At 63.6% G+C, this 57,671-nt stretch carries 48 protein-coding genes and 3 tRNA genes (1 of these 51 running past the window's edge); 21 read left to right on the plus strand and 30 right to left on the minus strand.

Going from position 1 to position 57,671, the window contains the following annotated elements:
- Positions 1 to 247: 247 nt before the first annotated feature.
- Entirely contained in the window at positions 248 to 1,288 is a 1,041-nt protein-coding gene (locus tag MHX64_RS05485) for a D-alanine--D-alanine ligase family protein (RefSeq protein ID WP_370642079.1), read from the minus strand.
- Between the two features lie 21 nt (positions 1,289 to 1,309).
- Complete coding sequence (locus tag MHX64_RS05490; RefSeq protein ID WP_239356281.1) at positions 1,310 to 2,308, minus strand: NAD(P)H-dependent glycerol-3-phosphate dehydrogenase; 999 nt, start codon at positions 2,306 to 2,308, stop codon at positions 1,310 to 1,312.
- Positions 2,309 to 2,399: 91 nt separating this feature from the next.
- On the opposite strand from MHX64_RS05490, the gene MHX64_RS05495 reads away from it, so the two are divergent.
- From MHX64_RS05495 to MHX64_RS05505, 3 genes are read left to right on the plus strand one after another with little or no spacing between them, the layout of a single operon-like run.
- Positions 2,400 to 3,410 carry a bifunctional NUDIX hydrolase/histidine phosphatase family protein gene (locus MHX64_RS05495; protein WP_239356279.1) on the plus strand — a complete coding sequence of 337 codons (1,011 nt, stop codon included), beginning with the start codon at positions 2,400 to 2,402 and terminating at the stop codon, positions 3,408 to 3,410.
- Positions 3,411 to 3,437: 27 nt separating this feature from the next.
- Complete coding sequence (locus tag MHX64_RS05500; RefSeq protein ID WP_239356278.1) at positions 3,438 to 3,902, plus strand: YbjN domain-containing protein; 465 nt, start codon at positions 3,438 to 3,440, stop codon at positions 3,900 to 3,902.
- A gap of 5 nt (positions 3,903 to 3,907) precedes the next feature.
- Positions 3,908 to 4,369, plus strand: a complete 462-nt coding sequence (locus MHX64_RS05505; protein ID WP_239356277.1) for a hypothetical protein — start codon at positions 3,908 to 3,910, stop codon at positions 4,367 to 4,369.
- Positions 4,370 to 4,385: 16 nt separating this feature from the next.
- Here MHX64_RS05505 and leuD read toward each other — a convergent pair whose 3' ends face one another.
- Together leuD and leuC are read right to left on the minus strand one after the other, a co-directional pair.
- Positions 4,386 to 4,976 (minus strand): 3-isopropylmalate dehydratase small subunit, encoded by a 591-nt coding sequence (gene leuD, locus MHX64_RS05510; RefSeq protein ID WP_239356276.1) that lies wholly within the window; start codon positions 4,974 to 4,976, stop codon positions 4,386 to 4,388.
- A gap of 12 nt (positions 4,977 to 4,988) precedes the next feature.
- Positions 4,989 to 6,410, minus strand: a complete 1,422-nt coding sequence (leuC, locus tag MHX64_RS05515) for a 3-isopropylmalate dehydratase large subunit (protein ID WP_239356275.1) — start codon at positions 6,408 to 6,410, stop codon at positions 4,989 to 4,991.
- Between the two features lie 94 nt (positions 6,411 to 6,504).
- Here leuC and MHX64_RS05520 point away from each other — a divergent pair, with 94 nt between their 5' ends.
- The 3 genes from MHX64_RS05520 to MHX64_RS05535 all read left to right on the plus strand — a co-directional run bounded on the left by MHX64_RS05520 (position 6,505) and on the right by MHX64_RS05535 (position 12,092).
- Complete coding sequence (locus tag MHX64_RS05520) at positions 6,505 to 7,158, plus strand: IclR family transcriptional regulator (RefSeq protein WP_239356274.1); 654 nt, start codon at positions 6,505 to 6,507, stop codon at positions 7,156 to 7,158.
- A gap of 156 nt (positions 7,159 to 7,314) precedes the next feature.
- Positions 7,315 to 9,906, plus strand: coding sequence for a YhgE/Pip domain-containing protein (locus MHX64_RS05530; protein ID WP_239356273.1), 2,592 nt, complete (start codon positions 7,315 to 7,317; stop codon positions 9,904 to 9,906).
- Positions 9,903 to 12,092, plus strand: a complete 2,190-nt coding sequence (locus MHX64_RS05535; RefSeq protein ID WP_239356271.1) for a YhgE/Pip domain-containing protein — start codon at positions 9,903 to 9,905, stop codon at positions 12,090 to 12,092. Before MHX64_RS05530 ends, MHX64_RS05535 begins: the two co-directional genes overlap by 4 nt.
- Before the next feature lie 88 nt (positions 12,093 to 12,180).
- Here the strand turns inward: MHX64_RS05535 and MHX64_RS05540 are convergent, their stop codons facing one another.
- The gene (locus tag MHX64_RS05540; RefSeq protein WP_239356270.1) at positions 12,181 to 13,875 is read right to left on the minus strand and encodes an alkaline phosphatase; all 1,695 of its coding nucleotides are present in this window, start codon (positions 13,873 to 13,875) and stop codon (positions 12,181 to 12,183) included.
- 136 nt (positions 13,876 to 14,011) lie between these two features.
- Between MHX64_RS05540 and MHX64_RS05545 the strand changes: the two genes are divergently transcribed.
- On the plus strand, positions 14,012 to 15,979 hold the full coding sequence (locus MHX64_RS05545) for a metallophosphoesterase family protein (protein WP_239356269.1): 1,968 nt from the start codon (positions 14,012 to 14,014) through the stop codon (positions 15,977 to 15,979).
- A gap of 70 nt (positions 15,980 to 16,049) precedes the next feature.
- On the opposite strand, the gene MHX64_RS05550 is transcribed toward MHX64_RS05545, so the two are convergent.
- Positions 16,050 to 17,495 carry an FAD/NAD(P)-binding protein gene (locus tag MHX64_RS05550; RefSeq protein ID WP_239356268.1) on the minus strand — a complete coding sequence of 482 codons (1,446 nt, stop codon included), beginning with the start codon at positions 17,493 to 17,495 and terminating at the stop codon, positions 16,050 to 16,052.
- A gap of 10 nt (positions 17,496 to 17,505) precedes the next feature.
- The gene (locus MHX64_RS05555; RefSeq protein ID WP_239356267.1) at positions 17,506 to 18,081 is read right to left on the minus strand and encodes an HD domain-containing protein; all 576 of its coding nucleotides are present in this window, start codon (positions 18,079 to 18,081) and stop codon (positions 17,506 to 17,508) included.
- Between the two features lie 148 nt (positions 18,082 to 18,229).
- Between MHX64_RS05555 and MHX64_RS05560 the strand changes: the two genes are divergently transcribed.
- The 7 genes from MHX64_RS05560 (at position 18,230) to MHX64_RS05590 (ending at position 25,558) form a co-directional block, all read left to right on the plus strand.
- A complete protein-coding gene (locus tag MHX64_RS05560; protein WP_239356266.1) occupies positions 18,230 to 19,453 on the plus strand; it encodes a type IIL restriction-modification enzyme MmeI in 1,224 nt (407 codons plus the stop codon).
- 29 nt (positions 19,454 to 19,482) lie between these two features.
- Positions 19,483 to 19,800 (plus strand): DNA methyltransferase, encoded by a 318-nt coding sequence (locus tag MHX64_RS05565; RefSeq protein WP_239356265.1) that lies wholly within the window; start codon positions 19,483 to 19,485, stop codon positions 19,798 to 19,800.
- A 100-nt stretch (positions 19,801 to 19,900) separates the two neighbouring features.
- Positions 19,901 to 20,092, plus strand: coding sequence for a Trp family transcriptional regulator (locus MHX64_RS05570; RefSeq protein WP_239356264.1), 192 nt, complete (start codon positions 19,901 to 19,903; stop codon positions 20,090 to 20,092).
- Positions 20,093 to 20,122: 30 nt separating this feature from the next.
- Positions 20,123 to 21,472 carry an IS256 family transposase gene (locus MHX64_RS05575; RefSeq protein ID WP_239356263.1) on the plus strand — a complete coding sequence of 450 codons (1,350 nt, stop codon included), beginning with the start codon at positions 20,123 to 20,125 and terminating at the stop codon, positions 21,470 to 21,472.
- A 115-nt stretch (positions 21,473 to 21,587) separates the two neighbouring features.
- Entirely contained in the window at positions 21,588 to 22,994 is a 1,407-nt protein-coding gene (gene istA / locus MHX64_RS05580; protein ID WP_239356262.1) for an IS21 family transposase, read from the plus strand.
- Positions 22,991 to 23,758 carry an ATP-binding protein gene (locus MHX64_RS05585; protein ID WP_239356260.1) on the plus strand — a complete coding sequence of 256 codons (768 nt, stop codon included), beginning with the start codon at positions 22,991 to 22,993 and terminating at the stop codon, positions 23,756 to 23,758. The genes istA and MHX64_RS05585 overlap by 4 nt, the downstream gene beginning before the upstream one ends.
- A gap of 102 nt (positions 23,759 to 23,860) precedes the next feature.
- Complete coding sequence (locus MHX64_RS05590; protein WP_239356258.1) at positions 23,861 to 25,558, plus strand: Eco57I restriction-modification methylase domain-containing protein; 1,698 nt, start codon at positions 23,861 to 23,863, stop codon at positions 25,556 to 25,558.
- Positions 25,559 to 25,580: 22 nt separating this feature from the next.
- Here the strand turns inward: MHX64_RS05590 and MHX64_RS05595 are convergent, their stop codons facing one another.
- From MHX64_RS05595 to gltX, 9 genes are all read right to left on the minus strand, one after another.
- Complete coding sequence (locus MHX64_RS05595; RefSeq protein ID WP_239356256.1) at positions 25,581 to 26,417, minus strand: PhzF family phenazine biosynthesis protein; 837 nt, start codon at positions 26,415 to 26,417, stop codon at positions 25,581 to 25,583.
- A gap of 62 nt (positions 26,418 to 26,479) precedes the next feature.
- Positions 26,480 to 26,552, minus strand: a tRNA-Glu gene (locus MHX64_RS05600).
- Between the two features lie 76 nt (positions 26,553 to 26,628).
- Entirely contained in the window at positions 26,629 to 27,678 is a 1,050-nt protein-coding gene (locus MHX64_RS05605; RefSeq protein ID WP_239356255.1) for an ABC transporter ATP-binding protein, read from the minus strand.
- The gene (locus MHX64_RS05610) at positions 27,678 to 29,288 is read right to left on the minus strand and encodes an iron ABC transporter permease (protein ID WP_239306866.1); all 1,611 of its coding nucleotides are present in this window, start codon (positions 29,286 to 29,288) and stop codon (positions 27,678 to 27,680) included. The genes MHX64_RS05605 and MHX64_RS05610 overlap by 1 nt, the downstream gene beginning before the upstream one ends.
- 6 nt (positions 29,289 to 29,294) lie before the next feature.
- Positions 29,295 to 30,365 (minus strand): ABC transporter substrate-binding protein, encoded by a 1,071-nt coding sequence (locus MHX64_RS05615; protein WP_239356254.1) that lies wholly within the window; start codon positions 30,363 to 30,365, stop codon positions 29,295 to 29,297.
- Between the two features lie 85 nt (positions 30,366 to 30,450).
- Positions 30,451 to 31,683: an alpha/beta hydrolase family protein gene (locus MHX64_RS05620; RefSeq protein ID WP_239406322.1), complete on the minus strand. Its 1,233-nt coding sequence runs from the start codon at positions 31,681 to 31,683 to the stop codon at positions 30,451 to 30,453.
- A 64-nt stretch (positions 31,684 to 31,747) separates the two neighbouring features.
- Positions 31,748 to 31,820 (minus strand) — tRNA-Glu (locus MHX64_RS05625).
- A 29-nt stretch (positions 31,821 to 31,849) separates the two neighbouring features.
- Positions 31,850 to 31,921 (minus strand) — tRNA-Gln (locus tag MHX64_RS05630).
- A gap of 158 nt (positions 31,922 to 32,079) precedes the next feature.
- On the minus strand, positions 32,080 to 33,567 hold the full coding sequence (gene gltX, locus MHX64_RS05635) for a glutamate--tRNA ligase (protein ID WP_239356252.1): 1,488 nt from the start codon (positions 33,565 to 33,567) through the stop codon (positions 32,080 to 32,082).
- A 737-nt stretch (positions 33,568 to 34,304) separates the two neighbouring features.
- Here gltX and MHX64_RS05640 point away from each other — a divergent pair.
- Positions 34,305 to 34,736: a hypothetical protein gene (locus MHX64_RS05640; RefSeq protein WP_239356251.1), complete on the plus strand. Its 432-nt coding sequence runs from the start codon at positions 34,305 to 34,307 to the stop codon at positions 34,734 to 34,736.
- Positions 34,737 to 35,121: 385 nt separating this feature from the next.
- Positions 35,122 to 35,550 carry a hypothetical protein gene (locus MHX64_RS05645; protein ID WP_239356250.1) on the plus strand — a complete coding sequence of 143 codons (429 nt, stop codon included), beginning with the start codon at positions 35,122 to 35,124 and terminating at the stop codon, positions 35,548 to 35,550.
- 298 nt (positions 35,551 to 35,848) lie between these two features.
- On the opposite strand, the gene MHX64_RS05650 is transcribed toward MHX64_RS05645, so the two are convergent.
- Positions 35,849 to 36,907, minus strand: a complete 1,059-nt coding sequence (locus tag MHX64_RS05650; protein ID WP_239356249.1) for a PHB depolymerase family esterase — start codon at positions 36,905 to 36,907, stop codon at positions 35,849 to 35,851.
- A gap of 85 nt (positions 36,908 to 36,992) precedes the next feature.
- Here MHX64_RS05650 and MHX64_RS05655 point away from each other — a divergent pair, with 85 nt between their 5' ends.
- Positions 36,993 to 38,108 (plus strand): isochorismate synthase MenF, encoded by a 1,116-nt coding sequence (locus tag MHX64_RS05655; RefSeq protein ID WP_239356248.1) that lies wholly within the window; start codon positions 36,993 to 36,995, stop codon positions 38,106 to 38,108.
- Here the strand turns inward: MHX64_RS05655 and MHX64_RS05660 are convergent, their stop codons facing one another.
- The 8 genes from MHX64_RS05660 to MHX64_RS05695 are packed head-to-tail and all read right to left on the minus strand — an operon-like array spanning position 38,109 to position 47,490.
- Positions 38,109 to 38,900 (minus strand): fumarylacetoacetate hydrolase family protein, encoded by a 792-nt coding sequence (locus MHX64_RS05660; RefSeq protein ID WP_239356246.1) that lies wholly within the window; start codon positions 38,898 to 38,900, stop codon positions 38,109 to 38,111. It lies immediately after the preceding gene.
- Between the two features lie 34 nt (positions 38,901 to 38,934).
- Complete coding sequence (locus MHX64_RS05665; RefSeq protein ID WP_239356244.1) at positions 38,935 to 39,492, minus strand: exonuclease domain-containing protein; 558 nt, start codon at positions 39,490 to 39,492, stop codon at positions 38,935 to 38,937.
- A 1-nt stretch (position 39,493) separates the two neighbouring features.
- Complete coding sequence (locus tag MHX64_RS05670) at positions 39,494 to 41,359, minus strand: DUF294 nucleotidyltransferase-like domain-containing protein (RefSeq protein WP_239356243.1); 1,866 nt, start codon at positions 41,357 to 41,359, stop codon at positions 39,494 to 39,496.
- Positions 41,360 to 41,401: 42 nt separating this feature from the next.
- Positions 41,402 to 42,856, minus strand: a complete 1,455-nt coding sequence (locus MHX64_RS05675) for a cell wall-binding repeat-containing protein (RefSeq protein WP_239356242.1) — start codon at positions 42,854 to 42,856, stop codon at positions 41,402 to 41,404.
- 10 nt (positions 42,857 to 42,866) lie between these two features.
- On the minus strand, positions 42,867 to 43,883 hold the full coding sequence (locus tag MHX64_RS05680; RefSeq protein ID WP_239356241.1) for a 3-isopropylmalate dehydrogenase: 1,017 nt from the start codon (positions 43,881 to 43,883) through the stop codon (positions 42,867 to 42,869).
- A gap of 60 nt (positions 43,884 to 43,943) precedes the next feature.
- On the minus strand, positions 43,944 to 44,801 hold the full coding sequence (locus MHX64_RS05685; protein ID WP_239356240.1) for a hypothetical protein: 858 nt from the start codon (positions 44,799 to 44,801) through the stop codon (positions 43,944 to 43,946).
- Positions 44,802 to 46,571: a DUF262 domain-containing protein gene (locus tag MHX64_RS05690; RefSeq protein ID WP_239356239.1), complete on the minus strand. Its 1,770-nt coding sequence runs from the start codon at positions 46,569 to 46,571 to the stop codon at positions 44,802 to 44,804.
- 22 nt (positions 46,572 to 46,593) lie between these two features.
- Positions 46,594 to 47,490, minus strand: a complete 897-nt coding sequence (locus MHX64_RS05695) for a cation diffusion facilitator family transporter (RefSeq protein ID WP_239305900.1) — start codon at positions 47,488 to 47,490, stop codon at positions 46,594 to 46,596.
- A 270-nt stretch (positions 47,491 to 47,760) separates the two neighbouring features.
- On the opposite strand from MHX64_RS05695, the gene MHX64_RS05700 reads away from it, so the two are divergent.
- Positions 47,761 to 48,399 (plus strand): hypothetical protein, encoded by a 639-nt coding sequence (locus MHX64_RS05700; RefSeq protein ID WP_239305901.1) that lies wholly within the window; start codon positions 47,761 to 47,763, stop codon positions 48,397 to 48,399.
- A 130-nt stretch (positions 48,400 to 48,529) separates the two neighbouring features.
- On the opposite strand, the gene ilvC is transcribed toward MHX64_RS05700, so the two are convergent.
- From ilvC to MHX64_RS05715, 3 genes are all read right to left on the minus strand, one after another.
- Positions 48,530 to 49,546 carry a ketol-acid reductoisomerase gene (gene ilvC / locus MHX64_RS05705; protein WP_239305902.1) on the minus strand — a complete coding sequence of 339 codons (1,017 nt, stop codon included), beginning with the start codon at positions 49,544 to 49,546 and terminating at the stop codon, positions 48,530 to 48,532.
- Between the two features lie 73 nt (positions 49,547 to 49,619).
- Positions 49,620 to 50,138 (minus strand): acetolactate synthase small subunit, encoded by a 519-nt coding sequence (gene ilvN, locus MHX64_RS05710; RefSeq protein WP_239356238.1) that lies wholly within the window; start codon positions 50,136 to 50,138, stop codon positions 49,620 to 49,622.
- A gap of 2 nt (positions 50,139 to 50,140) precedes the next feature.
- Entirely contained in the window at positions 50,141 to 51,934 is a 1,794-nt protein-coding gene (locus MHX64_RS05715) for an acetolactate synthase large subunit (RefSeq protein ID WP_239356280.1), read from the minus strand.
- A 314-nt stretch (positions 51,935 to 52,248) separates the two neighbouring features.
- Here MHX64_RS05715 and MHX64_RS05720 point away from each other — a divergent pair, with 314 nt between their 5' ends.
- Positions 52,249 to 52,806, plus strand: coding sequence for a PH domain-containing protein (locus MHX64_RS05720; protein WP_239356237.1), 558 nt, complete (start codon positions 52,249 to 52,251; stop codon positions 52,804 to 52,806).
- A 5-nt stretch (positions 52,807 to 52,811) separates the two neighbouring features.
- Positions 52,812 to 54,650, plus strand: coding sequence for a dihydroxy-acid dehydratase (ilvD, locus tag MHX64_RS05725; protein ID WP_239356236.1), 1,839 nt, complete (start codon positions 52,812 to 52,814; stop codon positions 54,648 to 54,650).
- On the opposite strand, the gene MHX64_RS05730 is transcribed toward ilvD, so the two are convergent.
- Positions 54,651 to 55,511, minus strand: a complete 861-nt coding sequence (locus MHX64_RS05730) for a DoxX family protein (RefSeq protein ID WP_239356235.1) — start codon at positions 55,509 to 55,511, stop codon at positions 54,651 to 54,653.
- Positions 55,512 to 55,689: 178 nt separating this feature from the next.
- Between MHX64_RS05730 and MHX64_RS05735 the strand changes: the two genes are divergently transcribed.
- On the plus strand, positions 55,690 to 57,093 hold the full coding sequence (locus MHX64_RS05735) for a hypothetical protein (protein ID WP_239305906.1): 1,404 nt from the start codon (positions 55,690 to 55,692) through the stop codon (positions 57,091 to 57,093).
- A gap of 205 nt (positions 57,094 to 57,298) precedes the next feature.
- On the opposite strand, the gene gatB is transcribed toward MHX64_RS05735, so the two are convergent.
- A protein-coding gene (gatB, locus tag MHX64_RS05740; RefSeq protein WP_239356234.1) for an Asp-tRNA(Asn)/Glu-tRNA(Gln) amidotransferase subunit GatB crosses the window boundary here: on the minus strand, positions 57,299 to 57,671 show its 3' end. The gene runs 1,130 nt beyond the window's last position; 373 of the gene's 1,503 nt are visible here — the last part of the coding sequence; the start codon falls outside the window, past its right edge — the gene reads right to left on this strand; its stop codon occupies positions 57,299 to 57,301.

Consider the following 57,671-nt stretch of genomic DNA (forward strand, 5'->3'; position numbering starts at 1 on the left):
GACGATTGAAGTCGACACTCGGCGACGGCTACACCACCATCGCCGAACACCGACAAGCACTGAGTGCATAACAACGAGACAAAGTCCCCCAAATGCACTCCAAGAATTTGTCCGCATCCCCCCCAGAGCCGATTAGCTGGATCCTTGTAGCTGGATTTGGCTCCACGGCGGCGGTTTGGGCCGTGTCCGCGGGCGGGCTGGGCTGCGCGGCGCGCTACGGCGGCCCAGCGCGCCGCGCCACGAACCCCTACCGCAGCGCGGTGCGGATCAGCGTGTCCAGCAGCTCCGGGTAGTCCACGCCCGTGGCGGCCCACACCTGCGGGTACATGGAGATGGCGGTGAAGCCGGGCATGGTGTTGATTTCGTTGAGCACCGGCCCGTTCTCGGTGACGAAGAAGTCCACGCGCGCCAGCGACTTGCAGTCCAGTGCCCTAAAGCAGGTCACCGCCATGTCCTGCAGCTGGGCGATCAGCTCGTCCGAGTACGGCGCCGGGATGGTGGCGGTCACACCTTCTTCGAGGTACTTGGTCTCAAAGCCGTAGAAGCCCTCCGCGGAGTCCTCGGTGCCGTTGAGCTTGGCGGGCACGGACGCGGCGATGGTGCCGTCGGGGCGCTCGAGCACGCCGACTTCCACCTCGTCGCCGACTAGCTCGGCCTCGACGATGACTTTGCCGTCGGACTCGAGCGCCAGCGACACCGCGGCCGGCAGCGCCTCCCAGCTGGTCACCTTGGACACGCCGATCGACGAACCGCCGTTGGCCGGCTTCACAAACACCGGCAGCCCCAGGTGCGAACGCTCCGCCTCGGTGAGCTCGCGCGCGCCGTCCAGGATCACCTCGCGCGTGACCGGGATGCCAACCGCGGAAACGAGCTTTTTGGTGTACTCCTTGTCCATCCCGCACGCCGACGCCAACACACCCGGGCCCACATACGGCACCCCGGCCATCTCGAGCAGGCCTTGGACTGTGCCGTCCTCGCCGTACTTGCCGTGGAGCACCGGGAAGACGGCGTCGATGGTGGTGATGGGCTCGCCGGAGGTGACGTCGTAAAGCAATCCCTTGCGCTGCGGGTTCAAAGAGAGCGCAACTTCGCGCCCATGCTTGACGACGGGAAGCTCCGCCCCCTCCGCCGGATTCGTCACACCCTCAACCCAGACACCGTCCTGCGTGATGCCGATGGGAAACACCTCGTAGTCCGCGGGCATGTGGGACATGACCGAGTCGGCGGAAATGCAGGAAATCGAGTGCTCGGTGGACATGCCACCGTACAAAACAGCTATGCGGATCACGGGGAGCTAGCCTACCGGGCGCTACTCCGCTTTCTTGCTGCGACCCATCAGGGCGGCAATCACGTCGGCGACTTTCATGCCTTCGTGGCACACCGAGTACACGCCCTGGGTGATCGGCATCTCCACGGAGTGCTCTTCGGCGAGCTGGAAGATGCTGCGCGAGGACACCACGCCCTCCGCGACCTGGCCCTTGGTGGCGGCGCGGGCCTCGTCCATGCTCGCGCCTTCGCCGAGCGCGGCTCCGAAGGTGCGGTTGCGCGACAGCGGGGAGGCGCAGGTGGCCACCAGGTCGCCCATACCGGCAAGGCCAGCGAATGTGCGGGCGTCCGCCCCGAGCGCCGCGCCAAGGCGGGTGATTTCCGCCAGGCCGCGGGTGATCAGGGTGGCCTGGGTGTTGTCGCCCAAGCCTTGCCCGGCCGCCATGCCGCAGGCGAGCGCGATGACGTTCTTGGTGGCGCCGCCGATCTCGCAGCCCACCACGTCGGTGTTGGTGTACGGGCGCAGGTAGTTGGTGGCGCACGCGGCCTGGACGAGCTTGGCGCGGTTTTCGTCGGCGCAGGCGATCACGGTCGCGGCCGGCTGTTCCTCGGCGACCTCGCGCGAGAGGTTCGGCCCGGACAGCACCGCGATACGCTCGCTTTCTACCCCGGTGACTTCCGCGATGATTTCGCTCATGCGCATGTGCGTGCCGGATTCGACGCCTTTGGAGATGGAGACCAGGGTGGCGTCGCCAGGCAGGTGCGGCGCCCAGCGGGTGAGGTTGTCGCGCATGGTCTGGCTGGGCACGCCGAACACCGCGATCGCCGCGTTGTCCAGCGCCTCGGCGGCGTTGGAGGTGGCCTGGATCGCCGCGGGCAGCTCGATGCCGGGCAGGTACTCGGGGTTTTCCCGCGTGTCCTGGATTGTGCGGGCGAGCTCCTCGCGCCGCGCCCACAGGCTCACGGGGTTGCCCGCGTCCGCGAACACCTTGGCAAGGGTGGTCCCCCAGGAACCGGCGCCCAATACTGCCACGTTGACCATCAGTGCGTCCTCCCAGCGTTTTTCAACCGCTACAACGTACCACCCCTCCCGCACGTAGCGCGCCCGCCGAGTCTGCGACACAATGGAACGTATGCCAAATGACGACCGCCAACTGCACGAGCAGGACAAGGACACGCGCGGCGAGATGTTCCTCACCGGGCGCCTGCAGGAAATCCCCAACCACCCGCAAAGCGAGTTCAAGCGCACCACGCTTGCCGCCGGCGCGGTGCTGTGGCGCGGCGACCTGAAAAACTCTGACTCGCTGGAGGTGGCGTGCATCCACCGCCCGCACTACGACGACTGGTCTTTGGCCAAGGGCAAGCTGGACCCGGACGAGTCCCTGGTGCAGACCGCAGTGCGCGAGATCAAGGAAGAAACCGGCTTCGACGTGCGCCTGGGCAAGCTTTTGGGCAAGACCGTCTACCCGGTGAAGAAGACCACGAAGGTGGTCTACTACTGGACGGGCGAGGTCACCGGCGGCGAGTTCGAGCCCAACGACGAGGTGGACGAGATCCGCTGGCTGCCTATCGACGATGCCTGCGAGCTGATGACCTACGACCTGGACCGCCAGGTGCTGCGCAAGGCCCAGAAGCGTTTCGGCACCCCGGCGGACGCGCGCGTGCTCTACGTGCGCCACGCCCGCGCCCACGAGCGCGAGAAGTGGTCCGGCGACGACAACCTGCGCCCGCTGGACAAGAAGGGCCGCCGCCAGTCGGAGATGCTGGTCCCGCTGCTCAGCGCGTTTTCCCCGGAGCGGATCTACTCCGCCGAGCCCGAGCGCTGCCAGACCACTGTCGCCCCGCTTGCGGACGAGCTGGGCATCGACGTGGCCGTCGACCCACGCTTCGGCAACGAGGCCTGGCTGTCCGACATGGTCGGCGCGCAGCGCGCCTTCACCGAGGTGATCGAGCAGGGCGGCACCTCTGTGGTCTGCGCCCAGGGCGATGTCATCCCCGGCATGATCGCCTGGCTGTCTGCGCAAGGCACCCTACCTATCGACACGGAGATTCACGCGAAGAAGGGCTCCGTGTGGGTCTTGAGCTTCCACGACGGCCAACTCACCGGGGCCGACTACGTCCCGTCCGCACTGCCGGTGCTCTAGCTAGAAAGAAAGGAACGGATTTTTCTTATGACTTCTCCCACCCCCACCGCTTTCCCGCCGGTGACGCAGGAACGCATCGCGTCCACGCTGGAAGGCATGGATCTGAAGTACTTCCGCGAAGACGGCGGCGAGGTCCGCACCGCGTTTCCGGGCCTGGTGGTCTTCTTCGAGGTCGAACGCGAGGGCTTTAAGGCCACGTCCAGGTGGATGGCGGTTGTGGATCAACCGGAGGACGTCGAGAAGCTTCGCGAGTTCGCGAACGTGATGAACCGCACCCTGCCGCTGGTGCGCGTGCACCCGGTGCAGCGCGAAGACGGCACCGCCATCGCGATCATGGAGGCGCCATTCTTCTCCGGCGACGGCTTCGCGGATACGCAGCTGCGCGAGATGTGCGAGTACTTCTTCTCCGCCATCCACCACGTGGCCGGCCAGCTGCGCGAAACCTTCCCGGGCCTCGAAGAATCCTTCAACGACGGCGCTAAGGAGGCGTAATAACGATGAGCAACGACACTTTGAAGCCCCTGTCCATCCAGCGCGTCAAGGACGTCTTTTCCAAGCAGGGCTGGCAGTTTGATGAGGCAAGCGAGTTTGCCATCCGCACCGGCTTTGCCCGCATCGGCCTGGAAATCGCGCACATCGCCCCGAACATCAACGTGATTTCTTCGGTCGCGGTGGACTCCATAGGCGCGGACCGCTACGAGGACATCCGCAACTGGGCCGAGCAGTACAACTACACCAAGGCCTACCCCACCGTCACCGCCCTCAAGGACGAAGAGCGCGGGGTGACTGCCCTCGGCGTGGCCTACAGCCTGCCCGGCCACTGGGAGTACACGGACAACCAGTTCGAGTCCCACATCCTCACCGGCATCCAGGGCGTGGTGGCCGCCTCGCGCGACTTCCTCACCGAGTTCGCGCCGGAGGTCACCCAGCGCCTCGACGAGGAAGCGGCGCAGGACTAGCGCTTACCACTAGCGCTTATCGCACGGCCGGCTTGAACGACGGCCGTTTCGCTTCGAAGGCCTCAATGGTGTCTTCGTCGCGCAGCGTCAGCCCGATGTCATCGAGGCCCTCCATGAGGCGCCAGCGGGTGTAGTCGTCCACCTCGAAGACGAACGTGTTGTCGCCGACGGTGACCGTGCGGTCCTCCAGCGACACGGTGGCGGTCTCGCCCGGGTGCTGCTCTAAGTGTTTCCAGATCAGCTCGATGTCGCTTTCCGGCAGGTTCGCGGCCAACAGCCCGGCCTTGCCGGAGTTGCCGCGGAAGATGTCGGCGAAACGCGGGCTGAACACGGCGCGGAAGCCGTAGTCCATCAGCGCCCACACAGCGTGCTCGCGCGAGGAGCCGGTGCCGAAGTCAGGCCCGGCGAACAACACGGAGCCGTTGGCGTAGGCGTCCTGGTTGAGCACGAACCCGGGCTCGTTTTCGCGCCAGTTGGAAAACAGGCCGTCTTCGAAGCCGGTGCGGGAGACGCGCTTGAGGTAGCGCGCCGGAATGATCTGGTCGGTGTCCACGTTCGAGCGCGTCAGCGGCACGGCGACACCGGTGTGGGTGGTGAATTTCTCCATCTGAGTGCTCCTTTACAGGTCTGCGGGGCTAGCAAGGTGGCCGGTGACAGCGGTCGCCGCGGCGACCAGCGGGGAGACAAGGTGGGTGCGCCCGCCGGGGCCCTGCCGTCCCTCGAAGTTGCGGTTGCTTGTCGACGCACTCCGCTCCCCCGGTTTCAGTTGATCCGGGTTCATGCCCAGGCACATCGAGCACCCGGCAGTGCGCCACTCAGCGCCGAAGTCCGTGAAGACCTTGTCCAGGCCTTCCTCCTCCGCCTGCTGCTTGACCAGCGTGGAGCTGGGCACCACCAGCATGCGGGTGTTTGCCGCGATGGTGCGGCCCTTGACCACCTCGGCGGCGGCGCGCAGGTCCTCGATGCGGGCGTTAGTGCACGAGCCTAAAAACACGGTGTCGATGGCGATGTCGCGCAGCGGCGTGCCCGGGGTCAGGTCCATGTAGTTCAGTGCCTTGGCGGCGGCCTGCTTGGAGGTCTCGTCGGTGAAGTCCCCCGGGTCCGGCACGTTCTCGCCCAGCGGCAGGCCCTGGCCGGGGTTGGTACCCCAGGTGACAAACGGAGTCAGCGACGCACCGTCGATCTCCACCACGGTGTCGAACTTCGCGCCCTCGTCGGTGGGCAGCGTCTTCCAGTACTTCACTGCCGCGTCCCAGTCCGCGCCCTTTGGGGCGTACTCGCGGCCTTCGACGTAATCGAAGGTCTTCTGGTCGGGTGCGACCATGCCGGCGCGTGCGCCCGCTTCGATGGACATGTTGCAGATGGTCATACGCGCTTCCATGGACATCTTCTCGATGGCTTCGCCGCGGTACTCGATGATGTGGCCCTGGCCGCCGCCGGTGCCGATCTTGGCGATGATGGCCAGGATCAGGTCCTTCGCGGTCACGCCCTCCTGCAGCTCGCCGGTGACCTCGACGGCCATGGTCTTAAACGGTTTCAGCGGCAGGGTCTGGGTGGCCATGACGTGCTCCACCTCGGAGGTGCCGATGCCCATGGCAATCGAGCCGAACGCGCCGTGGGTGGAGGTGTGCGAGTCGCCGCAGACGATGGTCATGCCCGGCTGAGTGATGCCCAGCTGCGGGCCGACGGTGTGCACGATGCCCTGCTTGACGTCGCCCATCGGGTGCAGGGTTACGCCGAACTCCTCGCAGTTTTTGCGCAGCGTGGCAATCTGGGTGCGCGAGGTCGGCTCCGCGATCTCGAGCAGTTGGCCGGAGACGATCCCCTCGGTGGGCACGTTGTGGTCCTCGGTGGCCAGGTGCAGCTCCGGGTGGCGCATCGTGCGCCCGGCCAAGCGCAGCCCCTCGAACGCCTGCGGCGAGGTGACCTCGTGCAGAAGCTGGAAATCGATGAAGATGAGGTCGGGCTCGCCGTTTTCGCCCTGCTTGACCACGTGGTCGCGCCACACCTTCTCCGCCAACGTCAACGGTGTATCCGCCATAGCAAACTCCTTCGCGTTTCCTCCCCACCTTCCCACATAATGAGATGATAGGATTCGAACTGTGAGACAGTATAACGAAGGATCAGGCATCAAAGTGCTCGACCGCGCAGTCGCCATCGTGGCGGCCGTAGCCAGCGGCGACAAATCGCTCGCAGAGCTCAGCGACGCCACCGAGCTGCCCCGGGCCACCGCACACCGCATCGCCACGGCACTCGAGGTGCACCATGTGCTCGCCCGCAACGAACGCGGCGAATGGTCGCTTGGGCCCGCGTTGCCCAGCTACACCGGTGGGCCGTCGCCGAGACTGCTCGCGGCCGCGGCCCCGGTGCTTCGAGATCTCGTCGAGACCACTGGCGAGTCCGCCCAGCTCTACCAGCTCACCGGCACCACGCGCACCTGCATCGCCGCCGCGGAACCCGAAAGCGGACTGCACAACGTGGTCCCGGTCGGCTCCCACCTGACCTTATCCGCCGGCTCCGCCGCCCGCGTGTTCGCGGCTTTTGCCCCCGTCGACGCGCCTTTCGACGCCGCTGACCTGCAGCAAGTCCGTGACGACGGCTTCGCTGAATCCGTGGCCGAGCGCGAAGTCGGGCTCGCATCGGTGTCCACGCCGGTGTTCCAACCGGACGGTGCGCTGGTGGCCGTGCTGTCTATTTCCGGCCCGGCCGAGCGGCTCGGACCGAGCCCCGCAGCCCAGTGGGGCGCCGCGCTCAAGGACGCCACCGCTCGGTTGAGCGCCGAGCTCTAGCCGAGCTCCGGCCTGGCACTGGGGGCGCCAACGGGCGTCGGCGACGAGGGCGCGGGCTGTGCGGTCCTTGGCGCTGCCGCCGGAGTTGAAGGACTCGAGTTTGGCCCAGACCCGGGGCGTTTCCCCTAACGTTCTATTTGAGGGTACGCTCGCCACGTGAGAAAGAGCGGGCAGATTCTTGTACGGGACATTCGTCGCCTGCTGCGCGTTCCCCGGGCCTTCATCATCATCGTCGGCGTGCTCATCATCCCCGCGCTCTACGCGTGGTTCAACATCAACGCCTTCTGGGACCCCTACGCCCACACCCAGAACATCCGCATCGCGGTGGTCAACAACGACCGTGGCGCATCCGCCGAACGCGTCGGCGAGGTCGACGTCGGCGAGCAGATCACCGAGCAGCTCGAGGGCAACGACAAGATCGGATGGGTGTTCCTCCCCGAGGACGAGGCCCGCGACGGGCTCATGCGCGGCGACTACTATGCCATGTTCCTCATCCCGCCCGAGTTCAGCGAGGACCTGTTGAGCCTGGTCAGCGGCACCTACACGCAGCCGGTGCTGGAGTACTACGTCAACGAGAAGAGCAACGGCGTCGCCCCCTCGATCACCGACGCCGGTGCCTCCGCCGTCGACACGGCCGTGTCCGAGGCCTTCAAGAAGAAGGTCGGCGAGGCCGCGGCGACCGAGCTGCGCAACAAAGGATTCGCGACGCGCGCTAACGCCGAGGAGGCCCGAGGCAAGGCCTCCGGGAGCTTCGGCCAGATCGCCGCCGACCTCGACGCCGCCCAGGGGCGGGTGGCCACGATGAAGCAGAGCATCAGCGGGGCACGCCCGGTCGTCGCCGAGCTGAACACCCTCGTCGGCTCCGTCGACGACACCCTCGTGTCCGTGGACTCCTCCCTCGGCGAGGCCGAGGGGATCATCGCCGAGCTGCAGAAGTCCTCCGCCGGTTTCAGCGCCGACACGTCGACCGCGCTCGCCGAGTCCACCAACGCGCTCAGCCTCGGCGCCGCCTCCGCCAGCGCCTCCATCGCGGAGGCGACGGGCCAGCTCGGCACCGCCCAGGGGCGGGTGCGCTCCGCCGTCGGCGAGGTCGACGGCGTGGTCAAGCAGGGCGAATCCGCCGCCGCGCAGCTGCGCGCCATGTCGGCTGGGGCGGCCCTATCGCCCGAGGTCCGCGCTCAGCTCGACGCCGCGGCCAGCGCGCTGGAGGAGCGTACCGCCGCCTCCCGCGCCGTCCTCGACGGCCTGAACAACGTGGACCGCAGCGCGGGCGCCGCGCTGGCGTCGATAGGCGAGCTCGGCGACTCCCTCGAGGCCGCAACCGCCAACTCCAACGCCGCAGCGCGCGACGCGAGCACGCAGCTCGGCGAGTCCGTGCCCGCAATCAACGCCTCGCTCGCGCAGGCCTCCGGCAGCGTCGCGTCCGTGCGCGGCGCGCTGAGCAGCCAGCGTGCCCTGCGCGAGGAAACGACCTCCCTGCTCGCCGGGGTGGACAACCAGCTCGCGGCCAGCCTCGGCATCCTCGACCAGGTCTCGGGCAACCTCGGCACGCTTGCCGACGGCGCCCGCTCCGCCCAGTCCGACATCAACGCCCTCCTGGCCACCTCCGACTCGAAGGCCCTCAACACTGTCACGAACCTCAACTCCGCGAAGATCGGCGAGTACATCTCCTCGCCCGTCACCGTCGAGCAGCAGGCCGTCTTCCCCACGGAGAACTACGGCAGCTCCATGGCCTCCTTCTTCACCAACCTGGCCCTGTGGATCGGCGCGTTCGTGCTGACGATCATCTTCCGCGTCGAGGTCGACACCGAGGGCTTCCGCCGCCTCACCGTCGGCCAGGCCTACCTCGGCCGCTTCCTCCTCTTCGCCACGCTCTCGGTGCTCCAGGCCGTCGTGGTGACGCTCGGCAACGTGGCCTTCGGGGTGCAGATGCAGTCCGTCACGGCCTTTCTCGCCACCGCAATCGCCATCGGGGTCGCCTACACGGGGATCATCTACTCCATCGTCTCCGCGCTCGGCCACATTGGCCGCGGCATCGCCGTCTTCCTCGTCGTCATCCAGATCCCGGGCGCGTCGGGTCTCTACCCCATCGAGCTCATGCCCGACTTCTTCCGCCGCATCTACCCCTTCCTCCCCTTCCGCTACGGCATCGACGCGATGCGCGAGACCATTGCCGGGTTCTACGGCCACCACTACCTCCGCTTCATGGCGGCGCTTCTCGCCATGTCCGCCGCGGCCTTCGCCCTGGGGTGGCTGTTCCGACTCACCTCCTCGCACGCCAACCTCCTGTTCAACCGCCAGCTCGCGCGCACGAACCTGATCACCAACGAGAAGGTGGAGGTCATGGGCTCGCCCTACCGCGCGTCCGACATCATGGCCGCCCTGTCGGACCGGGATGAGTTCCGCGGTGGTGTCGAGAAGCGGGCGCGGATGCTGCGGGAGAACTACCGCACCCTCATCTTCGGCGGGATCGTCGTGGGCGTTGTCGGCATCGCCATCATCACCCTGCTCACCATGCTCCTGCCCACCGACAAGACGATCATGCTGGCCATCGTCGTCGCCTGGTCGCTGCTGGTCACCCTCTACCTCGGCGCGGTGGAGTACTTCACGCAGAGCCTCGTCGACGCCGAACAGGTCTCACGCCTCGGCGAGGCCGAGCTGCGCGACGCCGTGATCCACCGCCACGACTCCGCCGGCACCAGCGTCACCATCGGGCCCGCGGACGCCGAAAGCGAGGACACCAAGTGAGAACCGTCTTCTCCATCGCCTACAACGACCTGCGCCGGCTCTACACCAACGTCATGGCGGGCATCGTCATGGTCGGCCTCATCGCCATCCCCTGCCTCTTCGCCTGGTTCAACGTGCTGGCCGCGTGGGACCCATTCGGCAACACCGATCGCCTCGAGGTCGCGGTGGCCAACACCGACCGCGGCCACACGAGCGACCTCACCCCGCTGGCCGTCAACGTCGGCGACATGGTGCTCTCCCAGCTCTACCGCGACGACTCGATGGACTGGGTCATCACCGACGTCGACGACGCCATCGAGGGCGCGAAATCCGGCGAGTACTACGCCGCCATCGTCCTGCCTCCCACGCTGAGCGACGACATGTTCACCTTCTACGCCGACGACGCCGAACCCAGCCGGATCGACCTCTACATCAACGAGAAGAAGAACCCCATCTCCCCGCTGCTCATCTCCAGCGGCACGCAGGGCGTCAGCGCCCAGATCAGCGCGTCGTTCACCAGGGCCCTCTCCGAGGTGTCATTCGGGTTGATCGAGACGACCTCGGACTACTTCAACGAGGCGGAGACCAAGCAGGCGCTCGACTCCATCGCGACCCGCACCGCCAACGCCCGCGACCAGCTGCTCTCCAGCGCCAACACCGTCGACGCGCTCGCCTCGCTCACAGAGTCGAGCGTGCCGCTCGTCGACAGCGCCGAGCGGATCTCCGGGGCGCTGGGCGACTCTCTCGGGCAGGTCCAACCCGTCGACCTCGGGGTCACCGGGGCGAGCCTCGGCGGAGACGGCGCGGCGCTTGCGGCGGCGCTGGGGGCGACGTCGGTAAGCTTCGCCGCCGTGAGCGAACGTGTCGACCAGCTGCTGGCGGACTCCTCCGCCACCTCCCAGGCCACCGCCGCGAGCCTGACGGACATCGCCGCGCGCATCGATGTCCAGGTGAAGCAGTACACGGCCCTGCGCGACACCATCAACGGCCAAGTCGCCCCGGCGCTTCCCCCCGACGCCCAGCCGGGGGTGCGCGCGGTGGTCGGCCACCTCAACGACGCCATCGCCCGCCAGACGGCCGTGCGCGACCGACTCAACGACACTGCCGCGCGCCTCACCGCCGGGCAGGACAGCCGGGACGGGAAGAACGCGGACCGGCAGGAGATCAAGGACTCGATCGCCCGGGCCCGCGCGGCGATGGACTCGGCCAAGAATTCCTACGACACCGGGATCCGCCCGCGCCTCGAGGCGCTGTCGGGCTCGCTGGACAACGTCCGCGCGAACGTCGACAAGGCCCGCTCGGACATGGACGGCGTCTCCTCTGCCCTGGCCAACCGGCCCGGCTCGCTGCGCGACACCCTCGCAGCCTCCGGTTCAAACCTGCGCGGCACGGCGGAATCTCTGCGCGCCAACGCGGCGAGGATGCAGGAGGCGAAGCAGTCGATCGCGCAGGCGCGCTCGAGCGGGGACCTGACGAAGCTGGCCGACCTCGTCTCCAGCCACCCGGAAGTGCTCGCCGACGCCCTCGTCGACCCAGTCAAGGTGGAGCGCAAGGAGGTCTTCCCCCGCGTCAGCTTCGGCGCCGGCATGGCCCCGCTCTACACGGTGCTCGCCCTGTGGGTGGGCGCCCTGTTGACGTCGGTGGCCGTGCGCACGGACGATCGCTCCATCGAACAGAACGTGGTCGATCCCGACCGCCTCACCGCGGGCCAGAAGTACTTTGGCCGCTACCTGACGTTCGTGACCACCGGCCTGGCCCAATCCACGCTCCTCATGGCGGGGCTCATCGTCTACGTGGGCATCGAGCCCGCGCACCCCTTCCTCCTCTACATGGCGGGGTGGGTCTCGAGCCTGGTCTTCCACCTGATCTGCTACACGCTGGTGCTCTCCCTGAGCAACGCCGGCAAAGCCGTGGGCGTGCTCATCCTGGTGCTCCAGGTCTCGGCTGCGGGCGGAGCCTACCCGCTGCAGCTGCTGCCGGGCTGGACGCAGGCGATCAGCCCCTGGCTGCCCGCGACCTACTCGATCCGCGCTATGCGCGCCGCGGTCTTCGGCACCTACGGCTGGGACTTCTGGCGAGCCCTCGGTTGCCTCGTCCTCTTCGTGCTGCCTTTCCTCTTCCTCGGCCTCTGGCTGCGTCACCGGCTGCACCACGCGATCGGCCGCATGGACGAGGCGGTCGCCCAGACCAAGGTGATGATGACGTAGGCCGCCCGCCTACAGCTCGATGGTGCCACGCACGCGCGCGGTGACCAGCCCGCCCACCCAGATTTCGCGACCGTCGTCGATAAGCAGCTTATGCTTCGACGAACCCCTCGCCGATGCGCCACTGGCGCTTCGTGCCGAGGCTGACCGCGGCGTCCGGGTCCTCCACGTCCGAGACGCGGTAGTACAGCATGTCCACGTAGTCGTAGTGGATGCTGGCGATGCCGTAGCCGTGCGCGTCAAAGTCGATGTGGTTGACCCACGGGTTGTAGTCCCGGATAACCTTCTCCACCAGCAGCGAGGTGGAGTTGTCTTCCTTGTGGTAAGTGCCGAACGCGGTGGTCAGGATCTCGTCCACATTCGGCGCAGAGATGGAAGTGGTGACCATCTCGCAGCCGATCTCGCCGAAGCCGGACGGCGAGGCGATCGAGTTCGCCCACTCCGAGTGAATATCGCCGGTGAGGAACAGTGCGTTCGACTCTTGCTCGTCCAACATGGTGAGCAGGCGGTCGCGCTCCGCGGCGTAGCCGTCCCACTGATCCGAGTTCACCGCAATGCCCGTCGCGCGCTCCTTCATATAGCCGGCCGCGATGTTGGCCTTTTCGTTGTCGGGGATGGTGACAAAACGCATCGGCGAGACCATCACCGAGTTGCCCAGCACGTCCCAGCGCGCGGTGGACTCCTGCAGCTGCTGCGCCACCCAATCGAACTGCTGCTTGCCCAGCATCGTGCGGTCGTCGTTGGCGAAGTTCGCGCCGGTGGTCTCCGCGTCGCGGTAGGTGCGCAGGTCCATCATGGTCAGCTGCGCCAGGTCGCCGAACTTGAAGCTGCGGTAGAGCAGCTGCTCCTCGCCCGCCGACTGCGCGCGCACCGGCAGCCACTCATAGTAGGCCTGCACCGCGGCGCCCAGGCGCTCCGGCCACTCGCCCTCCACGCGGCCGTCGGTGTGGTTTTCCGCGCCCTCGAACCAGCTGTTGTTGGCCGTCTCGTGGTCGTCCCAAATGACGATCCACGGGCACGCCGCGTGCGCGGCCTGCAGGTTGAGGTCCGTGCGGTAGCGGCCGTGGCGCTGGCGGTAATCCTCCAGCGTGGTGATCTCCCACTCTGGGTGGTGCATGCGCGCGACACCGCTTTTACCGGCGTACTCGCCGGTCGGGTACTCGTAGATGTAGTCGCCGAGGAACACCACGTGGTCGATCTCGCCGGCGCGGGCGCGCTGCGCCATGTCGCCGTACGCGGCGAAAAAGCCGGACTCCCAGTTCGCGCACGACGCGATGGCCAGGTTGAGGTTGTCCACGCTCGCGTCAGCCTTCGGTGCCGTGAGGGTGCGGCCGACCGGGGAGGTCGCGCCCTCGAACTCGCCGCTCGTGACGACGAAGCGGTAGAAGTACTCCGTCGCCGGCTCCAGGCCCTCCGGGTCGACGTGGACGGTGTGGTCCGAATCCGCCGAGGTGGTCACCGTGCCCGTCTGCGGGTTTGTGAAGTCCTCGGAGGTGTCGATCTGCCACTCCAGCTTCACGTCCTCGCCCAGGCCGGAGCCCGGCAGCGCCTCGCGGGACGGAGTCACGCGGGTCCACAACACCACGCGGTCCGGCAGCGGGTCGCCGGATGCGACGCCGTGGAGGAACGGCAGGTCCCACTCGCTTGCCGGGGCCGGTTCTTCCGGAGTGGACACCGTGCCGCGCCGTGCGGCGTAGGCGCCGCCGGTGCCGATGGCGGTTGCGGCGGCTGCCGCTGCGACAGTTTGCAGGAACACACGACGATTGACACGGAACTTTGAGCTCATGGAGCTAACTTTCAACCAGCTGTAAACCTGGTGCAAGAACAGCAGACCGATGTCACCTGAAATTCATGTTCAATTCACCGAGGTGTCCGATTACTTGTAACCGCCTGTTAAAAGCGGGTGATTTAAGTGGGCAAACATGAATCTCCTGCGTACCCACCGTCCCCTGCGCCGCAGCGCTGTTGCCACCGCCGTCGTTGTCTCCCTGTTCGCACCGATGACCACCGCTGTGGCTGCGGACGCGGTCAACACCAAGATCAGCCGCATCGTGCTCGGCATCGGCTCCGACGCCACCGAGGCCAACCTGGCATGGCAGTCCAAGACCAACGAGCTGCAGTACCTGGAGTACTGGCCGGCAGATAACCCTGGCGACGTCACCAGCGTCGAATCCCCGCGCGGCCCTTACAACGCGGCAATCTTCTACCCGCACGAGGCCACGATGACGGGCCTGGAGCCGGACACGGAGTACGTCTACCGCGTTGGCAACGATGACCGCGGCTGGAGCGAGGAGCGCACCTTCACCACCGGCACCGATTCCGACACCTGGAACTTCCTGGCCATGGCCGACGCGCAGATCGGCGTGGGCGCCAAGATCGCCGAGCAGTCCGCAGCATGGAACAAAGCGGTCAACGTCGCCACCGGCGAGCACCCGGATTCCGCATTCCTCATGCACCTGGGTGACCAGGCTGAGGGCTGGGGCGCACCTGTCAAGCAGCTCGAGGAGTTCACCGCTCCGGAGGCGCTGCAGCACTACCGCCTGGCGGTGCTGAAAGGCAACCACGAAACCTACGCGCCGGACAGCCATTTCCGGGACACCTACTTCCTGCCCAATGAAGAGGGCGCAAGCGCCAACTACTTCTTCAACTACAACAACGTGCTGTTCATCGGCCTCGACGGCAACCGCTCAGAGGCCGCCGACATCGAAGCGCACGCGAAGTTCGTCAACGACGCAATCGCCTCCAACGGCTCCGACGCGGACTGGGTGATGGTGGGCATCCACCAGGCCCCGTTCTCCCAGGGCACCCACTACACCGACTCCGACGTGGTGCGTCTGCGCGAGCAGCTCACGCCGAAGCTGTCTGAAGCCGGCGTGGACCTGGTGCTTAGCGGCCACGATCACATCTACACCCGCTCCCACCTGATGAACGGCTTCGATCCGGTGATCCCGGAAGGCGCCGCGAAGTCCGGCGACGTGCTCATCCCTGAGGACGGCGAGGTGCTCTACCTCACCTCCACCACCGCCACCGGCGGCAAATACTACGACTTCCAGGACAAGTTCGGCGAAACCCACCCGCACGTCCGCGAGGAGCGCGCCCGCGACCTGGCGCACGACACCACCGCCCGTTGGCGCCAGGATTACAACCCGGACTACACCAACATCAGCGTCTCCCCGACCGAGCTGAAGCTGACCACCTACAACATCAACACCCCGTACGTGGTGGACCAGGTCACGCTGCAGAAGAAGGACGCGGAGAAGCCGGAGGAAAAGCCGGAAGAGACCACAAAGCCGACCTCTGAGCAGAAGCCGACCTCTGAGCAGGCAACCACGGAACAGAAGCCTGCGCCGGAGACCGTTACGACGACGCAGACCTCCGAGAAGCTGGTCACCACCACGAATACCTCTGTCGGCACCGCAACGGTGACGGAGACGTCCACGCAGACTTCGCCGGAAACCAAGGTCGTGGAAAAGACCAAGGAGGTCCCGACCACGGTGAAGGAGACCGTGACGAAGACCGAGACGGTTGAGGTCCCGACCACCATCACCAAGAACGCTGAGCCGCAGGTCACCACCGTCACCTCCGTCGGCACTGCCACCGTGACCGAGACGTCGACGCAGACCGCCCCGGAGACCAAGGTCGTGGAGAAGGTCAAGACGGTGCCCACCACGGTCACCGAGACCATCACCAAGAACGCTGAGCCGCAGGAGCCGGCTGAGGATCAGGGCGCAGGCAAGGACGCCGCGGGCAGTGTGTCCGGCAGCAGCACCGGCGGCATCATCCTCACCGTGTTGGCGATCCTGATCGCGGTCCTGGGCGCGATCTTCGCGGCACTGTCCTACGTCCACCCGCAGTGGATTCAGGACATCCGCAAGCAGTTCAACATCTAACGCATGCCCAACAACCCGCCAACGCGATCTGATGGATCGCCGCGGCGGGTTCTGTGTTTTTCAGCAGCCGCTACTTGCGTTCCGCCGCAGCGGCGCTCACACGGTCTGCCCAGCGATCAATGCCGTGTTGCTTGGTGCGCTTCAGCGTGTCGTGGCCGAGCACCAGACCTTCGTTCATGCGGCCGGCAGCAGCGAGGTGCTTCTGCCCCACAAGCGTGGCGTCGGGCTTCACGTGCAGAGCATTCGTGTCTGCGTAGCGCAGTCCGATTCCGGCCTCCACCAGGTTGCCTACCAGGGTTCCCTCGACAATCCCGGGAGGTGCCTGCACCGCGTCGATGATGACAGTCGCGCCGACCTCCTCGGCCAAGTCGCGGAGGTCCTCCTCACCGCGGGCGACGAGCTCAGTGCGGATCCGGCCTTCGTCGAGAAGCTCGAGCATGATCTGCGCAGACTCCACCGGTGGGCCGAAGCCGACGCGCTCCATTGTGGAAACGAACGCGTCGAAGTCCTTCCCACCCAGGGTGTGGCGGCCGCCGTAGGAGGCGCGGTTGATCACCGCGTCGTAGGTGTCGCGGAACGCAAGCGCCACCGCAAGCGCCGGCGTCCACGGGCGCTCCCCTCGGGCCGCCGCAACGGATGCGCGAAGCTCCGCCACTGGGTCCCCGGTGAAGTCTTCACCGTGCAACACTTTCCGGATGTCGTCTTTCCCGCCTTCGCCGCCGGCGATGCGGAGCAGCTCCGTGGCGCAGTCCGCGAGGATGTTCTCCAGCTCGTCGAGGCTTTCGCACTCGAGGATCTTCTGCGAGGCCTCCTCGATGTGCGGCTGCGCCTCCTTTTTCGCCTCGCCTTCGAAGTACGCCTTGACCTCCATGAAACGGCCCGACCGGGTCACGGGGTAGAAGACTTTCGCGTCCGCGTACTTCACCACGTCAATGAATGTCAGCGCGGCGCCGCGGACCAACGCGACATCGTCGGGGCCCACCGCGTCCAAGTTCGATGCCGGATAGGCGGGGGCGACCACCTTGAAGTCGCCGAGGTCCGCGTGCGCAAGCGAACCGGGCCAGTCATGGGCGTGCCCGGTGACCATGAGGACCTCGTCGTAGTGCTCGCCGAGCACGTCTACCCCGCCGTCGGTGGGCTCGACCATCTCGATGTTTGCCACCCGGTGCGTGAGGCTGCAGCGCGGCGGCAGGTTCTCCTCGAGTGCACGCCAAGACGCATCGAGGTGATCCCCGACGTGCCTGCGGCTGGGAAAGTCCCCGGGAAGCTCATCGTTCGGGTCGAGCGGCCCGAGTTTCGTCTCCACGATGGACTTCGGTGCGTTGAGGATGAACTCCTCCGGCACCGAATCCCGAAACGCACCGGGCGCGGAGGACTCTTCCAGCGGCTTGGCGTCGAACACCGTCACGTCGATAGCCGCGCCACGCTCCCGTGCCCGTTCCATGAGCTCTTCTGACGCCCACAGACCGCGCGGCCCGGAACCGATAATCGCTACTTTCATCACCGAATTAACCATGCGCCCCAGCTTATGCGCCGCGTGCTTCCAGCAGCTCCACCTGGCGGGCTAGCTCCTCTCCCAGCGGGTTGCCGGGCAGCCGTTCCTGCACCAGGTCCGCCACGGATCGGTACCACCACAGCTGTCGCTCCTTGCCGGAGTTGAAGCGGCCCCACAGCTCGTCGCCGAGCGCATCGAGGTCCGCGTGGATGGACAGCAGGTTGTGCAGTTTGTCGGCGGCGGAGATGAGCACACTGCCGTCGTCCGCCTCACGCAAGTGCGCCAAGTACGCCTCCGAGCGGTCCTGCCAGCTGGAAAGCGTGCTGTCCTTGGTCACTCCGCGCACCAGCTCCACCACCCGGTCGCCGAACTCCTCGGCCATGCGTTGCGGACTGTACTCCTCGGGCACGTCCTCCAAAATGTCGTGGAACAGCGCCGCGACGAGCACGTCCTCGTCGTCGGTGACCTGGGAAACGAGGTGCATCACGCCGACAACGTGAGAGACATACGGGATGTCGGTGCCTTTTCGCACGTGGTCGCGGTGCGCCCACGCTGCGGTGTTAATTGCCTGGATAAGCCGCGGGGACGCGACGAGAGTATTGGTCATGTCAGACCCCTTTCTGTCGAGAACGCTTCACACGATACGAGCGCCGCCGACATATGATCTTTAACATTCGAAACAACGTTTCAACCCAGTCCCCTGAAGGCCACGCTAGTATTTACTCGACTCTATTGTTTTCCCCTAAGGAAGCGTCTTGGCCCAGCTCTTCGACCGGAATAAATTATCAGAGGCGATAGCCACCATCAGCAATGAGGAAATTGAACCATTCCTAGAAATTGTGCGGAAGTGGCACGCTGATCTCCACCATGGAACTTTGCTTCAAGACAAAGAAACCAGCCGGGAACAAGCCTATAATCAAGATTTTTTCGTTCGAATTCTTGGCTATGAAGAGAAACCCGCGCAGCCATATTCTTTGGAGCCAAAAGCCACCACGGAGGCCCAGAATTATCCAGACGTAGTTTTAGGGTATTTCGATGGCCCGACTCGCAACGTTAGTGCGGTTGTCGAACTCAAAGGTGCTTCAGTTTCTCTCGACAGGCCTCAAAAAAGAGAAAGCAATTTAACGCCGGTCCAGCAGGGGTTTAAGTATAAGGTCCAGTATCGATCCTGCCCTTTTGTGGTGGTTTCTAATTTCCAAGAGTTTAGAATCTACAACGACAATCAGCTTGACTATAACTCCTGGACACTCGATGACTTGGTCGATCCTGCGCATGATTACTTCGGCTTCAAGTCATGGTTTTACCTAATGCACTCGTCACAGCTGACGGCCAAGGCCGGCGAAGCGGTCACTGAGCGCCTCCTTACGGATATCCGCATCGAGCAAGAAGCCATTGGAGAAGACTTGTATGCGAGATACGCAGAGGCACGACAATCCCTTATTAACGCCATAATCCAAGACAATCCTGCATATGCCTCTAACCCTCAGAGTGCAATCACGTTCGCCCAAACAATTATCGACAGGATTGTCTTTATAGCATTCGCCGAGGATCGAGGCTTGCTACCTTCTGACACCTTGATGCGAGTAAAGATAGAATCGGAACGTTCATCGATTGGGCTGAGCTTCTGGGACAACTTGAAAGTTCTATTCAAAGGGATTGATTCAGGGACCTCTGCCTTGGGTATTCCCAATGGATACAACGGTGGTCTTTTCAAAGCGAATCCCGAATTAGATGCGCTTCTGATTTCAGACAGTGCACTTGCCCCACTGATCCAACTCAGCGAATTTGATTACTCCCACGATTCGAGCGTTACGATTCTGGGGAAAATTTTCGAGCAATCGGTCAGCGATATTGAACAGCTCAAATCCACGGTTGAAGTAAGCGGGAGTTCGCACATTCCCAGAGTGACTCGCCGTAAAAAGAGGGCATTTTCTACACACCCGACTACATTGTCCGCTATATGGTCGACCAAACCTTAGGGGAATATCTCCGCAGGTTGGAGACGAAAATGCAGCAGGAAGTCAATCTCCACAGCGAATTGACTGATAAAAATTATGAACTGCGGGAGAAAGAAGCCTATACACGATATCAACGAGAGCTTCAAAAGATTCAAGTTCTGGATCCTGCATGCGGATCAGGCGCGTTCCTAGTACATGTATTCGATTTTCTACTCGCCGAGAATCGTCGTATTGGCGGGATTTTAAATACGCTCTTTGACACCGAGAATTTCTACAAAGAAATTCTCCAAAACAATCTCTTCGGCGTTGATCTCAATGCAGAATGTTGCGACCGGCTAGTTGGTAGCGGTGTGGTGACTTTCGGGTAGCGGTTCAGTGGGTTTCCGGTAGCGGGGTTGGCGGTGGCGGGTGATGCTTTCGGGTGGTTGCACCACAGGGGTGTAGCCGGTTACCGGAAGGAGTCCGCTGATGACGGATTACCGGGCGGTGATGAAGCTGCTTGTGCAGCAGCGTTCGTACCGCCAGATTGAACAACAGCTCGGATGCTCCCACCGCGCGATTTCCCGGTCGAACCAGGTGCTTCGATCCCTCGGGATTCGCACTATCGACCAGGTGTTGGCGTTGACGGATGATGGAGGGTGTCAGGAAGTTTGTGTGTGAGGCTCTGATTGAGAGGGAGTTTCACCGATAATGACTACGGTGTCACCGAAGAAAAACCATGACCCGGCAAAGGTCAATGAGATCAGCGAGAAGCTGATGGAAAATCCTGAGCTTGCCAGCTTGATCAGCGAGCTGTCGACCTCCGCTGATGATGCAAGCGAGCTGGTCAAAGGCCTGCTGCAGGCATCGATCAACGCTGGTCTGCAGGCGGAGATGGATGCGCATTTGGGCTATAGCCATTCTGACCGCAAGACCAAAGCCCAGGTGGAAACCGCACAGGCGAACAATCACCGCAATGGGTCGTACACCAAGACCGTCAATTCTGGCTACGGCGCGGTGGAAGTGACTGTGCCCAGGGATCGTGCCGGCACGTTTGCGCCAAAGATGGTGCCCAAGGGTGCACGCCGACTGACTGAGCTCGATGACATGATCGTCTCGCTGTACGCCGGCGGGATGACGGTGCGTGATATTCAGCACCATCTGGCAACCACGCTCGGGGTGGATATGAGCCCGGATACGATCAGCACCATTACCGATGCGGTGTTAGACGAGGTCATGATCTGGCAAAACCGCCAGCTTGACGAGTTTTACCCGGTGATCTTCCTCGACGCGCTACGCGTCAAGATCCGTGACGGCCACCGCGTGGTCAACAAGTCCTGCTACATGGCGGTTGGTGTCGACATGGACGGCATCAAGCACATCCTGGGATTGTGGATCGCGGAAAATGAAGGTGCTGCATTCTGGGCATCGGTGTGCGCGGATCTGGCCAACCGTGGTGTCCAGGACGTGTTCATCGTGTGCTGCGACGGGCTCAAAGGCTTGCCGGAAGCCGTGGAAGCCACCTGGCCGAATTCGATGGTGCAGACCTGCATTGTGCACCTGATTCGGGCTGCGAACCGGTGGGTGTCCTACCAGGACCGCAAATCTGTCTCCCGGGCGCTGCGTGAGGTCTACACGGCCGCCAACGAAGACACCGCACGTGCCAGCCTGGATGCTTTCGAGGCCAGTGAACTCGGCCGGAAATACCCCCAGTCGGTCAAAGTCTGGCGCGACGCCTGGGAGCGGTTCGTGCCGTTCCTGCAGTTCCCGCCGGCGGCACGCCGGGTGCTCTACACCACCAATTCGATCGAGTCGCTGAATGCTGAACTGCGGAAAGCTACCCGCAACAGGGGCCAATTCCCGAACGATACCGCGGCACTGAAGACGCTTTGGCTGATGATTTGCAACATCGAAGACAAGCGCGCTGCGCAGCGAGCGAAGAAAGCAAAGCGCGACGTTGAATGCAACGGCTATATTGAAGGGGCGAAAGCCACCGGGTGGAAACAAGCCATCAACCAACTAGCCGTGGCTTACCCCGACCGATTCGCGGACTACTTGTAAACCAAACCCCCGCACACAAAGAATCGGACACTCTCCGGATGATGAGCTCGACGAGTTATTCGTAGATGGGCGCAGCACAGGCCAGGGCGAGTTCGTCCCTATCGATTTCGATGCGGTGGTCAAAGCCCGCACCGGGCGTAACAAGCAGACACTGCAAGTGCTGTGGGCACGCTACACCACCACACCTGCTTTACCCGGCCAGCTCCATTACAGCTACGACCGGTTTCGCCAGTTGGTGGCGTCCCATGTCGATGCGGCCGGTTTGACCGCACGCATCACCCACACACCGGGGCACACCATGCAGGTGGATTGGGCAGGCACCAAGATGCGCCTGTTCGACCCTTATGGCGCACCAGGGGTGAAGGTCAGCGTGTTTGTCGCCTCAATGCCGTATTCAGGGATGATTTTTGCCCTCGCGTGTCCGGATGAGCGCCAGCATTCCTGGCTTGATGCCCACCACCACGCGTTCGCCTACTTCGGGGGCGTGCCTGAGGTTGTGGTGCCGGATAATGCCTCGACTGCGTCGAACGCGATCAGCGCGGCGGATCGAAACCGCAAGGTCAACGACACCTACGAGCAGTTTTTGGAGCATTACAACACCGCAGCGCTGCCCACGAGGTCGAAACGGCCGAAAGACAAAGCCAATGTCGAAGCCGCAGTCAAGATCGTCACCCACAAGGTCATCCACGCACTCGATGGCCACCAGTGCGTCGACCTTGACGAACTCAACACGCGCATTAGGCAGTTGGTTGACCAGATCAACCAGGCGGTACCGTTTCGTCACCAGCAGTCAAGCCGCAAAGACATTTTCGATGCGCATGAAAGGCACCTGTTGACAGCGCTTCCCGATACCCCGTGGCAGCGCACCGAGTGGAAACGCGCCAAGGTCGCCCCAGATTTCCACATCACCGTAGCTAGCGTGCGGTACTCCGTGCCGCACCAGCTCGTTGGCCGCACTGTCGATGTGCGCATCACCGGGCAAGTGCTCACGGTCTTCGATGGTGGCCGTGCCGTTACAACCCACACGCTTGCCCACACCCGCGGGGCGTATGTCACCGATGCCGACCACATACCGGCGAACATGGATCACACCCAGGGACTGTGGACGAGCGATTACTTCCTGCGCGAAGCCCAAAAGATCGGGCCGGCGACACGCACCGTCATCGAGGAAATGATCGCGGCGAAAGCAATCCCGGCCCAGGCGTACCAATCGTGCAGAAACGTGCTGTCAATGGGCAAACACGCCAACAAGCTCGTGCTGGAAGAAGCATGTAAGCGTCTGCTCTCCTCCGACGGGACCCGCCGGGCGGTGTCCTACACCGCGGTCAAAAACATGATGGCCGCCGTACGCAAAGAAGCCGCAACCCGACCACACGGCTTCGACCAACCGGCACCGGCCACACCCGCACATCCGGCCGACCCATCCGCCGCTGCCACACGCGACACCAGCGGCGCCTACCTCGGTGGCGCAGCACAGTTCAGCCTGGACAACCTCATCAAGAAAGGAACCACAACGCCATGACCCCACCGACCCCGCCGCAAGAGCGCTTCCTCGACGAATCCGTCCTCGCGGACTTCACAGCGATGCGCATGACAGCCTTCGGCAAAAGCGTCATCGACATCGCCAACGACCCAGCCTTCGACACGTGGACCTTCTCCCAAAAGGTGCTCTACGCACTCGACAAAGAAGTCGCGGCCAGACGCGAACGCCGCATCAACAAACTGCTCAAGGCATCACGATCGCCAAACCCCGATGCCTGCCTCGAAGACGTCGTCTACGCACCTGACCGCAACATCAACCCAGAACAAGTCAGCCGACTCGCTCACGGACAATGGTGCCACCTGGGCCAAAACATTGTCATCTTGGGCAAATCCTCAGTCGGCAAGACCTACCTCGCCCAAGCACTGATCACCGCAGCATGCCGCAACGACTACTCCGCCAGGTTCTACCGCACCGACATGCTCGCCGCGCACTTCGCAGTAATGCCACTCGACGACCCAGCCCGGCTCAAACTCACCCGCGAGTTGATCAACGTCGACGTGTTAGTCCTCGACGACTTCCTCACCACCCCAGTCGATGCCACCACCGCACACCTGCTCTTCAACATTCTCTCCGAACGAGAAGGCAACCGATCAACCATCGTGACCTCACAGTTCACCCCGCAAGACTGGTACAGATCCATCCCGGACGCCGTCATCGCCGAGTCCATCCTCAACCGACTCATCGCCGGCGCCGAAATCATCACCCTCGAAGGACCAAACATGAGACTGGAAGCTAACCAGTAACACACAAAGCGCCTGAGCAGGGACCGCTACCGGATCCCCACTCAGGCGCTACCACAAACTCACCACACCGCTACCATTTCGATCTTCTAAACAGCAGAATCCGTGGAAATCACAAAGTTGAGTTTGTGGCTCAAAACCGCGATCAAAGACAAGAAGCTCACTACTCTCAATGACAACATCAAGGTGGGAAACAGCCTAACGATTGATTGGAAACAGACCTTCCCTACAGTTTTGAAAAATGGCGGTTTTGAAGTCGTTCTGATGAACCCTCCGTACATCAAAGAAGATGAGAATCGAGAGGCTTTTTCAGCGGTTAAATCCAACCCCATCTACCAAGGGAAAATGGACCTTTGGTATCTGTTCGGCGGCCTGGCACTCGACTTGATTCAGCCAGAAACAGGGCTAATCGGGATAATCGCGCAGAGCAACTGGGTGACAAGTGACGGCGCTCAAAAGTTCAGAAACAAGGTTATTCGGGACGGCCGCATTGAGCGATTCGTTGATTTTGGTTCTTACAACGTCTTTGAGGATGCTGGCATTCAGACCATGATTATGATCTGCCGAAGATCGTCAGCCGATCCGTCCTATGACTTTTCATACCAGAAATTTGAGGTCACAAACGGTCGCGAATCGGATGTCATCGATTTTCTAACCCAGGATGACACCCAAGGCTCACTCCGCTTCTCGACACAATTGGATCGAGCCTCTTCCATAGGCGAGACGATCTCATTTGTTCCCCCTACGGCCACACGGGTCATTGATGCAATTTCCTCGAAGGGGTCCTTTTTCTTAGACCCTAAATCCGAAATCTTCTCGGGTATTGACGGTCAGGAAACCGTGAAGCGAAAAGATGCGGAGCGCCTCAGTCAAGCGCTAAGCCGACGAATCGAACCAGGAGACGGCATCTTCGTGCTTACCCGAGCACAATTGGCCGCAAAGAAATTTAGCTCAAAGGATATGGAGCTAATTCGTCCTCTCTTCTCTCCCAGTGAAATAAACCGGTTTTACGCAATCCGGGAACCCGCGGAGTATGTGATTTACACCGGACCGGTTTTCAAGGATCCCAAATCACTTGATGCTTACCCCGGCATCAAAAAGCATCTCGATCTTTTCCAAGACGTAATAACCAGTGCAAACAAACCCTACGGCTTGCACCGGGCTCGCGACCCAGAGATTTATTCTGGCGAGCGAATCTTCGTAATTCGGAAAGCAGTCGGCCGTCCACGGTTCTCTCTTATAGATTTCGAAGCCTACTTCACCCGCACCTTCAATGTCATCAAAACCGATCGTATCGACAACATGTTCCTCACATGCGTTCTCAACTCAAGCCTTATCGCTTACTGGTTTAAGTTTCGCGGCAAAATGCAAGGTGATAATTACCAGATCGATATGAGACCTCTCGGTGCAGTGCCGATTGCTCAGACAGATGAGGTCGAACCGTTCCGAGAACTCCACGAAAAGCTATGCGAGGCTCACTCCAATTTCCAAGAGGCTAAATCCAAGTTTTGGCTGCCGCTGCGCACCCTCTATTCGCTTCAGTCTGTACCTAGATCGTTGTCGGCGTGGTGGGAAATCGATTTTCAGGAGTTCCACCAAAAATTGAATCTGCAATTAACCCCAACGCAGGTCTCTGATCTCAACGATTACTTCACCTCAAGATCAAGAGATATTCGTAAGCTGATAGCAGAGATCCAGGTTCTCGAGTACGACTTAGACGAATTGGTCTTTGACCTCTATGAGATAGACTCTGACGATCGCCAGATCGTTCGCGCTACCGTCACCCCCGCCCACGAATTGTGAGCCGAAGACTTTTGTTTCCTCCTCAAAACATGTTCGGTTCACTCACCTCCAGCGTCCCCCGCACCCGCACCCGCGCGCGCCCGCCGACCCAGATATCCTCCCCGTCGTCGGTGATCTCCACCCGCCCGTCGCGCCCCAGCGCCGTACCCTGCGAGACCGTGTACTTCGCAGTCACATCTCCCCGCCCGCGCAGCCACTGCGCCATCGCACCGTTCGCGCTGCCGGTGACTGGGTCCTCGAACGTCGGCGTGAAAGCACGCAGCTCATAGGCCGGATCCGTCCCACCCGTCAGCGCCGCAAACGCCACCTTCAGGTCGCTTCCCGCGGGCTTCTCCAGCGCCCGCAGCGCGTCCAGACTATCCAAAAGCGCCAGCTTCCAGCCGGGGCCGTTGTCGCCGAAGGCGGCGTCGACAAGCAATTGCTTCTCGACGCCAAAGGTCTCGCACACCTCGTCCTTCTCCCCCTCCGAGAGCTGGTCGTCACGCTTGAGCGGCGGGGTGGCGAACGCGAGGGAGTCGCCCTCGATGCGGACCTCGACGTTGCCCACGCCGCACTCCTGAATCACGCGGCCCTGGTTGCGCGGCGTGTTACCGAGCTCCAGCCACGCACGCGCCGTGCCGAGCGTGGGGTGGCCGGCGAAGGCATATTCCTCCACCGGTGTGAAGATGCGCACGCGGTAGTCTGCCTCGGGGTTCGTCGGTTCGAGCAGGAACGTCGTTTCCGAGAAGTTGGTCCAGGACGCAATCTGCTGCATCTGCTCGTCACAGAGATCCTCCGCGCCGCAGATGACGGCGAGCGGGTTGCCCGTGAACGCGCCGGTGGCGAAGACGTCGATTTCAAAGAAGTTCAGGGAAGTCACCCGGCCAAGGCTACCAATGCGAAAACTCCCGACCCGGAGTCCGGATCGGGAGTTGTACCTTGTACCCCGTACGGGATTTGAACCCGTGTTACCGCCGTGAGAGGGCGACGTCCTAGGCCGCTAGACGAACGGGGCGCGCTCGCTTGTTTGCGACCTGTTAACAATAAAGGACGCTATTGTCCTCCAACAAATCGGCAGGTTAGGGTCGTTTTTAAGCGATGTAGACCAACGGGGCGTGGACGTTGACGCCGACCGTTTCGCCAACTTCTGGGGTGGTGCGGGCTGAAGCGCGAGCGCGAAACTCCACCCCGTCCACATCGATGGTGAGCGAGTAGACGGACACCTCAAATAGCGAGGAGGTGACCCGGCCGTTTAGTACGTTCCGCTCCCCTGGTGCTGCCACTTCTACCGCCTCAGGTAACACCGCAACGGTGACATCACCTCTATGGCCTGATGCGCCAACCATCTCCACATGCGCAGTCGGCCATTCCATGGCAGGCGTTGTGACGACCACGCGGCCGTCGATAATTTGTCCCTCTAACAGCGTCGCGTCAGCGATAAAGGAGGCCACCCACGGCGAAGCTGGTTGAGCGACGATATCCCTCGGCGAGGCAAACTGCTCGAGCTCGCCGTCTCGCAGCAATGCGATGCGATCTGCGATGGCAATCGCTTCCTTGCGGTCGTGGGTCACGTGCACTGTAGTTAGAGAAGACCGCTTGGTCAGTGCAACAAGCTCTCGGCGAAGACTGTCTCGCAGTGGTTCGTCGAGGGCCGACAAAGCTTCGTCGAGCAGCAGCACTTGCGGCTTGGCCACAATCGCACGCGCGAGTGCGACTCGCTGCCGCTGACCGCCAGACAACGTTGAAGGTTTCCGGTCTCCGTAGCTCTCCAGCCCCACGGTGCGCAACGTCGATTCGACGAGCTGTTGTTGTTGCTTCTTGCTCGTACCTGCACGTTTGAGCGGGTAGGCGACATTATCCGCAACACTCATGTGTGGCCAGACTGCGTGCTGCTGAAACACCATGCCCATCCGCCGCTTTTCTGGCGGTGTGCGAGTCACGTTTGTGCCGTCGAGGGAGACCGTGCCTGTGGAGGGCTGCACAAACCCGGCGAGGGTGCGCAGCAGCGTGGTTTTTCCCGAGCCGGACGGGCCGACTAGCGCTACGAACTCGCCGCTACCAACGCGTAGGTTGATGTCGTCCAACCCAATGGCACCGTCTGGGAATACGACGCTGAGGCCGTCAATCGCAATGTCACTCATCAGGACTCCTTGTCAGGGTTGCGCACGGTCAGTGCCAGGGCGGCAATACCGATTACTGCAAACATCAATGCAAGCGCTGAAGCTTGGTTGTAGTTTCCGGACTGTTGGAGGTTGAACAGTTGCACACCAATTGTTGTGGTGCCCGGAGCAACGAGCAGAATTGACACGGTGAGCTCGCGCACCGCGGTGACTGCAACGAGAACTGCCCCGGAGAACGCCGCTGGTACAGCCATTCGCCCCGAAGTGTCCACGATTGAGCGCACCCTACCCGCGCCAGAGATTCGTGCCGCTTCTTCCACTGCAACCGGAATCTTGCTCATCGGTGCGCGCACAGCCTGCAGCACCAAGGCTGTGAAGGCGCAGACGTAGGCCAACAGGATCACCCAACGGGTGTTGTAGAGCCCCGTGTACCTGCCCACAATGAGCCACCCGACGCCAATGATCAGCCCAGGGAGTGCAGCCGGAAGCAATGTAGCCAGAGATAGCGGCGTGTTAGTACGCGCGCGGGTGCGGGTGACCAAGATGCCGATCGCCCAACCCAGCAGACCGCACAGTAGTGCGGCACCGCCTGCGAGAGCGACCGAGTTAGTGAAACCATCAACCACCCGCGGGTTACTCAGGGTGCGCTGAAAATTCGACAGCGAGATGGTCTCCAACGTAAACGGCACACCCGGGGCCGGAAGCAACGCACGGTGAGCGAGCCCTAAGATCGGACCGAGGGTAACCGCGAGTGCAAGGACCCAGGACACCACGGTGACAGGAACTCTCGCCACACCGAGTGAAAGTTTCATCGTGCTGGCACCACTGACTTGCGAGGAGGCTCGGCGCGACACCGCGTAATCTGCCACCACGGCGATAATGCCCAGCAGCATCAACACTGCTCCAACTGTGGACACGACCTGCAGCGGGTTGCTTACCGTGCCTGATTCCATAAACCGGTAACACATTGTCGCTAATGTCTCGAACTGCACCGGCGACCCCAGAATCGATGGAATACCGAAGTCGGCGAGGTTCGACACTGCCGTCAGGGTGAAGGCGCTCAAGAATGCGGGCCCCAACAGCGGGATGGTCACAGTGCGCAGCACCGTGCCACTGCCCGCGCCACTAACGCGTGCAGCCAGTTCGAGATCAGAGGGGATCTGGCGCAACGCTGCGGCCACAATGACGTACACAACCGGGTACGAGTGCAACGTCATCAGAAAGACAATGCCGTCGGCTCCGTACAGGTCCCACAGCGGCCGGTCGAACAGCGCATTGAGCCCCTGGTTTCGGCCAAACAGCTGCAGCCAGGAAATGGCACCGACGAACGGTGGGACTAACAGCGGCGAGAGCAGAAATAAGCGTAATCCCGTTGCTCCACCAACATCGGTGCGCTCCAAAACAATCGCAATCGTGCCACCGATTAGTACCGCGCCCATAGAAGACAGCACGGTGGTAATCACGGAATTCCAAGTGGCGCGCGCCAAGCCTTGTTCCACAAGTACCGGAAACTGATTTCCCCCGAGCGCGAGTGAGACCACCATCGCGAGAGGAACAATGAAAATCGCCGCGGCAACCAACCACACCCCTAGGCGAGCGAGGTTGAGCCCCGGCGAAGAAACGCGTTGCATTGCCACCTAGTTCATCGCGCTCTGGAAGAACTCTACGGAACGTGCGCGATCGTCCGTCAGTGTCTGCAGATCAGCATCCATCAACGCAATATCATCAAGCTCCGGGGCATCACCCGGCGTACCGACGCCGTCAATGATCGGCAAGTAGTTCTGCTCGACTGCTAGTTCTTGGCCCTTCTTCGACAGCACAAAGCTAATAAACAACTCCGCCGCAGACTGGTTCTTCGAATCCGCGAATACTGCGATCGGCTCGGTGATGTACGGCGAGCCTTCGGTGGCGTAGACCTCCTTAACCGGGGATCCCTGTGCCGCCAGATCGCGCACGAGGTAGTCCACCACTACGCCGACCGGGTGGCCACCACCCGCAATCTCCTGCGAGGTCGGGCCGTTGGATGCAGCAATCATTGGTGCGTTCTCACCCAGCGCGGTGAGCCAGTCTTCACCGAGCTCGTCGTTGTTCATCCACACCGTGGCGTTGTATGCGGCTGCGCCGGAAACTGCCGGGTCCGGCATGACGATCTTGTCGCGGAACCGTGCGTCGGTCAGATCAGTCCAAGACTGTGGTGCATCAGCTTCATCGATCACTGAGGTGTTGTACGCAAGAACGGTAGAGATGATGCGGGTGCCAACGTAGTACCCCTCCGGGTCCACGGCGCTGTCGATAACCTCACCAGCTTCCACATCATTCAACTGTGCGAGCAGGTCTTCAGACTTGAAGGCCTCAAAAGTTGGTGCGTCCGCCGCCCAGATCAGGTCGGCCTCCACGGAGCCAGATGCCTTTTCTGCCTCGATACGCGCTTTGAGGTCACCGGTGCCTGCACGATAAACCTGCACGTCTACATCTGGGTGCTCCTCATTAAACGCTGCGATAATTTCGTCGACCTTCTCCTCCGGCTCGGAAGTGTAAAGCGTGAGCGAACCGGTGGCAGAGTCCTTTGCCGCGTCTTCAGCAGCATTCCCGGCGGAGGTTCCTTTGCTAGATGCTGTGTCCTCTGTAGGCTCAGAGCAGCCAGCGAGAGCGAGCATCGCGGCGCTGAGGGTGGCAATTGCAGACAGAGACTTTCGTGTGAATTTCATTAAGAACTCCTTTGCGCACGGTAAAAACAGCACTTACCTTAACACCGCATCCCACCGCACGCTCGCCGAACAGCAGCGCCAGTTGCTACCCACTCGACCCCGCAGACCCGCCGACAGGCTGCGGTGTCTCCTCTGAAAGAGGCGTCTTCGTCACCGGGGTCTCCCGTTCGAAGGGCTGTACGTCGAGCGCCGGGCCGATCACCGACCAGCTTTTGCGCATGGACTTCTCAAACAGGCCCCAGCTGTGCGTGCCTTCCACCTGCGGGTACCACTGCACGTCCAAGCCGGCGCGCTGCGCCCTCTCCACGAAGTATTCAGAGCACGCGTACGACGCAGACTCGATCGCCACGGGCGGTCCTATGCGCTCGGAGGACGTCTTCGTATCGTCGATAGCGTCGGGCACTCCCTGCGCGGCGGAGATGAACAGCTTCGTGTCTTCCAGCGCATCCAGGTGCAGCACGGGCGAGTGTGCCATCCACGCCGGATTGGAGGACATGCCCCACATCTTGCGGGGATCCGCACCGTTGAGCTTCAAAGCCTGGCGCACGTATGTGTCGCCGAGAACACCGGAGGTGGCCGGGCACCCGGAGTACGACGCTGCGGCGGCAAAACGCTCCGGTTCCAACGACGCAATATTGAGTGCCGGCCCGCCGGACATGGAAATGCCTGCGATGGCGTCGGTGCCGGTGCCCTGGAACTGCTCGTCCATAAGCGGGGGCAGCTCTTTGGTGAAGTACGTGAGCCACTTGTTGCGCCCCGTCGCATCGTCCTCGCGGTACCAATCAGCCTGCATTGAGGAGACTGAGCCGATCGGAGTGACCACATTGACCAGTTTGTCCTGGAAGAACTCCTGATAATCGGACGAGTTGCGCCAGGACCAGCCGTTGGCGGCACCGTCCGCACCCATCAGCAGGTAAAACGTGGGCCGCTTCGCGTCATTGTCCGGTCCGCCGGGCAGGATTACCTCGTTTTTGACCTCCCTATCCATCGATGGCGAGTACACGACGACCTCGTAGACGTCGTTTTCAATGTGCGTCACCGACTTCAGGGTCGCGGGCTCCGCGTCCGGATCCGGAAAGGTCTCGGCGACGTTGCTGGAGCCATTGCTTGTCGACGACCCGCTGCCGCCCAACCCCTCATAGAGCGGCGCGCCGAAGACTCCCCCGCCCAGTGTCGCGAGAAACAGCGCTGGAACTGCGAGCAGTGGAATCGAGGAAGACAAGCTCGACGCCGCTGCTGGCACGCTGAACGCATCGATGAGACTGGATCCACTTTGACGAATTTCACCGCTGAACAGCGACGACAACTTCCAAACCATGCGCTCACAGTACCGGAAGCGAAAAACCTCCGGCCCAAAAGCTGGACCGGAGGTTTTTGCGTTGTACCCCGTACGGGATTTGAACCCGTGTTACCGCCGTGAGAGGGCGACGTCCTAGGCCACTAGACGAACGGGGCATTAGGACACAGAACTTAAAGCTCTGCAGCTGGCCTACCAGGACTCGAACCTAGAATGACGGTACCAGAAACCGTTGTGTTGCCAATTACACCATAGGCCATCGTTTTCCAGTCTGACCTGCGCTTTTCCTTCCGGTTTAGCGCCTGTCTTGCTGAACAACGTGGATTACTATAACCATGAATCGCTACAGCCACCAAATCCGCAGGCCACCGCCCAAATCGCGGCGGCCGTTATCGCGCTATAACAACAGCGTTGTAACTACTCCGCAGCCTGATAGGGAGTCACCTCTCGAGCGGCACGGAGACGCTTCAGCGTGGACTCGCGGCCCAGCAGCTCCATGGACTCGAACAGCGGCGGAGACACTGCCGCGCCGGTCGCGCCAACGCGCAGGGCACCGAATGCGACACGGGGCTTCAACCCGAGGTCGTCGATAAGCGCCTTGTTCAACGCCGCCTCGATGTTCGGAGTGGTCCACTCCTCCACCGCTTCCAGCGCGGCGATGCCCGCGTCCAACGGCTCGATGGCGGTCTCCTTGAGGTTCTTCTTCGCGCTCTTCTCGTCCAGCTCCAGGTCCTCGTCGGCGGTGACCAGGAACTTCAGCAGGTTGTAACCCTCAGACAGCACCTTAATGCGCGTTTGCACCAGGTCCGCCGCAATGGCGAACTTGTCGGCCGGGTAATCCTCCGGGAAGTCCGTGTGCTCGGTCAGGTACGCGCGCAGACGGTCGCGGAAGTCCTCCGGCTCGAGCAGGCGGATGTGGTCGGCGTTGATGGCCTCGAGCTTCTTCTGGTCAAAGCGGGCCGGGTTGCCCAGCACGTCGTTGACATCAAAGGCCTTGACAAACTCGTCGACACTGAAGATGTCCTGGTCCGCAGACAGCGACCACCCCAGCAGCGCCAGGTAGTTGATCATGCCTTCCGGGATGATGCCGTTGTCGCGGTGGTTGAACAGGTTCGACTCCGGGTCGCGCTTGGACAGCTTCTTGTTGCCCTGCCCCATCACGAACGGCAGGTGGCCGAACTCGGGGGTGAACTCTGCGACACCGACGCGCTTGAGCGCCTCGTACAGCGCCATTTGGCGCGGGGTGGACGACAGCAGGTCCTCGCCGCGCAGGACGTGGGTGATGCCCATCAGCGCGTCATCGACAGGGTTGACCAGCGTGTACAGCGGCGCGCCGTTGGAGCGGGCGACCACGAAGTCCGGCTGCGTTTCGGACTTGAACGTCACTTCGCCGCGCACCAGGTCGTTCCAGGTCCAGTCCTGGTCCGGCATGCGCAGGCGCCACACCGGCTTACGGCCTTCCGCCTCAAACGCGTCGATCTGCTCCTGCGTCAGGTCGCGGTCGAAGTTGTCGTAGCCCAGCTGCGGGTCGCGGCCGGCGGCCTTGTGGCGCTCCTGAACCTCTTCGTTGGTGGAGTACGCCGGGTACACCTCGCCGGCCTCGATGAGCTTGTTCAAAACGTCCGTGTAAATCTCGGAGCGCTGGGACTGGCGGTACGGCTCGTGCGGGCCGCCCACGTTGATACCTTCGTCCCAGGTCAGGCCCAGCCACTCCAGCGACTCGATGATCGCCTGGTAGCTCTCCTCCGAGTCACGCGCGGCATCCGTGTCCTCGATGCGGAACACAAACGTGCCGCCGGAGTGGCGCGCCTGCGCCCAGTTGAACAGTGCCGTGCGCACCATGCCCACGTGCGGGGTTCCGGTTGGTGACGGGCAAAAACGTACGCGCATTGAAGAGTCAGTCATGTGCGCAATCGTAGCGCGCAGAGCCCCTTGCCTATCGACGTCCTCCGGTGCACCACCGAAAGGAGCATGGCAATAACCGCTGCACCGCCTATCCTCCCGGCAACGTATTTGAAAGTTCAACTGGCTCGAGACCCCCGATTGGACAAGTCAACTCAACTAGATCCTCTTGCGTCCAAACTGACCCTGCCAACGACGCCCAATACGGCGACGCCTCATTCTCTAGGGCGTGCCCCACCGCAACCGCAAGAGCCTGTCACGGACGATCGATGTGGCGGTGCCGAAACTCCGTCACGGCCCATCCTTCCCTTACTACTCGAGCGCCGATCACGCGCAAAGAGCACGCAATCGACTCCGATTCGGCGGCCAGCCTGTCAGAATCCAAAGCCCTGCGAATGCCGAAAGAACTCGACGAGATGGTCACCGTTTCGAAAAATGCCCGCTCGATATCTACGGTTTCGGCTACCTGTCCCGTAACATGCTCAGCTTGAAATAGGCGCGGGCGACCCGATAGTTGTCGCTGGAGTCAATCTCTTTTCTGTACAAACCTGAGATGGGAATGGTGCCAGCACGAGTTGCAATTGGATATAACGAGGGAGACCCTCCGGAAAAGTGGCGAGCAATGAAACATACATTGTCTACATTTATCTATCCTCCCCTCTACGTTACCCTCGGACACGCTTCTAGTTCAGGTGGCCGGATAGAGACGACCACGCCACGAAATCGGAAGGAGATCTAGATTGAACCCCATTCGTTCAGCTGCAATATTCGCCCTAACCCTAGCGACTACGCTCGCAATTCCTGCGAATGCGCAGGCCAACGATAGACCCACTTCACTATCAACGAATGCAGCTACGGAAACGGACCTGGCCCCGGGTGAAAGCATCTCTTTTCAAAAGGGTGATGTAGCCAAAGTTGAATTTATTCCGAACGGCCTGCCGGAGAAGGGGCAAGCTAGGGCGGCCGGTTTAACAACTGCACCGAACTGCATTGTCGCGAAAGCAGAAAAGGGCTTTGTTCAAGTGGAAAACAATTGCGGCGGCGATGAACCGCAACGCGTGAAAGTGACTCTGGCTTTTGGCCCTGACAAAGCTTGTAAATCAATCGAACCTGGCTCACGTACTAATCTTGGCCCTGCCATCGGACGAATCGATGGGGTCTATCTCTGCTAGAGAACAAGAGAAGGAGAAAGCATAAAGATGTCGCGCCGTAGATTCTGTTCAGCAGCGGTAGTAGCTCTCACCGTTTCCGCCATTCACGTCTCTCACGCAGACGCTCTAGGCAAAGATGATCCTCGTTACAGAGATAGTATCGGGACTTACACGGTGAAATGCCAGGTACACGAAAACGCTCCCGATAACCCTATTTCCGGTTTCACGTTTGGAAATCACCCCAAGGATCCTGAAGCGGCTGAAAGTGACGCTAACTCGTTCGTCTCCAAGTTCGGCCCGAACCACGCAAAGCGTCATTGCAAAACCCAGAAGAAGTACACCCCTCGAGGCGCTTACACAAAATCGAAGAGACCTATTTAAATCGACGTACAGATAAGGAACCATTATGGATGAGACATCTACGTGGTGTTTTTTCACAAAATTCGTGTGTCGGTACGACCAACTTGATGAAGCAAAAGCAAGGCACCAAAGATGTGTCGATGTGGTGCGCGAAAAAAACAGAGTGCACTTCTCGTCTGAACAGGCATACCAAGCTGGACACAGTGAACCAACTTTTGAACTCCTCCTGTCAGAGATCATTCCACCGAGCGAGGAGCTAAGCCCAGAACAGGAAGCGGAGTACTCAGTATTCTTCTTCGTAACTGTTGCTGATGTTCCCTGTGATCCCAATGAAGTCGATGATGCGGTGCGACTATTATCAGCAAAACTTGAAATTGATTTCGAGCCAGGGATCCCTGCGAAGTTCCCAAGCCGCACACGCGGTATTCGTGTCAGCGAAACCGGTCATGAAACTGAGCAATGCATCTACCAATAGGGGTAGTCACCCCTATTCACCTTGCTAAGCTGGCTACCCTAGACTTTGTGTCTGCTTCAAATCGAGTCGAAAGTAAGTAGCAGCAACACCACCCCGGGACAGAACCGGCACAACATTATGCGGCCGCAGAACCGGCACAACATTATGCGGCCGCAGAACCGGCACAACATGGTTTTGTAAAACTCGGCCTAAAACAAAACCTAAAACCCAATACCCCCCAGCTCCCTCCACCCCACTGTGGCCAAGTTTTACAAAACCGCGCCTTGGCAGGCGCCCCGGGAGGCGCTTGGGTGGTGCGCTACTTGGAGTGGCGGGAGAGGAACGCCCACATTTCGTCGGCGGCGGACGGCGAGTACCACCAGTAGTGGTTGGAGCCGTGCACCTGGATCACTTCGACGCCCTTGCGGCAGCCGCGTGCGGAGACGCGGGTGGCGTTGTACAGCGGGGCGCGGTTGAGGCCGGGGCCGCAGCCATTGCGGGCGGCGTAGGAGCCGAACAGTTCCGGAACCGGCAGGACGCGCTGGCCACGGCGGGTGGTGCCGTAGTACGGGGTGAGGGTGTCGTTCATGCCGTGCAACGCCATGAATGCGATAGGCAGGTTCTGGCAACCCCGGTTCACCGGTGCGTAGTACGCACCGGATACGCCTGCGACGCCGGCGAAAAGGTCCGCCATGTGGCAGGCGGAGACTGCTGCCATGCCGCCGCCGGTGGACATGCCGGTGGCGTAGATGCGGCGGCGGTCGATGTTGTAGTAGCGCTGCACGTCGTCGATCATTGCGCGCACGTAGGCGATGTCCTGCCCGGGCCGGGTGACTGCGGTCGGCGAGCCTTCCCAGGATGTACCGATAGCGCGCGGGTAGACGATGATGGCGTCGCGCCCGACGGAGGATTCGCGCAGGCGGGAGTAGTTGCGGAAGTTTTCGGTGGAATCTTGGTAGGCGGAGTAGCCCACCATCACCGGCGTCGGGTTGGCCGGGTTGTAGCCTCGCGGCACCCAGATGAGGTAGCTGCGTCCGGCCGCGTGGATTTCGCCGTTGGTGCCGTTAGCGACTGGCGCGGGAGCCTGGGGTGCCCACGGCGCAGGCGCAGGCACCGGCGCAGGCGCGGGCAACGGATTGCGCGGAAGAGCCGAGCTGCCGGGGATGGTGTCGTTGGCCATTTTGACGAACTTGTTCCACTCGGCGTTGGCCTGGTTCACAGCGTCGGTGGCGGCGCGGTTAGCGTCGTTGATCGCGCGGTTTACCTGTCCGTTGATTTGGGACGACATATCTTGGGCCCCAGCCTGCACCGGGGCGACCGCACTACCTGCGATGAGCAAGGCAGCGAGACCACCTGCAAGGCTTTTCACAATTTTCACACCGGCCACATTAACCCCACTTTTATGTAGCGGCAAGCAATACAGACGTGCGTGCACAAATGGAGGTTCGTTAAAGTATCGTCACATGCCCACTTCCAGACCCGATAGCGCCCCAGACTTTCTGCTCTCGCGTGGCGACGGCTCCGTGCGCACCCAAGGTGCACTCCGCACCTTCGACGATGCGTGGGAGGCTGCGGACGCGATCGCGCGCCGCGAGGAAGAAATGGTTGTCGGCGCCCTCCCCTTCGATCACGACTGCCCAGCGGCACTCACGGTCCCCGAGCACATCATCCGGGAGCCGGGTGCGCTCGAGCCGCACCCGTACTACCGCGTCGGCGAGGGTTCCAAGCTCAACGCAATGCTTATCGACGTCGACCCGTCCCCGGCTGAGCACCTGCGCCGAGTCGAAGCCGCCATCTCGACGATCCAAAGCTCCGCTCTGGACAAGGTGGTGCTGGCGCGCGCGGTGGACATCGCGTTCGACCCGCCGGTGGATCCCCGCCTCGTCGCGGCAAGACTGATCGACCTGTCGTACACGCACGACGGGTTCATCGCGGACCTCACCCCGTCGGGACGCGACGGGCATTTCCTCGTGGGGTCCTCGCCCGAGGTGCTGGTGCGCCGGCGCGGCAACCGCGTCTGGTCGTTCCCCCTGGCTGGCTCCGCCGCCCGCGTGCCCGGCGACCAGGAAGCAGACCAGGCCGCGGCCAACTCGCTGCGCGATTCTGCGAAAGACTTGGACGAGCACCGTTTCGTGGTCGACCACATCCGGCGCATCCTCGCGCCGCTGTGCAGCGAGCTCACTGTCCCGGAACGCCCGCGGCTGGAAAAGACCAGCGAGATGTGGCACCTGGCCACACCGATTGAGGGCGTGCTGAAAGATCCCGCGCCGAGCGCGCTCGACCTCGCGCTGAGCCTGTACCCCACCCCGGCGGTCTGCGGCACCCCGCAGGCGGCGGCGGAAGCGTTGATCACCACCGCGGAATCGGACCGCGGGTTCTACGCCGGCGCGGTGGGCTACACGGACGCCGCCGGCGACGGCGAGTACATGGTGGCGATCCGCTGCGCCGAGGTCAACGGCGACGGCACCCGGGCTCGCGCCTGGGCGGGCGGGGGGCTTACCGCCTACTCGGATCCGCAGGCCGAGCTCGACGAGACCTCGGCCAAGCTGCGCACGATCATGCGCGCGCTCGGCCTGTAGTTACGCCCGTTCGACCGGGTTGCCCAGCTTGCCGATGCCCGGGATTTCCACCTCGATGTAGTCGCCCGGGACCATCTCTGCGGTGCCGGCGGGCGAGCCGGTGGCGATAACGTCGCCAGGCAGCAGCGTGAAGGATTCGGAGACCCACTCCACCATCTCGCCGACAGTCTTGATCATCTGGTTGGAGTTGGAGTCCTGCTTGGTCTCGGTCACGCCGTCGTGGGTGTGGTGCGCCTTGATGGGCAGGTTGGCAAAGTCGAACTTCTCCAGGTCCGTCTCAATCCACGGACCGATCGGGCCGAAGGTGTCGATGCCCTTGGCGCGGGCCCACTGGCCGTCTGCGAACTGCAGGTCCCGCGAGGACACGTCGTTAATGATGGTCACACCGCGGATGACGGACTTCCAGTCTGCAGCCTTGACGTTCTTGCACGGCACGCCGACGACGAGCGCGAGTTCACCTTCAAACTCCACACCGGTGGCGTACTCCGGGATCTTAATGGCGGCGCCCGGACCCACAACTGCCGTGGACGGCTTGATAAAGATCGTCGGCGGCAGGTGCTCGGCGGACTTTTTGAACACTTCCGCCACGTGGTCGGCGTAGTTGCGGCCGACTGCCACTACCTTCGACGGCAGGGTCGGGGCGAGCAGGCGGACGTCCTCAAGCGCGTACTCTTTGCCGGTGTATTCGGGGTCGGTGAACGGGGTGCCGGCGATGGCTTTCGCGGTCTTGCCCTCGTCGTCGATGACGGCGAACGTCATTCCTTCAGGTGTTGCAATTCGTCCAAAACGCATGTGACAGAGCATACAACCAATTGCAAAAGTGGCGTTACCCGGTTAACGCGAGATAGAGCTCGGCGCACGCCACAGCGTCGGTCAACGCGTTGTGGTTCGCGTACGCCGGCAGGGTATAATGCTGCCGCACCCTGGGCAAACGCAGGTCCTCCCCGCGCGGGTAGGTGCCCATGCGCTCCATGTGGCGCCGCTCCATGGCAAAGGTGTCCACGACCTCACTGTCGTGCAGCCGCCACTTGCTCCCCCGCACATCCTGGTGCAGTTTGCCCAAAAACCCGGTTTCCATCTGCGCGAAGTGCGCGAGCAGCTTCCGCCCCTCAAGCGCCGCCAAAAACGCGTCGAGCACCTCTGCGGGCTCCCGGCCCAGCGACGCCACCTCGTCGTCCGTCACCCCGTGCAGGGTGGCGGACTCCCCCACGTCCGCGCCCCGCAGCACGAAGTACTCCGCGCCGGAGAGGTCGATCACCCGGCCGTTGACCGGCACCCACCCCACGGACACCAGCTGCGAGCGTGCGGGCTTGAGCCCCGTGGTTTCGACGTCCACGGCGAGCAGGGCGCCGTCGATAAGCTGGCGTTTCTTCGGCCCGAACATCTCACACCGCCCTGGTCGGATACGCGGTGGACAGCGCGTTCTGCAGGGACTTGATCACCCCGAACGCGTCGCGGAGTGCCGCGCGGTCGCGCTCCGGCAGCTGCTTCGGGTCGATGCGGTAGTTCGGCGCCTCGCCCGCGCGCACCTGGGCGCACTGGTGGCGCATGGCAAGGTCGGCGAGGTACTCGTAGGCGTCCAGAAGATCCGCCGCCCCCTTCGCGGAAACCGGCCCACCGGCGGCGCCGCGCAGCCGCGCGATGGTGTCCACGCCATCCACCCCGGCCGCGATGGCGTACAGGCGCGCCATCTGCACCACCGCCGCGGTGCCGCCGCGCTTGATGTCCAGCGTGTGGGCGTACTCGCCGCTGCGCTCGAGCACGAATCCGCGGAAGAAGCCCACCGGCGGCTCGCGGAACGTGGCCAGCGCGGCCAGGTGCGTGTGCAGGCGGCGCGAGCCGTGCGCAGACGCCAGCGCGCCAGAGCGCACCCGCGCGGCCATGTCCTGCCAGCCCTCGCCGAAGCCGAAGACGGCGCGGAAATCGAAAAAGACCTGCGCGTGAAGCAGCGCGTCCGGCTTCGGTGCCGTGACCCAGCCATGGAACGTGCGGCCCCAATCGCTTTCCGTCATCCGCCATTGCGGCGAAGACGCCATCATCTCGCCCGGGCACAACGCCTGGCCGGCACGGGCGAGCCCCTCGCAGACGAACGCGCTGAGCTCGGCGAAGTACTCGCCGTGCCGCGCGGCGTCGTAGTCATCGGCGAGCACGAGCGCGTTGTCCTGGTCGCTGGCCGGGCCCATCTCCCCGCGCGCCTGCGAGCCCACCGCCACAAACGCGAACCGCACAGGCGGGAGCCCAAGCTTCTCGACGGCTAAAGTGCCCAACCTCTTCGCCACCGCATCCGCGATCGAGGTGAGCAACCGCTGCGTCTCGGCCGCCGAGGCGCCGCGCTCGAAAAACCGTACCGCGACGCGTGCCGCGTCCCGGTAGGCGCCCTCCAGCTCCTCCAGCGACGCCCGCGCCACGTCCGCCGCGAGGTAGATCGGGTCCGCCTGCAGCTGGCGCATGATGTCCGCGGCAGTGACCACACCAACCACCTGGCCTTGGCCGGCGACCGGCAGGTGGTGGATGCCAAGCTCGCTCATGGTCAGCATCGCCTCGAACACGAGCGCGTTGGGAGCGATGGTGCGCACTGGGCTGGTCATCACATCCGCCACGGGCCTGGACGTGTCCACCCCTCCTGCGACCACCCGCGAGCGCATGTCGGCGTCGGTGATGATGCCGGCGACCTCTTGCCCGTCGGTGATGATCAGGCTGCTGATGCCCTCCTCGCCCATCGTGCGGGCGGCCTCGGCGATGCTCACGTGCTTGCCACGCGTCACCGGCTCCCGCCCAGCGAAGATTTCGCGCAGCGGGGTGCGGAGCACGTCGGTGGCGCCGCTGTCGCGCACCTCGTCGGCGGCGGCGCGCACGCGGCGCGAGGCCGTTTGGAAGTACCGCCCCATGTCCGGGAATTGCTCCAGCAGCTGGAGGAACGCCTCGCGCGGGAGCATGAGCAGGATGCTGTCTTCCACCGCCTGCATGAGATAGGCGGACTCGCGCTCGCCCACCAGCGTGGAGTAGCCGAAGTTCAGGCCAGCCTCGCGCCGGTCCAGCAAGAGGTCGTCCTCGCTGACGACGTCCACCGCGCCGGAGCGGATGACATAGAGCGTGTCGTTGGGCTGGCCCACCTCCACCACGACCTGGCCGCGGCGGACGTAGGTGATGCCCATCTGGGCGGGCAGGGCGCGGAGGGTGGCCTCGGGCAGCGTCGAAAACGGCTCGTGCTGGGCGAGAAAACCGTAGACCTCTTCAAGCTCCACACTCATGGAGCAAGAATATCGTGGCGCGATGCCCGATACCGGCGGTTTTTACTGGTAGCTGACAAACCACGGACGCGGGTTGACGTCGCGGTAGGTCTGCTCCGGGGTAAAGGTGGGGAAATCCTCGTCGAAGAAGTTCTTCCACGCCATGAAGAAGTTCGGGTCCAGGCCTTCGCGCAGCACGTTCCAAGTGTCGAACTTCTGCTCCGGGCCGCCGTGGCCGTCGGCGTGCAAGACCCAGGCGAGCTCCGGCTGGCCAGTGACGATGTTTTCGCGGTCCGGGTACATGGCCACGTTGAACTGGTGCAGGATCATCGCCTTCTGCGGCAGGTTGTTGTCGCGGACGAGCTGGGCGAGCCAATCCGCCACCTCGTTGATCTCGCCCGAGGCGGCGCTGCCGATGCGCGACAGCGGCTCCTCGCCCGGGTTGAGCTTCCACTCGGCGTCCAGCGCGAGACCCACGTTCGGGCGCTTGAGCAGCTCCTCGTAGATCTTGGCCTGCTCGAGGAAGCTGCCCTGGCCGGGCTGCAGGTCGATCACGGCGTAGCCGCCGGCATCCACAATGGCGTCGACGTAGGGGACGAGGTCCTCCATCGGCGTTTCGTTGGAGAAGTTGCCGTCGTCGCCCGGCCCGCCGGAGGCAACGGTGGCGATGATCTCGAAGGCGGGGACGACCGGCTCGTCGCTAAACGGCGCGTAGTCCTCGGCGTACTTCTTGGCCAACTCCACCGAGGCCGCCGGATCCTGCTCCCCCATCACGCCCAGATCAGGCCCGTAGGGGTGGCCGTAGAGCGCCACCATGCGGCGGCCCGGGAACACCAGGCCGCCGCCGCCCGGCAGCTCGCCGCCCTCCACCAGCGCCGCGCGGGCCTGGAAGTTCTCCGTGTCGCCCCACTGGCGGCCCAGCGCGAGGGTGTCCTGGTCGGTGACCGTGCGCATGCTGTCCGCGGTGGCGCGCGGATCAGGCGCCGCCAGCACCTGCACGTCCGCACCGGCGGCGCGCGCGGTGGCCACGGAAGCGCGCGAGGACAGCGCGGTGGCGAACACCGGCGGCATGGTCAACTTGCTCGGGTTCTCCGGCTCCAGCGCGGCGATGGCTGCGGCATCCCCAGCCGGCTCGGCGGAGGCGACCGCTTCCGCTTCCGCTTCCTCCTCGTCGCCCGGCACGTTGATCACGCGCGTGGCACCGAGGCGCCCGACTTCGGCGTCGACGGCGGCATCGGCGCCGTCGAGACGCACGAGCATCGGCGCCCCGAGCTTGACCGCAATGGCCGCAGCCTTGAGCTGCTGATCGCGCTCCTTGGCGGAGACCACGACGGTCTCCGAGGATTCGAAGAGGCGCTGCGAGACCTCTGCGCCGGTGCCGTCGGCGTCCTGGATCACCTCGTCGCCGTTGGTTTCCAGCGCGGCCGGTGCGCCGATCCCGCCCTCTGTGCTGCTGCAGCTGGTCAACACCAGTGCGGTTGCGGTCAAAACGGCGGGAATCGTGCGGGTCACATGCATGCGCACAACCCTACTTCAGGGCAGCGGCGATCCTGTCACCCACTTCGGCGGTTCGCACCTTCGCGTCGCCGCGCTCCGCCACATCGTGCTCGACGGCGTCCTCGATGCGCGCGGCGTTGTCCTCGTCGCCGAGGAAGCGCAGCATCATCGCCACCGACAGGATCATCGCGGTGGGATCCGCAATGCCCTGGCCCGCGATGTCCGGGGCGGAGCCGTGCACCGGCTCGAACATGGAGGGGAACTCCTTGGCCGCGTTGATGTTGCCGGAGCTGGCGAGTCCCACGCCACCGGCGACGGCGCCCGCGAGGTCCGTGAGAATGTCGCCGAAGAGGTTGTCGGTGACGATGACGTCGTAGCGCTGCGGGTCCTGCACCATGTAGATCGTCGCGGCGTCGATGTGGTTGTAGTCCACCTCGACCTCCGGGAACTCGGCCGCGACCTCGTCGACGACGCGCTGCCACAGCCCGCCTGCATTGACCAGCACGTTGGTCTTGTGCACCAGGGTGAGCTTCTTGCGGCGCGTCATCGCCAGCTCGAACGCGTAGCGCACCACGCGCGAAACACCGTGGTAGGTGTTCTGGGAAACCTCGGAGGCCACCTCGTGCTCGGTGCCCTGGCGCAGGGTGCCGCCGTTGCCGGCGTAGAGCCCTTCGGTGCCCTCGCGCACCACCACGAAGTCGATGTCGCCGGGGTTGGCCAGCGGGCTGACCGACGACGGGTACAGCCGCGACGGGCGCAGGTTGACATAGTGGTCCAGCTTGAAGCGCAGCGGCAAGAGCAGGCCGCGCTCGAGCACGCCGGCTGGAACGCGCTCCGGGTCGCCGATCGCGCCGAGCAGGATGGCGTCGTGGTCCTTGAGCGCGTCCAGGTCCGCATCGGTGAGCAGCTCGCCGTTTCGCAGGTAGCGGCGGGCGCCGAGGTCGAACTCGGTGGTCTCCACGTCATCGCGGACTATGCGCAGGACTTTGAGGCCCTCCGTCATCACTTCCGGGCCGATGCCGTCGCCTGCGAGTACTGCAATTTTCATATTCTGAAACCTTCTTCTCACATAGTAGAAAACAGCCCCAGACTAACACCTCGCGCGGCGCTAGTACGCCGCTTCCGCCTCCCGGATCCGGCCGGCCAGGTCCTCCGATGTGCCGAACTGGCTGCCCAGCGCCACCAGCGGCCGCTCCGCCAAACCTGCCATGGCGAACAACGTCTGCTCGCTGGCGCGTGGGTCAGACAGCGGCACAACAGTCACCTCAGCGCCGTAACTGCGCGCATTTGCGACGGACGGAATCGACGACTCCCAGGTGGCAACCACGCGCGGTGCCATGTTCGCGTCGCGACGGGATTGAATGGGAAACGGCTCGGGTTTCGCCGCGGGCAGCACCACCGGATCCGCCCATTCCGCCCGCAGCCACGTGGGCTCGTGCTGGTACAGCCCGGAGACCGCCCGCACCGCATCCTGCGGGGTGGAAACCGTGCGCTCCTGGTACCGCAGCGCCGTCATCTGCCCCAGCGCCCGCAGCCCGCCAGGGTCCCGTCGCACGCTCACTGCGCCTGACGACGGCGCGATGGCCACGTCCCCGACCGTGAGCACGTTGACAGTGTGCATATCCGCGATCATCTGCACGTACTCGGCGTGGCGGGCGGGCTCGTACACCATCATCGGCGCGTTGGTGGTCACCGCGATGGATGCCGCGCGCAGCTGCGCCTCAATGGATGCGTCGCTGAGCACCAGCGTTTCCGAGGACGGGAAAAACAACTTGGTGGTCTTGATGCCCAGCACATCGTCGACGACTTCCGGTTCTTCCGCGAACAGCTGTCCCACGTGCTTGGACTGGTTCACGCCGCGGGCGCGCTCGAGCGGGCTTAACTTCGCCTCGGGCGCACACGACGTCAGCATCGCGGAGGCGGCGAGCACGGCGGCCGCACCCGCGAGAGTTCTCGTTTTCGCCACTTACGCCTCGCCCGGCTCCCAGTCCCGCTCGGCAGCACGGTCCATGGCGTACTCGATCATGCCCACGAAGCGCTCGCGCCTGTCCGCCACAAAGCCTTCCCAGTCGGAGGCGAGAAGGAGCTCCGGATCCATCTCGTGGCCCGCAAGCATTGCGTCGAACTCGTCGTCTTCCAGCAGGGACTTCGACTGCAGGCGGGGCAGGTAGCGCTTCGGCTCGTTGCGCTCGATAACCACGTCGGTGCGCCGCCCCATCGGGGTGCGGTTGAGCACCGATTCGGCCAGCTCCGGGTCATTATCCAGCGCACCGGTGACCGCCAAGTATTCAGTCGGGAACACCTGCCGGAAGCGGGGCTGCAGCTGCCCCACCGTTTCTGCGGTGAAGGGCTCGGCGGTGCGCCAATCGCGTGCGCCGCGCGCCATGAGCAGCGAGTACAGGCCGCGGTAGACGCCGCTGTCCAGTCCGGCGCTGCGCAGGCGGGACTCGACAAACCGCGCGTCCGCCACTGTGCGGGGCAGCTCGTCGGTGTCGCCGCGCACCCACGGGGACACCTCTGTCACGTCCAGGCCAATGCGGATGGTGGGCGCATGAGAGCCGTACAGCTCGCCGAACACGCCGCACCAGAACCATCGGTTGAGCCTGTCAGCCGCCTCCTTGTGCTCCAGTGCGCCAGGCTCGTCCGCCAGACGCGCCAGGATCACCGCGAGCGGAATCAGCTGCGCCGGGTAGGGCACCTGATCAGCCGCAACCACACGGCGCTCCTCCAAAAACGCCGCGGCGGCAAGGAAGCCGTCCAGCATCTCGCCTGCGTGGGCCCGGTACTGCTCCAGCGAAATGTCCAGAATATCGCCGCGGTGGCCACGCGCCTGTCCCCTCCTGCTGGTCAGCAGCAGCGACAGCGCGCGCAGGAACTCCACGCGGCCCACGCTGTCCAGCACAGGGTGTTCGCGCAGCTTGCGCTCCGTGTCACGCCAGCGCTCCGCCAGCACGAACGACGGATCCTCGGAAGCGAAGACCGCGGTGAGCAGCTCGAAGACGTCCATCTGCACGCCGGCGGAATTGGCGAACGCGAAGATCTGGCCGACGCCCGCCTGCGTGGTTTCGCGGTCCACGCGGATCACCGGCACGTCGTAAGCCGAGAGCCCCCGCATGACCTGGTTGACAAAGCGTTTAACCGCGCCTCGCAGCTGCTCGTCCTCGGTGTTCGCGGCCATGTCCACGAGCAAGTCGTTGCCCTCCGGCCACAGCAGCATGCTCACCGGGATGACTCCGTTATTTATATAGGCCTCGCGCGAATTCAGGTCGCCGTCGACGCCCGGGCCAAAGTGGGAGCGCACCTGCCCCTGCTCGTCCACTGCGAACAGGGCCTCCACCGGCATCGGGTCCGCGGACGCCGCGGCGCGCACGTCCACCATGAAGCGGCGGCGGATCGGCCGGCCCAGGTAATCCACGGTGCGGACCTCGCCGTCTTTTTTAAATGCCTGGTAGAGCGAGGTCAGGCGCTGCTGGCCGTCCAGAAGCAGAAGCCCGGGAGCCACGCCGTGCACCTCCACACCTTCGAGCGGGCGCGGCTTGAAGCGCTGTTCCGTGTTGCGCGTGTCAAGGGCAAGGAAAGAGCCCACCGGGTAGCCGCGCAGCACCGACGTCACCAGCGTGCGGACTCTGTCGACGTCCCACAGATACTCGCGCTGGAAATCGGGCAGCTGCAGCTCTCCCCGCCCCGCGCGGGAAAACAAGTCCTTGAGTGAGTAGCTCGGCGTGGTGAAACCCATGGCACCAAAGCGTAGTGCAGTTTCAGCACACCTTCTCGTGACCGATGTGCTCGGGCAGCTCAATCTGCACCGTCGCATGCTCTACCCCGAGCTGCGCCAGGGTGACCTGCACCCGGTCCAGCAGCTGGTCCCGGTCCACCCCGGGGGCCGCCACCACGTGCACTGTGGCCAGCACGCTCACCCCGTCCAGCGACCACAGGTGCAGGTCGTGCGTGTCCATCGCCCCTTCGACCTGCCTCAACGCGTGCTCCACCTCGTCTGCGTCGAAGCCTGCCGGCACGTGTTCCAGCATCACGCGGGCGGAACGCACCATCAGCTGCCACGCCCGCGGCAGCACGAGCGCCGCGATGACCAGAGAGGCGACCACATCCGCTCCGGTAAACCCGGTCAGCGAGATCACCGCGCCTGCCGCGAGCACCGCGACCGAGCCGAACATGTCCACCAGCACGTGCAGGTACGCGCCCTGCACGTTAATGGAGCCCTCCCGGTGGCGCGAGAGCACCCACGCCGAGGCCGCATTGGCAAGCAGACCGATCACTGCGATCACCATCATCGGCGCCGTCTCCACCGGCTGCGGGTCGCGCAGTCTGCGCACCGCCTCCACCACGATCCAGACGGAGATGCTCAACACCGCCACCGCGTTAATCAGGGCGGCGAGCACTTCCACACGCCGGTTGCCATAGGTGGCGGTCGCGGATGCTGCCTTTTGGCCGACGATGATGGCGATGAGGGAGATGATCAACCCCGCGGCGTCGGAAAGCATGTGCATCGCGTCCGCGAGCAACGCCATCGATCCAGAGAGCAACCCGCCGACAACCTCCGCGACAAACACCGTGCCGGTGATCGCGAGCGCGGCGGCCAGCGCCCGCAGCGGTGTGCCGTGGGCGGGGCCGTGGTCGTGGTGTGCGTGATCGTGCATCGTCGGTTCCCTTCGCATTGCCTATCGACGACCTACGGTATACGCCGTTTCCCTTAATGACAACTAAATGAAAACCGTTCCTTGACGCCACCACTACCCCGCCAGCGCAGGGGAAACGCCGCAGACTTTGAGACGTGTAGCACACATCCCATCACGCCGCTTGCGAAAGCTTTGTTACAGTGGGCGATCGTTCACCGTGGATGCTGGCGTAGCCCTGCGTCCAACGGAGACGTTATGCCAGCACTTGTGTTAGCACGAAAGGAATTTACAATGAACAACCCTATCGACCCGAAGCGTAACCCGAAGGACTTTGCCAAGAACGCTAAGGACTTCGGCGAGGACAAGATCCACGACGCCCAGGACAAGCTCCACGGCGCTAAGGAGTTCGGCCAGGACAAGCTGAACGACCTTCGCGGCCGCGGCGATGTCGACGGCGTCAAGGAAGTTAAGGACGCTAACGTCGACCGCTCCAACGTCGAGCGCGTCAATGTGGACCGCACCAACGTCGAGCCGGAGAAGGACGTCCGCGTTGAGCGCACCACCACCGAGCGCACCGCTACCACCCCGGCTCGTTCCACCTCCGGTTCCACCGCGGTGACCGAAGAGGGCAACACCGGCAGCGGCTGGTGGAAGTGGCTGCTCGGCGCGCTGGTCGCCCTGCTGCTGCTGTGGCTGCTGTGGTCCCTGTTCTCCGGCGACAACGGCGAGGGTGAGACCGTCACCTCCACCACCACCGCCGCAACCGAGGTCATCTCCGAGACCACCACCCTTGACGGCGCTGAGGAGTCCGCCGCAACTGGCGCTGCCGATGCCGCAGACGAGACGGTCACCGAGACCAACATCGTCGACGAGATCACCGAGACCCTGGCACCGGAGGGCGCTCCGGAGGGTGCTGCAGCGACCAACTAGTCGTTCGCACAACTCACCCCGCGTCTCCCGCAATCGGGAGTGCGGGGTTTTCTCATGCGGGACTGCTGCGGGACCGCGCACGAAAAACGCGGCGGAGACCTAAGGCCTCCGCCGCGTTTGCGCTGCTGGTTTAGCGGGCGGTATCGGTGAGCGGGTTCTTCACCCAGCTCATCATGTCACGCAGCTCTTCACCTGTCTTCTCAATTGGGTGCTGGGACAGCTTGTCGCGCAGCCCCTCGAGCTCCTTGTTACCGCCTTCGACGTTGGCGACGAGGCGCTTGGTGAAGCTGCCGGACTGAATGTCCTTGAGCACCTCGCGCATGCGGTCCTTCGCACCTTCGTCGATGATGCGCGGGCCAGACAGGTAGCCGCCAAACTCCGCAGTGTCGGAGATGGAGTAGTTCATGTTGGCCAGGCCGCCTTCGTAGATCAGATCCACGATCAGCTTCATCTCGTGCAGGCACTCGAAGTAGGCCATCTCGGGCTCGTAGCCGGCCTCGGTGAGCACCTCGAAGCCCGACATAATCAGGCTCTCCAGGCCGCCGCAGAGCACGGCCTGCTCGCCGAACAGGTCGGTAACGGTCTCCGCTTCGAAGGTGGTCGGGATGACGCCCGCGCGGGCGCCGCCGATTGCCGCGGCGTATGACAGCGCGAGCTCCTTGCCGTTGCCCTGCGGGTCCTGCTCCACAGCGATCAGCGCCGGCACGCCCTTGCCGTCGACGAACGTGCGGCGGACCAGGTGGCCCGGGCCCTTCGGCGCGACCATGGCGACGGTGATGTTGTCCGCCGGCTTGATCAGTTCGAAGTGGATGTTCAGGCCGTGGCCGAAGAACAGCGCATCGCCAGCCTTGAGATTCGGCTCGATGTCTTCGGTGAAGATCTTGGCCTGGGAGGTGTCCGGGGCCAGCAGCATGATCACGTCGGCCCACTCGGCGGCCTCCGCGTTGGTCTTGACCTCGAAGCCGGCTTCGCGCGCCTTGTCGGCGGACTTGGAGCCTTCGCGCAGGCCGACGACCACCTCGACACCGGACTCGCGCAGGTTCTGCGCGTGCGCGTGGCCCTGGGAGCCGTAGCCGATGATGGCGACCTTCTTCGCCTGGATCAGGGACAGGTCTGCGTCGTTGTCGTAGAGCACGTCGATTGCCATGTGTACGTCACTTCCTTCATTCTGTGAGACGTTCATTTCACATTATGACACAACCGTCCCGGGTTTTTAAGATTTACTCGGACTTTGCCATCGTTTTTGCGCCGCGCGAGAGCGCCACCGAGCCGGAGCGCGCCAATTCGCGGATGCCGAAGGAGTCCATCACCTCAAGAAACGCTTTGAGCTTGGCGGAATTGCCCGTGGCCTCGATGATCACGGAGTCCACCGCCACGTCGATCACGCGGGCGCGGAATAGGTTGGCGGCGTCCACCACCTGCGGGCGGGTCAGGTTGTCCGCGTTGACCTTCACCAGAAGCAGCTGGCGGCCGACAGACGTGGCGTCGTCAAGCTCGAGCACCTTGTGCACCTGGATGAGCTTGTACAGCTGCTTAGTGATCTGCTCCACGGAGTGGGGCGTCGCGTCCACGACGACGGTGAGGCGGTTGATGCCCTCCTTCGCCGTCTTCGCGGAGACGAGGGAGACCAGGTTGTAGCCGCGGCGGGTAAACAGCGCGGTGACGCGGGTGATGATGCCGTCGACGTCGTCGACGAGCACCGACAGCGTGTGGCGGGTGATCTGTTCGGGCTGTGCCATGGTTAGTTTCCCTCCTGCTCGAGCGCTTCGATGGTGTCGTTGATGGCCTCCGGCGTCTCCGCCGCAGACTCCTCCTCGCCGAAGAACGGGCGCATGCCGCGCGCGTACTCGATGTCGGAGTTGGAGGTGCCGGCCGCGATCATCGGCCACACCTGCGCGTCCTCGCCGACGACGAACTCGACCACCACCGGGCGGTCGTTGATCTCGCGGGCGCGCTGGATAGCCTTCTCCACCTCGTCGGCGGAGGTGACGCGGAACGACACCGCGCCGAGCGCCTCGGACAACTTCACAAAGTCCGGGACGTAGACCTCGCCGCCGAGCTTGGTGTGCGAATAGTGCCCGTCGTAGAACAGGGTCTGCCACTGGCGCACCATGCCCAGGTTGCCGTTGTTGATCAACGCCACCTTGATCGGGAACCCCTCGAGGGCGGCGGTGGTGAGCTCCTGGTTGGTCATTTGGAAGCAGCCGTCGCCGTCAATGGCCCACACCTCTTTGTCCGGCATCGCGGCCTTCGCGCCCAGCGCCGCCGGGATGGAAAAGCCCATGGTGCCAGCGCCGCCGGAGTTGATCCAGTGCCGCGGCTTGTCGTAGTCGATGAACTGGGCGGCCCACATCTGGTGCTGGCCCACGCCGGAGACGTAGATCGCGTCCGGGCCCGCGGTCTTCGACAGGGTCTCCAGGACGAACTGGGGTGCAAGGGTGCCGTCGGTGTGCTCCTCGTAGCCGCGCGGGAAGCGCTTCTTCAAGTCAGCCAGGCGGTCGATCCACGGCTCGATGCTGGGCGCCTTGACCTTGCCTTTGTCGTCGAAGTAGTCGGTGAGCTCGGACAGCACCCGCTTGGCGTCGCCGACGATCGGCACATCAACCGGGCGGATCTTGCCCACCTCTGCCGGGTCGATGTCGGCGTGGATGACCTTCGCGTGCGGCGCGAAGGTGTCGGTGTCGCCGGTGACGCGGTCGTCGAAACGCGCGCCGATTGCGATGAGCAGGTCGGACTCCTGGAACGCGCCCACGGCCGGGACGGTGCCGTGCATGCCGGGCATGCCCAGGTAGAGCGGGTGGTCCTGAGGGAACGCGCCGAGCGCCATCAGGGTGGTCACCACCGGGATGCCCGTAGCCTCCACGAACTTCGCCAGCTGCTTGTGCGCGTTGGCCTTGACCACACCGCCGCCGATGTAGAGCACCGGGCGCTTCGCCTTCGAGATCATCTTCGCCGCCTGCGCGATCTGGCGGTTGTGCGGCTTCGTGTTCGGCTTGTACCCCGGCAGGTCCACCTTCGGCGGCCAGGCAAACTCGATCTCCGCGTTCTGCACGTCCTTCGGGATGTCCACCAGCACCGGGCCGGGGCGGCCGGTCGACGCGATATGGAAGGCCGCGGCGATCGCGCTGGGGATTTCCTCCGCCTTGGTCACCATCAGGTTGTGCTTGGTTATCGGCATGGTGATGCCGCGGATGTCCGCTTCCTGGAACGCGTCGGTGCCCAAAAGCGGCGAGCCGACCTGCCCGGTGATAGCCACCATCGGCACCGAATCCAGGTAGGCGTCCGCGATCGGGGTGACCAGGTTGGTCGCGCCCGGGCCGGAGGTGGCGATGCACACGCCCACGTTGCCGGAGGCCACCGCGTAGCCTTCCGCGGCATGTCCTGCGCCCTGTTCGTGGCGCACCAGCACGTGGCGCAGTTTCTCGGCGCGAAACAGCGCGTCGTAAAGCGGGAGCACTGCACCACCGGGCAGACCGAATACGATCTCGGTGCCCAGTTCCTCGAGGCTGCGCACGACTGCGTCCGCACCCGTCATGCGTTCGGGCTTTCTTTTCTCTGCAGCTGCCACGTGAAGGCTCCTTGTTAGCTCGACTCTGCTTGTTATCGCGATCTCATACAACAAAAGCCCCCGGCGAGCGATGTGCTCTCGAGGGCGCTTGGTGTGTGTGAGCGGCGTGTAAAACGCACCCGCTACGGCAAGCGCCGTCGGGAGAGAATAATTACAAGTCGCTCGTTGATCACGATTCAGAACTGTAGTGTCCCAGACAACAACTCGTGGGTTTTTATTCAAGTATTTAAATTGCGGGCTATTGCCTATCGACGTACCAAAGGTGACTACCATCCCCAACTATGACTGACACGCCGGAGCACACCCAGCACGTATTCAAGCCCACGCGCGAGCACATCCTCGCCATCGTGCTCGCCACCGGCATCGCCCTGATGGGCATCCTCTGGGCGCCGAAGTACCTGGCCTGGCTGCTGATCTTCCCCGCCGTCTGGCTGGCCTGGGTACTCGCCTCCTCCACCACCGTGGACGAGCGCGGCATCACCGCCAAGTACCTCGTGCGCAAGAACGTCACCCTGCCGTGGCGCGATCTGAAGGGCCTCGCCTTCAAGGGCTCCGCCGTCAACGCGGTAACTGTCGACGGCGCGGAGCACCCGCTGCCCGGCGTGACCTTCAATTCCCTGCCCGACCTGGCCGAGGCCTCCAACGGCCGCATCACCGACGTGATCACCGCAGCCCAGGAGGCCGCGGACGGCAAGTACGAAATCATCGACAAGGGCGGCCACAAGGTGCTGCTTACCCGCGAGGAGTACGACGCCTACGTTGCCGAGCACCCGGACTTGCCGGGCCCGCGCCCGTCCGCGCCCGTCGCCCCCAAGCCCGCCCCGGAGAATAAGGAGTAAATACCGTGATTCCACTTCGCTCACGCGTCACCACCGTCGGCCGCCAGGCCGCAGGCGCCCGCGCACTGTGGCGCGCCACCGGCACCGGCGAAAACGAGTTTGGCAAGCCGATCGTGGCCATTGTGAACTCCTACACCCAATTCGTTCCGGGGCATGTGCACCTGAAAGAGGTCGGCGACATCGTCGCGAACGCCGTGCGCGCCGCCGGCGGCGTGCCCAAGGAGTTCAACACCATCGCCGTCGACGACGGCATCGCCATGGGGCACTCCGGCATGCTCTACTCCCTGCCGTCGCGCGAAATCATCACCGACTCGGTGGAGTACATGGTCAACGCCCACACCGTGGACGCCATGGTGTGCATCTCCAACTGCGACAAAATCACCCCGGGCATGCTCAACGCCGCGATGCGCCTGAACATCCCGTCCGTGTTCGTCTCCGGCGGCCCGATGGAGGCCGGCAAGGCGTTCTCCGTCGGCGGGGTGACCAAGCCGAAGTCCGACCTCATCGACGCGATCGCGCTGTCCGCCAACGACGGCGTGTCCGACGACGAGCTCGACGCCATCGCCAACAACGCCTGCCCCACCTGCGGCTCCTGCTCCGGCATGTTCACCGCCAACTCCATGAACTGCCTCACCGAGGCGCTCGGCCTCTCCCTGCCGGGCAACGGCACCACCCTTGCCACCCACACCGCGCGCCGGGAGCTGTTTGAAAAGGCCGGCCGCACCGTCATGGAGCTGTGCGAGCGCTACTACGGCCAGGGCGACGAATCCGTCCTGCCGCGCAACGTCGCCACCGAGCACGCCTTCCGCAACGCCATGTCGCTGGACATGGCCATGGGCGGCTCCACCAACACCATCCTGCACATCCTCGCCGCGGCCCAAGAGGGCGAGATCGACTTCGACCTGCACGACATCGACGATCTGTCCCACCAGATCCCGTGCCTGTCTAAGGTGGCGCCGAACGGCGAAGCCCACGTCGAAGATGTCCACCGCGCTGGCGGCATCCCGGCGATTCTGGGCGAGCTCAACCGCGCAGGCCTGCTGCATGCGGATGTGCACTCGATCGCGTATCCGTCGTTAAGCGAATGGCTCTCCGACTGGGACATCCGCGGCGGGTCCGCCACCGACGAGGCGCTGGAGCTGTACCACGCCGCTCCCGGCGGCGAGCGCACCACGAAGGCGTTCTCCCAGAGCGCGCGGTGGGCCGAGCTGGACACCGACGCGGCAAACGGCGTCATCCACGACGTCGAGCACCCCTTCACCTCCGACGGCGGCCTGGTGGTGCTGCGCGGCAACCTCGCGCCCGACGGCGCGATTTTGAAGACCGCCGGCGTGGAAGAAGGACTGTGGGAGTTCACCGGCCCTGCGCACGTGGTGGACTCGCAGGAGCAGGCCGTTTCCATGATCCTCAACCGCGAGGTGCTCGAGGGCGAGGTCGTGGTGATCCGCTACGAGGGCCCCGCCGGCGGGCCGGGCATGCAGGAGATGCTGCACCCGACGTCCTTCCTCAAGGGCGCAGGCCTGGGCAAGAAGTGCGCCCTGATCACGGACGGGCGCTTCTCCGGCGGCACTTCCGGGCTTTCGATCGGCCACATCTCCCCCGAGGCTGCGGCCGGCGGCCTGATCGGCCTGATCGAAGACGGCGACACAATCTCCATCTCCGTGTCCAACCGCGAGCTGAAGCTCGACGTGGACGAGGCGGAGCTGCAAAAGCGCCGCGAAGCGATGGAAGCCTCCGACAACCCCTGGACGCCGAACCGCGTCCGTGAGGTGTCGAAGGCTTTGCGTGCGTACGCGAAGATGGCCACCAGCGCCGACAAAGGTGCCGTGCGCCAGGTGGACTAACTAGGCGACCGGGTTGATGCCGGTGCCGAACCACCACATCAGCCCGGCTGCCGCCAGGCCGAGCAGCGCGCAGATCCAGCTGGAAACCAGCGGGCGCTTGGCCCAGCCGCGCGACGCGTCGACGCCGTAGCGGCCCGGACCGGTGAACTGCACCACCAGGGACGCAGCCAGCAGCATGACCGGCACCCAGGTCTCCGGGGTCCAGGCGAAGACGTTGAAACCGTCCGGCTGTTCAGTAAACGCGTGCAGCGCCAAGAAGCCGGTCACGGCGATGGCGACCAGCGCCGCAACCGGGGTGAGCAGACCCAGCACCAGGAACACGCCGGCGGCCAGCTCCAGGGTGGGCACGACAACGGCAAGGCCGGAGCCGTACGGGTAATCCGCGAAGGCGCTCTCTAGCCCGGAGATGCCCTCGTTGCCGCCGAGTCGGAAGAAGGTGCCCACAGAGTCGATGATCAAAAACGCGCCGAGGAACAGGCGCATCAAAAACAGGCCGAAGTCCGTGGTGCCGCGGCGGGTCTCGTCCTCCACCACGACCGGCTCGGCCGTCTCTGCGTAGACCGGCTCCGTGGTGTCGGTTGCGTACGTAGGCGTCGCAGCGGTGTACGCCGGCTCGCGGTTCACAGCCACCGTTTCAGAGGTGCCCGCAAACGAGGTGGTCTCCGGAGACTGCGGGATCAGCGGCCCGTCCGCCTGTTCGCCGCGCGGGAAAATCTCCGTCGGCGCGGCCTTGCCCGTGCGGGTGTACAGGCCGTCCGAGGCGCTCCTCGCGTCGCCGGTGTACTCCGGCACCTCAGGAGAATCCAGGTTCGTCAGATCGTTTTGCTCATTAGGCGTGAGGTCACGTGGGTTGTTAGCCATGCCAACAAATGTATGCGAAAGCGCTGCCTGATCCTTGGTAACGCGCCGTTGAAACAGCAAATCCGAGCCTGTGCGCTGCGCTGTTGGCGGGGAGAACCTGTGGGCGTCGGCTAGCAATGGCCTTGTAATGGTGTTACCCTCGGCTCCGCTCTTTTTCTAGATTTCTTTGAGGAAAATTATGGGTAAAACCTTTAAAATCGCCCTTGCGCTTGTGGGCCTCACGGTCGGCGCGGGCTTCGCATCCGGCCAGGAGGTGATCCAGTACTTCCTGTCATTCGGTTACTGGGGCATCCTCGGCGCCGCGGTGGCCGGCACCGCCATCGCTGTGTTCAGCGGCTGGGTCTACCAGCTCGGCTCCTACTACCTGGCAGACAACCACAGTGTGGTCTTCCGCAGCGTGTCCAGACCATGGCTGGCCAAGTACATGGACATCACCACCATGTTCACGTTGTTCTGCATCGGCTTTGTCATGGTCGCCGGCGCCGGCGCCAACTTGGAGCAGCAGTTCGGCTTCCCCACCTGGGTTGGCTCGGCCATCATGGTCGTGCTGCTTTTGCTCTCCGGGCTTCTCGACGTTGACCGTCTCACCAGCGTGATCTCCTTTATCACGCCGCTGCTGATCATCTGCCTGCTCGGCGCATTCGTGATCACGCTGATGAACATCCCGGACGACTTCGGCTACATCAACGAGATCGCCCAGACCAACCCGCACGCATCCGGCACCTTCGACAACTGGCTGATCACCGCGCTGAACTACGCCACGCTGGTGATGATCATGGACACCTCCATGATGCTCGTCTTCGCCGGCTCCCACATGAACCCGGCCAAGACCGGCAAGGGCGGCCTGCTCGGCGGCATCATGTTCGCGGTGCTGCTGATGATCCTGGTGTTCATCCTGTTCTGCAACATGGAAAACGTCATGGACGCCGACCTGCCGCTGCTGAAGGTCTTCGACACCATGCACCCGGCCGTGGGCGTGTTCGTGTCCATCGTGATCTACCTGATGATCTACAACACCGCCGTTGGCCTCTTCTACGCCCTCGGCCGCCGCCTGAGCAACGACAAGCCGGGCAAGTTCCGCGTCTACTACGGCATCGTCGTGCTGGTCGGCTTCGCGCTGTCCTTCATCGGCTTCGCCGACCTGGTCGGCTGGGTCTACCCGGTCCTGGGCTACCTGGGCCTCGTGCTCGGCATCGTCATGGGCGTTGCCTGGTTCCGCGACCGCAAGAACATCCAGGACGAGACGGGCCGCCGCGAGCGCCTGGCCGAGCTCGCCGGCAGCCAGCTGGACCCCGAGAGCTCGGATCTCACCGGCGCGGAGCGCAACGAGGTCGACGAGCTGACCTCTGACTCCAACGTCGGCGGCAGCGAGCTGTGGCAGTCCGTGCAGGAGGAAGTGGCGGCTGACATGCACGCCGACTCCTCCAGCGACTTCGACATCAAGACCGTCCCGGCCCTGGACCCCGAGTCCGACTCCTACGCCGGCGCTCCGGATTCCCAGGGCGAGAAGATCCACTGGGAGGCGTACGAGGAGATGTACAAGACGGGCGAGTTCCCCGCCGTCAAGCCTGAGGACAAGTAAGCACTTTTCGCTTTACGACGTCCCGCTTCGCCCCGGCCAACGCACTGTTGGCCGGGGTTTTGCGTTGCTGGAATCCACGGCAACAACGCCGAAACCCCGACCAACAACGCCGAAACCGGCTACCTACATCCGGCTACCAGGCGGAAAATCCACAGGTAGCCGGTTCTAGGTAGCCGGTTTCGTGGCGGGTTAGTGAAGTTAGACGCTACTCCGCGAGCTTCTTCGCGATGAGCTGGTTGACCTGCCCCGGATCGGCCTTGCCCTGGGTCGCCTTCATCACGGCGCCGACGATGGCGCCGGTGACCTTCTTGTTGCCGGCGCGGTACTTCTCCACGATGTCCGGGTTGGCGGCCAGCGCCTCGTCGACAGCCTTCTCAATGGCGCCGTCGTCGCGCACGACCTCGAGGCCGCGCGCGGCGACGACCTCGTCGACAGCACCCTCGCCGGCGATGACGCCGTCGATGGCCTGGCGGCCCAGCTTGGTGGTCAGCTTGCCTTCCTTGACCAGCTCGACCACGCGGGCGACGTCGGCCGGGGTGACGCCGAGCGCGTCGAGGTCCTTGCCGGCCTCGTTGGCC

Origin of the sequence: Corynebacterium sp. ACRPZ, assembly GCF_022346205.1 — a bacterium.
In the GTDB taxonomy this organism is placed as follows: domain Bacteria; phylum Actinomycetota; class Actinomycetes; order Mycobacteriales; family Mycobacteriaceae; genus Corynebacterium; species Corynebacterium lehmanniae.

What these genes read in the sequence shown, in the direction of transcription:
- MHX64_RS05540 (WP_239356270.1), bottom strand. Translation starts at nt 13,875, where the DNA reads ATGAGCTCAAAGTTCCGTGTCAATCGTCGTGTGTTCCTGCAAACTGTC.
- MHX64_RS05660 (WP_239356246.1), bottom strand. Translation starts at nt 38,900, where the DNA reads ATGCGTTTTGGACGAATTGCAACACCTGAAGGAATGACGTTCGCCGTC.
- leuC (WP_239356275.1), bottom strand. Translation starts at nt 6,410, where the DNA reads ATGGCGGATACACCGTTGACGTTGGCGGAGAAGGTGTGGCGCGACCAC.
- MHX64_RS05680 (WP_239356241.1), bottom strand. Translation starts at nt 43,883, where the DNA reads ATGAAAATTGCAGTACTCGCAGGCGACGGCATCGGCCCGGAAGTGATG.
- MHX64_RS05495 (WP_239356279.1), top strand. Translation starts at nt 2,400, where the DNA reads ATGCCAAATGACGACCGCCAACTGCACGAGCAGGACAAGGACACGCGC.
- MHX64_RS05720 (WP_239356237.1), top strand. Translation starts at nt 52,249, where the DNA reads ATGACTGACACGCCGGAGCACACCCAGCACGTATTCAAGCCCACGCGC.
- MHX64_RS05570 (WP_239356264.1), top strand. Translation starts at nt 19,901, where the DNA reads ATGACGGATTACCGGGCGGTGATGAAGCTGCTTGTGCAGCAGCGTTCG.
- MHX64_RS05555 (WP_239356267.1), bottom strand. Translation starts at nt 18,081, where the DNA reads ATGACCAATACTCTCGTCGCGTCCCCGCGGCTTATCCAGGCAATTAAC.
- MHX64_RS05490 (WP_239356281.1), bottom strand. Translation starts at nt 2,308, where the DNA reads ATGGTCAACGTGGCAGTATTGGGCGCCGGTTCCTGGGGGACCACCCTT.
- MHX64_RS05605 (WP_239356255.1), bottom strand. Translation starts at nt 27,678, where the DNA reads ATGAGTGACATTGCGATTGACGGCCTCAGCGTCGTATTCCCAGACGGT.
- MHX64_RS05655 (WP_239356248.1), top strand. Translation starts at nt 36,993, where the DNA reads ATGCCCACTTCCAGACCCGATAGCGCCCCAGACTTTCTGCTCTCGCGT.
- MHX64_RS05500 (WP_239356278.1), top strand. Translation starts at nt 3,438, where the DNA reads ATGACTTCTCCCACCCCCACCGCTTTCCCGCCGGTGACGCAGGAACGC.
- MHX64_RS05505 (WP_239356277.1), top strand. Translation starts at nt 3,908, where the DNA reads ATGAGCAACGACACTTTGAAGCCCCTGTCCATCCAGCGCGTCAAGGAC.
- ilvN (WP_239356238.1), bottom strand. Translation starts at nt 50,138, where the DNA reads ATGGCACAGCCCGAACAGATCACCCGCCACACGCTGTCGGTGCTCGTC.
- MHX64_RS05675 (WP_239356242.1), bottom strand. Translation starts at nt 42,856, where the DNA reads ATGCATGTGACCCGCACGATTCCCGCCGTTTTGACCGCAACCGCACTG.
- MHX64_RS05690 (WP_239356239.1), bottom strand. Translation starts at nt 46,571, where the DNA reads ATGGGTTTCACCACGCCGAGCTACTCACTCAAGGACTTGTTTTCCCGC.
- MHX64_RS05695 (WP_239305900.1), bottom strand. Translation starts at nt 47,490, where the DNA reads ATGCACGATCACGCACACCACGACCACGGCCCCGCCCACGGCACACCG.
- MHX64_RS05715 (WP_239356280.1), bottom strand. Translation starts at nt 51,934, where the DNA reads ATGACGGGTGCGGACGCAGTCGTGCGCAGCCTCGAGGAACTGGGCACC.
- MHX64_RS05665 (WP_239356244.1), bottom strand. Translation starts at nt 39,492, where the DNA reads ATGTTCGGGCCGAAGAAACGCCAGCTTATCGACGGCGCCCTGCTCGCC.
- leuD (WP_239356276.1), bottom strand. Translation starts at nt 4,976, where the DNA reads ATGGAGAAATTCACCACCCACACCGGTGTCGCCGTGCCGCTGACGCGC.
- MHX64_RS05575 (WP_239356263.1), top strand. Translation starts at nt 20,123, where the DNA reads ATGACTACGGTGTCACCGAAGAAAAACCATGACCCGGCAAAGGTCAAT.
- MHX64_RS05670 (WP_239356243.1), bottom strand. Translation starts at nt 41,359, where the DNA reads ATGAGTGTGGAGCTTGAAGAGGTCTACGGTTTTCTCGCCCAGCACGAG.
- MHX64_RS05620 (WP_239406322.1), bottom strand. Translation starts at nt 31,683, where the DNA reads ATGGTTTGGAAGTTGTCGTCGCTGTTCAGCGGTGAAATTCGTCAAAGT.
- MHX64_RS05545 (WP_239356269.1), top strand. Translation starts at nt 14,012, where the DNA reads ATGAATCTCCTGCGTACCCACCGTCCCCTGCGCCGCAGCGCTGTTGCC.
- MHX64_RS05585 (WP_239356260.1), top strand. Translation starts at nt 22,991, where the DNA reads ATGACCCCACCGACCCCGCCGCAAGAGCGCTTCCTCGACGAATCCGTC.
- MHX64_RS05735 (WP_239305906.1), top strand. Translation starts at nt 55,690, where the DNA reads ATGGGTAAAACCTTTAAAATCGCCCTTGCGCTTGTGGGCCTCACGGTC.
- gltX (WP_239356252.1), bottom strand. Translation starts at nt 33,567, where the DNA reads ATGACTGACTCTTCAATGCGCGTACGTTTTTGCCCGTCACCAACCGGA.
- MHX64_RS05610 (WP_239306866.1), bottom strand. Translation starts at nt 29,288, where the DNA reads ATGCAACGCGTTTCTTCGCCGGGGCTCAACCTCGCTCGCCTAGGGGTG.
- MHX64_RS05700 (WP_239305901.1), top strand. Translation starts at nt 47,761, where the DNA reads ATGAACAACCCTATCGACCCGAAGCGTAACCCGAAGGACTTTGCCAAG.
- MHX64_RS05565 (WP_239356265.1), top strand. Translation starts at nt 19,483, where the DNA reads ATGCAGCAGGAAGTCAATCTCCACAGCGAATTGACTGATAAAAATTAT.
- MHX64_RS05550 (WP_239356268.1), bottom strand. Translation starts at nt 17,495, where the DNA reads ATGGTTAATTCGGTGATGAAAGTAGCGATTATCGGTTCCGGGCCGCGC.
- ilvC (WP_239305902.1), bottom strand. Translation starts at nt 49,546, where the DNA reads ATGGCAATCGACGTGCTCTACGACAACGACGCAGACCTGTCCCTGATC.
- MHX64_RS05730 (WP_239356235.1), bottom strand. Translation starts at nt 55,511, where the DNA reads ATGGCTAACAACCCACGTGACCTCACGCCTAATGAGCAAAACGATCTG.
- MHX64_RS05615 (WP_239356254.1), bottom strand. Translation starts at nt 30,365, where the DNA reads ATGAAATTCACACGAAAGTCTCTGTCTGCAATTGCCACCCTCAGCGCC.
- MHX64_RS05645 (WP_239356250.1), top strand. Translation starts at nt 35,122, where the DNA reads ATGGATGAGACATCTACGTGGTGTTTTTTCACAAAATTCGTGTGTCGG.